This is a genomic window from Halomonas shantousis (assembly GCF_054654615.1).
Map to the genome: position 1 here is coordinate 2,564,253 of NZ_BAAIER010000002.1, position 56,553 is coordinate 2,620,805.

Sequence of the window (56,553 nt, forward strand, 5' to 3'; positions counted from 1 at the left end):
TCCAGATAAGCATTGCGTAGCGACAGCTCGGGACTCGGCGCCTTCATGACCATTTCCCTGCCGCTCTTGACGTCACGCACGCAGTAGACGCGCGCCTTGGCGGTGCGGGACAGCACGCTCATCACCTCCAGTCCATCGAGCCGATCGCCGGGCGCCAGCTCCGCCGGGATAGGCAAGTCGCTGTAGAGCCGTGTCGGATGGTCGGGTTCCTCCTCGGGCAGCCGATCGACCCGTACCAGCTGGAAACAGAACTGATCGGCACCGTACCCCCGCTCCACGGCACGCGTCCTGGCCGCTTGGGCGAGGCGCTCGCAGGCAGCGTCCAGATCACTGACGTCGGAGCGGATCAGTTGCACGTAATCCGAAGGCATCAGCGTGCCGCGTACGGCCCGGGTGGTGAACAGGAACAGATCGCCCTGCTTGAGCGGCTGCCTCACATAATCGATGTCGAGACTGCCATCCAGCCCCAGCGCCCGGGAGGGGTAGCGATAGCCGCCGAGATCGGTGACGTGATCCCGCGTCAGCTGCTCGAACTCCGCCCCACGCAGCCGGAATACCAGCGTGTCGCCCATATGGAAGAGATGCGCCTCGCGACCACGAAACACCACCGCCGACAACGAGCAGATGTAACTGCCGCCCTCGATGTAGCCGCTCTGGCTGTAGCACCACCCATTCAGCGCAAGCAACACCCGCGTGGCCGAGGTCTTCACGTCCCAGTGATCGGGCGTGGAATAGTAATCGGCGAGGAAGCCGCGCACGCTCAGATCGCCAGCCTGCTTGGCAATGGCATTGCGCCAGGTAGAGTCGCTGATCAGCGCACAGCCGCCCTTGGCGGAGAGCTGAGCGTCCTGGGGAATCTGGACCGACATGGAGCTGCGATGACGACGCCTTTCCGGCGCCACGAACGCCTGACCGTAGCTCAGGGATAACGCACTTCCTGCCAATGAATCGTCTCCTTTGTCGCCCATCGACGACCGTCACTTCTGCTGTCGTCCGGCTAGCCGGGAATACTCGGTCGCCATCCGCTACCCTACCAAGCAGGAATCATGCCCGACACACGCCCTTCGCCGGGTTGGTAATCGCCGGGCGCTGTTCGTATAATTCGGCAGATTTTCTCTCGCAGGCCTTCAACCCGCAAACAGCAAGGACTCGAACATGAGTTTCGACAAGATCCCCGCCGGAAAGGAACTCCCCAACGACGTGTACGTGGTGATCGAAATCCCCGCCAATCACGCCCCGATCAAGTACGAGATCGACAAGGACATGGATACGCTGGTTGTTGACCGCTTCATGGCCACGCCGATGTTCTATCCGGCCAATTACGGCTTCATTAACCACACGCTGGCCGACGATGGCGATCCGCTCGACGCGCTGGTCGTGACCCCTTATCCGGTGCAGGCTGGCAGCGTGATTCGTGCACGCCCCGTCGGTGTGCTCAACATGACCGATGAGGCGGGAGGAGACGCCAAGTTGATCTGCGTCCCCCACCCCAAGCTCTCGGCGCTCTACGACGACGTGCAGGAAATCACCGATCTGCCGGAGCTGCTGCGCCAGCAGATCGCTCACTTCTTCGAGAACTACAAGGATCTCGAGAAAGGCAAGTGGGTCAAGGTCGAGTCCTGGGAAGATGCCGATGCCGCGCGCAAGGCCATCGAGAAAGCCGTCGCCGCCTACGACAAGCAGTAGCCCCCAGCACGAACACGGCAGCCCTGCCGCGTTTCACAACCGCCCCCGGCTTCCCGAGGGCGGTTTTTTGTTGCGCCAAGCTTCATCGTTACGCTAGCGCTCAGGAGGCATTTAACTGCTGGCGCAGCTGTTGGACCAATGACGTCGCGCGCAGCGTGTAGTTGGCCATCATCAGCGAATGATTGGCGAAGAAGCCGAATCCCGAGCCATTGAGCACGACCGGGCTCCACAAGCGCGCCTGCGAGGCCTCCAGCACGGCCAGCAGTTGGGACATGGTATTGCGCGACTCCTGCGAGAGCACCTCGGCAAAATCCTGCTGCACGGCCTTCAACAGATGGATCAGGGCCCAGGTATTGCCGCGCGCCTCATAGAAGACGTTGTCGATTTCGAACCAGGAATTACTCGCATCGGCCATGGCCTGCAGTTCGGCATCCCGTCCACGCCCATCACTCACGTTGGCTGCCAGTTGCCGGGTCTGCATTTCCAGCTGCCTCTCGACCTCGTCCAGCCATGCCACCAGCCCCTCGGAGCCGTTATTGAATGTCGCATGAGCGCCACCTTCCGCACGCAACTGGTGCAGGTAGATCTCCAGCGACTCCGCCGCTTCGCCGTAGCGCTCTTCTGCGGAGGGAAACAGCCAGCGCTCACTGTCGGCACTCAGCGCCTCGCGTGCCTCGTCCACGATCGAAGTCCCTTCGGCAAGGTGGTCGCCGAGGACGGCGGTCGTCAGACGTACCTGCGAAAGCACCCCGTATTCCCAACTGGGCATATTGTCGAGCCATAGCCCCGGTGGCATGACATCGTTACGCAGATACCCCCCCGGCTTGTCGAGCAGGGTGGAAATGAGCGTGATCGTGGTGGCCACCGTGGCCTCGCCCGGCACGACGGGTACACTGCGCTGTTCCGCCAGGGCCTTGGCCGGATTGAGGCTCTCGCTGGCGATTTCCCGCTGCAGATCGTTGGCGCCCTCCGGTGCTACCTGTGCAACGCCACGCTGTACCGCCAGTGCCGGCGCCGGATCGACGAGCTGTGATGCATCCGCGCCCGGCATGGCCAGCGCCTCGGCAGGATCGACCTCCGGCGGCACGTCCGGGTTCGCCGTGAAATTCACCGCTTCATCCTGCACGGCCAGTGCCGGTGCCGGGTCGACCGCCTTGAGAGGCATGCCCCGCTGCTCGGCAATCGCACCGTCCACATCGAACTCATCAGGCGTTCGGCTCCACCAGATGCCGAGCACGAGACAGACCAGCAAGTAGATGACCAACAGCGCAACCAGAGGCTTCCATATCCACCCGTATTCCGGTGTTTCCAGTACCTGGGCGTTCCGGCTGCGATCCCCTTTGCGAAAGAGCGCCATATATCGACATCCTTGACTTGTGAGGGTTGGGCTAGCGATTCCCTTATCCTATCATGCGTCGTCGCCAACGCTTCCCGATAGTGCCTTGAATAAGGTCTTGAATAGCGCCTTGAGAAGAGATGTCTCGCACAAGTATCTTTCCTGCGCGATGGCTGATGGGCCGCGTCATGCCTCAAAGGCCATTACAGGAACTTACATTCCGCGCTATTGTCGCACTTCGAGTTGCCGTGTTACCAAGGATACCGTCATCCCATGTTTCGCCTCATCTTCCTGCTGCTTGCCTGCCTCTCGCTGCTCTTCGGTCAGGCAAGCGCTGGAGAGCTGTTCTCCGACAGCAGTAACCGCAACCTTTTCGGCGACGCCTCCCGCGAGCAGTTCCTCCCCGTCAACCAAGCCTTTCAGGCCAGCACCTGGCGTGATGAATCACGCGTCTATGTCGGCTTCCGCAATGCCGAGGGCTACTATCTCTACCGTCATCAGTTCGCGCTGGAGAGCCGTGACGACGGAGTAAAGCTGGGCGATATCTCGCTGCCCCCGGGTGAATTCAAGCAGGACGAATTTCTGGGCGAGGTGCACGTCTTCTACGGTCAGGTCGTGCTCAGCGCCCCCATCGACAACTCTCGGGCCGCTTCGGTGCACGACACGCCCATCCCCATCCGTGTGACCTTTCAGGGGTGTGCCGATGCCGGGCTCTGCTACCCCCCCGAGCATCTCCAATTGACCGCGCTGCCAGGATCTCCCCCTGCCGATTTCGCCAACGCTCGTCCCGTCGGGGCCGAGACGTCCGCAGGCACTGTCGAATCTCGGGCCCCCATGGCCAGTCCCGCCTCGTCGGCATCACCGAAGCAGCTGCCGCTGAGCGAGGATGGCCGCTTTCGCAGCCTGCTCGACACTGGCCATCTTCCCGTCATGCTGGGCCTGTTCTTTCTGGCCGGGCTGGGGCTGACCTTCACCCCCTGCGTGCTGCCGATGATTCCCATTCTGTCGTCGATCATCGTCGGGCAACGCGCCTCGCGCCGCCGCGCCTTCATGCTGTCAGCCAGCTACGTCGCCGGCATGTCGGTCACCTATGCCCTGGTGGGAATATTGATGGGCCTGTTCGGCGCCGGGCTCAATCTGCAGGCCCGTCTGCAGTCGCCCTGGATACTGATCCCCTTCGCCCTGCTCTTCGTGGCGTTCGCTCTGGCCATGTTCGGCGCTTTCAACCTGCGCCTGCCTGCCCGGCTGGCCACCCGTGTCGATGGCTGGCAGGCTCGCCTGCAACGCAGCGGCCCCTTGGGGCTGGCTGCCGCCGGCGCCCTATCGGTGCTGGTAGTCTCCCCCTGCGTGTCGGCGCCTCTGGCAGGTGCACTGATGTTCATCTCGACCACCGGTCAGGCCGGTGTCGGTGCCGGTGCCCTGTTCGTGATGGCCCTGGGCATGGGGGTGCCCCTGATGCTGGTCGGCACCCTCGGCTCCACTCTGCTGCCGCATGCGGGCGCCTGGATGAATGGCGTCAAGAGCGCTTTCGGCGTGTTGCTGCTGGCTGTCGCCATCTGGCTTGTCGAGCGACTGCTGCCGGGGCCATCGGTGCTGCTGTTATGGGGAGCGCTTGCCATCGGCACGGCACTCGCCCTGGGCGCGCTGACGCTCCATCCCCCCCAGGGCTGGCCGAGGGTCCGCCAGGCCGGGGGCATCATGCTGCTGATCTGGGGCATCGCGCTGGTGTGGGGAGCGGCCCACGGCGCGCACGATCCACTGCGTCCGTTGGCGGGAGTGGCCACTTCCAGCCACACCGCAACACCCACCAAGCCCGCTTTCACCGCCGTCACCACGAGCGCGGAACTGGATGCACAGCTGGCGCTCGCCGGCGAACGACCGGTATTCGTCGATGTCAGTGCCGACTGGTGCATCTCGTGCAAACTCATGGAACGTGACGTCTTCCCGGCGCCGGAAGTCGCCGACCGGCTGGACAGCTTCGTGCTCATCCGCGCCGACGTGACCGACAACACTCCCGACTCGCGCGCCCTGCTGGCACGTTTCGGCCTGTTCGGCCCCCCCAGCCTGCTCTTCTTCCACCGGGGAAAGGAACTCGAAAGCGCCCGCATCCAGGGAGAGATTCAGCGTGAGGCGCTGGCAAAACACCTTGATCAAGTGCTGAACACGTTCGACACTTGAAAACATCGTTTTAAAAATCAAACGTCGTCGAACGGTCGTTTAAACTGCATTTCTTGATAGCGATCCCCGGTGAGCTGGACAGCACCAGCGTTTTTCGGCACACTCCGCCGACCTGCCCAAACGGGCACTTCGTGGCGCCACCGGACGGGATCCTCTCATACGGCAGTCCCCCGTTGGACAGATTGACAGTATTCAGCGTAAGGATGCCTATGGCCCGACTGCTTGTACTCAACGGTCCCAATCTGAACCTGCTCGGCACGCGCGAACCCGAAATCTATGGTGTTACCACGCTCGAGGACATTCGCCTGAGGCTGACCCAGCGCGCCCTCGAGACCGGTCATCAACTCGACTGGCTGCAATCCAATGCCGAGCATGTCCTGATCGAGCGCGTCCATGCCGCCCGTCAGGATGGTACCGATTTCATCCTGCTCAACCCGGCCGCCTTCACGCATACCAGCGTCGCGTTGCGCGATGCCCTGACCGGCGTGGCCATTCCCTTCATCGAGCTGCATCTTTCCAATGTGCATGCCCGCGAGCCTTTCCGGAAACACTCCTATTTTTCCGATGTGGCCAAGGGGGTCATCGCCGGCTTCGGCGCCGACAGTTACGAACTTGCCCTGGAGGCGGCGTTGCGCCAGCTGTCCTAGCCTGGCTGCGCCACCTGCCGTTTCACTTCACACACCCGATCGAGACAGTCTCATGGATATCCGCAAGGTCAAAAAGCTGATTGAACTGTTGGAAGAATCCAACATTAGCGAAATCGAAATTCAGGAAGGCGAGGAATCGGTTCGCATCAGTCGACATCCGCAGGGCTTTGCCGGGCAACAACAACCCATGATGCACATGCAGATGATGCCGCAGGGCATGCCCCAGGCGTCGGCCGCCGCTCCGGCCTCCGCCGCGCCTGCAGCCACCGAGACGGCACCTTCCCAGCCGGCGGGCCATCCCGTCACCTCGCCGATGGTAGGCACTTTCTATCGCTCGCCGGCGCCAGGCTCCAAGCCCTTCGTCGAACTGGGCCAGAGCGTCAAGAAAGGCGACACCATCTGCATCGTCGAAGCCATGAAGATGATGAACCAGATCGAGGCCGACCAGGACGGTGTCATCGAAGCCATCCTGGTCGAGGATGGCGAGCCGGTAGAATTCGACCAGCCGATGCTCATCATCTCCTGACACCCTTAGACACTGGCGGACACCCACATGTTGGACAAGGTACTTATCGCCAACCGCGGCGAGATTGCGCTACGCATCCTGCGAGCCTGCAAGGAGCTGGACATCAAGACCGTGGCGGTACACTCCAAGGCCGATCGCGAGCTGATGCACGTGCGCCTGGCAGATGAAGCCGTCTGCATCGGCCCGGCATCCTCCGCGCAATCCTATCTCAACATCCCGGCGCTGATCAGTGCCGCCGAGGTCACCGACTCGACCGCCATTCATCCCGGCTACGGCTTTCTTTCCGAGAACGCCAACTTTGCCGAGCAAGTCGAGCGTTCGGGCTTCGTCTTCATCGGGCCACGCCCGGAAACCATTCGCCTGATGGGCGACAAGGTCAGCGCCATCGAGGCCATGAAGGCGGCGGGTGTTCCTACCGTGCCGGGCTCCGACGGCCCATTGTCCGAGGACGAGGCACAGGTGCTGAGCACGGCCAAGCGTATCGGCTACCCGGTGATCATCAAGGCCGCTGCCGGCGGTGGCGGGCGCGGCATGCGTGTCGTGCATAGCGAAGCCCACCTGCTCTCTTCCGTCAGCGTGACCCAGACCGAAGCCAATGCGGCCTTCGGCGACGGCACGGTCTACATGGAGAAGTTTCTCGAGAATCCGCGCCACGTCGAGGTACAGGTGCTCGCCGACGGCCAGGGCAACGCCGTGCATCTCTTCGATCGCGACTGCTCGCTGCAGCGTCGCCACCAGAAGGTACTGGAAGAGGCACCGGCCCCCCATCTCGATCAACAGGCGCGCGCTCAGGTACTCAAGGCGTGTACCGACGCCTGCATCGAGATCGGTTATCGGGGCGCCGGCACCTTCGAGTTCCTCTATGAAGACGGCCAGTTCTTCTTCATCGAAATGAATACCCGCGTGCAGGTCGAGCATCCGGTTACCGAAATGGTCACCGGTGTCGATATCGTCCGCGAACAGCTGCGCATCGCCTCGGGTCTGCCGCTGTCGGTCTCGCAGGAGGACATTCAGCTCAAGGGCCACGCCTTCGAGTGTCGCATCAACGCCGAGGACGCCCGCACTTTCATGCCCTCCCCCGGCAAGATCAGCCTCTACCATGCCCCCGGTGGCCTGGGCGTGCGCATGGATTCGCATCTCTATACCGGCTATACCGTGCCGCCGCACTACGATTCGCTGATCGGCAAGCTGATCACTTGGGGCGCCGATCGCGACACCGCGCTGACGCGCATGCGCAACGCCCTCGATGAGCTATTGGTGGAAGGCATCAAGACCAATATCGATCTGCAGAAGGATCTGGTGCGCGACACGGCCTTCCAGCATGGTGGGGTCAACATCCATTATCTGGAGAAGAAGCTGGGCCTCTGATACGGGGTCTTCCGCTCTCTGAGCAATCGACGGGGTGGCCGACGCCACCCCGCCTGCTTTTCGAGGCAATCATCATGACCTGGCTACAACTCAAGGCTCGCATCGCGCCGGAACATGCCGACACGCTCGAGGAGCTGCTGCTGGCCGAAGGGGCCAGCGCCATCACCCTGCAGGACGCCCATGACGAGCCGGTCTTCGAGCCCGAGCGTGGCACCACGCCACTCTGGCCGGAGACGATATTGACCGGCCTGTACGATGATCTCGAGGGCATCGAGGCCATGCTCGAGCGCGTGCGCCTGGCCTGGTCCAGCGAGCTTCCGGACGAGCCTTGTCCGGACATCGAATATGAGCTGCTGGCCGATCGCGATTGGGAACGCGAGTGGATGGATGGCTTCGCGCCGCTGAAGATGGGAGAGCGGCTGTGGATCGTGCCCAGCTGGCACGAGGCGCCGGCACCCGATGCCGTCAATCTGCTGCTCGATCCCGGGCTGGCCTTCGGCACCGGCACCCACCCGACCACGGCGCTATGCTTGCAATGGCTCGACGGGCTCGATCTGGAAGGACACCGCGTCCTGGATTTCGGTTGCGGCTCCGGCATACTGGCCATTGCCGCCCTGAAACTCGGCGCGGCACATGCCGTCGGTACGGACATCGATCCCCAGGCGCTTCAGGCCAGCCGCGACAATGCCGAGCGCAACGCGATCGATGAAGCGGATTTCACGCTGTGCTATCCGGAGCAGCTGCAGCAGGCCAGTTACGATGTGGTGATCGCCAATATTCTTGCGGGGCCGTTGGTCGAACTTGCCGCCACCATCGCCGGCAGCGTGGCGCCGGGCGGTCAGTTGAGCCTGTCGGGCATCCTTGCGCACCAGGCTGACGAAGTGCTCGACACCTATCGCCAGTTCGGGCTGCACATGCAGGACCCGGCAGAGCAGGATGGATGGGTCAGACTGAGCGGCTATCGCCCCATGACAGCCGATTGAGCCTTCAAGAAAGGCGTCGCGGCCGGTATCATATGCCCCCCTTGGAGCCAGAGCCGCCAGCCGCGATGCTCATGACCACGACACCCAGCACGACATTATCCTCGCTTCCCCGCATCGGGCCGCATGAGCTGCCCAACCGGGTGATTCTCGCCCCCATGGCCGGGGTGACGGATCGCCCGTTCCGGCAATTGTGCCGTGAGCTGGGGGCCGGGCTGGTGGTTTCGGAGATGGTGACCGCCGATAGTCGGCTATGGCATACGCGCAAGTCCCGTTCGCGGCTCGATCACCGTGGCGAACCCGGCCCTCGCGCCGTCCAGATTGCCGGAGGCGACCCGCAGATGCTGGCCGAGGCGGCACGCCTCAACGCCGACCACGGCGCAGAGATCATCGATATCAACATGGGCTGCCCGGCCAAGAAGGTATGCAACAAGGCCGCCGGATCGGCCTTGTTGCGTGACGAGCGGCTCGTGGGCGAGATTCTCGAGGCCGTGGTCGGCGCGGTCGACATCCCCGTGACGCTGAAGATCCGCACCGGCTGGTGCGAGAACAGCCGCAATGGCGTGCGCGTGGCACGTCTGGCGGAGACCTGCGGCATTCAGGCGCTGGCCGTTCATGGCCGTACGCGCGAGCAGCGCTACAACGGTGTCGCCGAGTACGACACCATCGCGGCTATCAAGCAAGCCGTGACGATACCGGTATTCGCCAACGGCGATATCACGGATGCGTCCAAGGCGGCGGCGGTCCTCGACTATACTGGAGCGGATGCCGTGATGGTGGGGCGTGGCGCCCAGGGCAACCCCTGGATCTTTCGCGAGATCGAGCATTACCTGCGCACGGGCGACATATTGCCACGTCCAGCCGATGCCGAAGTGGCCGATATAATGTATCGCCATCTGGAAGCATTGCATGAATTTTACGGCGCCCATATGGGCGTGCGCATCGCGCGCAAGCATATCGGCTGGTACCTGGCCACCCGCGAGGATGACAGGGCGCTCAAAGCGCATTTCAATGCCCTTGAGGAACCCGCCGCTCAATACCGCTTCGTGGACGAACTGTTTCGCCACTCCCGGGGACTGGCAACGGACGGAATCAGTGCAGCATGACTAGCAGGCAATCCTTCACCATCGATCAGGACCCGCTCGATGTCGCGGCACACGCCCTGCCTCCCCGGCAGCAGACGCTGCGCGAGTCGGTCGAGCAGGCCATGCAGCGTTACTTCGCCCACCTCGACGGTGAGACCGTAACCGACCTTTATGCCATGGTGCTGGCCGAGGTCGAGGCCCCGCTGCTGGTCGAAGTCATGCGTTATGCCGACGGCAATCAGACGCGAGCCGCCGAAATGCTGGGGCTCAACCGCGGCACGCTGCGCAAGAAACTCAAGCAGTACGCTCTCATCTGAATCGATATCTGCACGGGGGAGGCTAGCGGCCTCCCCCGCCACGTTATTGAAGCGTCGCCGGCCGCAGGTCGGCGTTATCGAGCACGAAGCCGTGATACGGCTGGACGAGTGGAGAACCATGGCTGAACAACTTCCAGGGGTACGCCGCGCACTGATCAGCGTGTCCGACAAGGCGGGCATTGTCGACTTTGCACGCGAACTGGCGGCACGCAATGTGGCGCTGTTGTCGACCGGCGGCACCTTCCGTCTGCTCAGGGACGAAGGCATCGAGGTCACCGAAGTCTCGGAGCATACCGGCTTTCCCGAGATCATGGATGGTCGGGTCAAGACACTGCATCCCAAGATCCATGGCGGCATTCTCGGACGTCGCGGGCAGGACGACGAGGTGATGGCCGAGCACGGCATCGATGCCATCGACCTGGTCGTGGTCAATCTCTATCCTTTCGAGCAGACCGTCGCCAGGCCCGACTGCAGCCTCGCGGAGGCGATCGAGAACATCGATATCGGTGGGCCGACCATGGTTCGCGCCTGCGCCAAGAACCATGTCCACACCACCGTTGTTGTCGACGCCGCCGATTACCCGCGCGTGCTCAAGGACATGGCGGCCCACGACGGCGTAGTCAGCCAGGGCACACGCTTCGATCTGGCGGTCAAGGCATTCGAGCACACCGCACGCTACGACGCCGCCATCGCCAATTACCTGGGAGGCCAGGTCGCGGGAGGCGAGGAGGAGTTTCCGCGCACCTACAATGTTCAGTACCACAAGAAGCAGTCCATGCGTTATGGCGAGAACCCGCACCAGCAGGCCGCGTTCTATGTCGAGCAGCACGCCACCGAGGCCAGTGTAGCCACCGCCGAGCAGCGCCAGGGCAAGGCCCTCTCCTTCAATAACGTCGCCGATACCGATGCTGCCTTCGAATGCGTCAAGGCGTTCACCGATACTGCCTGCGTGATCGTCAAGCACGCCAATCCCTGTGGCGCAGCCATCGGCAAGAGCGCGCTTGAGGCCTACGACAAGGCCTTCACGACCGACCCCACCAGCGCCTTCGGCGGCATCATCGCCTTCAACGTGCCGCTGGACGGCGATACCGCTCAAGCAATCATCGAACGCCAGTTCGTCGAGGTGATCATCGCGCCCGGCATCTCCGAGGATGCCGCCGCGATCATCGCCGCCAAACCCAACGTGCGTCTGCTGGATGCCGGTGCTCAATGGCCGGGGACACGCGAGCGCGCCCATGACTTCAAGCGTGTCACCGGCGGCCTGCTGGTGCAGGACCGGGACCTGGGCATGGTCGGGCGGGATGAGCTGCGGATCGTGACCGAGCGGGCTCCCACCGAGCAGGAGTTCCGTGATCTGGCGTTTGCCTGGAAAGTCGCCAAGTATGTCAAGTCCAACGCCATCGTCTATGCCAAGCATGGTCAGACCATCGGTGTCGGCGCGGGGCAGATGAGCCGCGTCTACTCCGCGCGCATCGCCGGCATCAAGGCCGCCGACGAGGGTCTGGAGGTTCCCGGCTCGGTGATGGCCTCGGATGCCTTCTTCCCGTTCCGCGATGGGATCGATGCCGCAGCGGCGGCCGGTATCACCGCGGTGATTCAGCCCGGCGGCTCGATGCGCGATCAGGAGGTAATCAACGCCGCCAACGAGGCCGGTATCGCCATGGTCTTCACCGGCATGCGCCACTTCCGCCACTAGACCGATATTCGCCACCAGGCCAGCCTGCGCTCTGGATGCACGAAGCCCCACCCAGCCTTGAGCATTTCATTTCGAGGCTGGGTGGGGCTTTCTTGTGGCCTTCCTGGAAACAGGATCGAGGCAGGGTACATCCACCTCTTAGAGGGTGCCTATACTCTCCCTTCTTCTTCATCAGCAGCTATCGGGACAAAATGGAACCCTGTATCTCAATCAGGTTCAGGTCTGCTCACGCAGGCGCATGCAGGCCCTCGGTCCCGGGCAGCGACGACAATCATGCCCGGTCAGGCCTCCCCACAATTTCCCGTCCAGATAGAAGGCAGCGGCGTTGCTTACCGGCTGTATCAGCGCAACCAACCCCGCGATCACGACACTCCCGCTCAGCAGCCACGTGACGGTAAAGGCAATCGCGAAGTGAATCACGCCTAACGTTTGTGCCCTGATCATTTTCCGTCTCCGTCACCATGATTTATCAGGTTAGTGGTTCTCAACCCCACCGCCCAATGAATTATAGCAACGGCAAACATTATGGCTAGCTATCGCTCATCGCCCCGAATATCCGGCCTGAGGCAGAGCCGGACATCGGTTCTGGCGAAGCTCAGCCAAGGTCCAGGCACAGGTACTTCGTTTCGAGATACTCCTCGAGCCCGTACTTGGAGCCCTCACGTCCCAGCCCGGAAGCCTTCATGCCACCGAAGGGCGCACTAGCGTTGGAGATCAGGCCAGTATTGATACCGACCATGCCATACTCCAACGCCTCGGCAACGCGCCAGACCCGGCTCAGGTCACGCGCGTAGAAGTAAGCCGCCAGACCGAATTGTGTATCGTTGGCCATGTCCACGGCATCCTCTTCATCATCGAAGGCGAATACCGCTGCCAGCGGCCCGAAGGTTTCCTCATGGGCCACCTTCATGGCGCTGGTGGCATGGCTGATCAGCGTCGGCGTGAAAAAGCGCCCGCCCAAGGGATGGGAATGCCCGCCGAGCAGCAGTTCGGCGCCCTTGTCCACTGCATCCTGAATGTGGTCACTGACCTTGGCCACGACATTGTCATCGACCAGCGGACCGATATTCACGCCCTCCTCCGTTCCCACACCGACGTGCAGCTCCGAGTTCATCGCCACCGCCAGCTTTTCGCTAAAGGCATTGACGACGCGCGACTGCACCAGGAAGCGGTTGGTGCACACGCAAGTCTGTCCGGCGTTGCGGAACTTGGATGCCATGGCGCCTTCCACGGCGGCATCGAGGTCGGCATCCTCGAAAACGATAAAGGGAGCGTTGCCCCCCAGCTCCAGCGAAATTTTCTGAATGTGCTGCGCTGCACCCTGCATCAGCTTGCTGCCGACCTCGGTGGAGCCGGTGAAGGTGATCTTGCGAACCCGCTCGGACTCGGTAAGCGCCGCGGCAATCTCGCCGGCACGCCCCGGGACGACGTTGAACACGCCGCGTGGTACCCCGGCCCGCTCCGCCAGTGCCGCCAGCGCGGTGGCCGAGAAAGGCGTCTGGCTGGCAGGCTTGATCACCATGGTACAGCCGGCAGCCAATGCGGCGGCGGCCTTGCGAGTGATCATCGAGGACGGAAAGTTCCACGGCGTGATCGCCCCGACCACGCCTACCGGCTGCTTTGTCACCAGGATGCGCTGACTGCCCTTGGCAGCCGGAATGATATCGCCATAAACGCGCCGGGCCTCTTCCGCGAACCAGCGCATGAAGCTGGCGGCATAGGCGATCTCGCCGGCGGCCTCCTTGAGCGGCTTGCCCTGCTCGGCGGTCATGATGGCCGCCAGTTCGTCCTGATGCTCGAGCATCAGTTCGTACCAGCGCATCAGAATGTCGGCCCGCTCCAGCGCCGTCGTTGAGCGCCAGGCCGGCAGCGCCGCATCCGCGGCGTCAATGGCGCGCTCCGTCTCGGCACGCCCCAGCTTGGGCATTCGGCCCATGATTTCGCCGGTAGCCGGATTATCGACCTCGATCTGCTCGCCACTGTCCGCTGCTACCCAGTTACCATCGATGTAGGCGAAAGGACGAAACAGGGGGCTGTCTTGCAGAGGAACCATGGCGTTCTCCTTCTTGGGGACGCCCCCAGGACGCTGCCCGGTGGCGTCACGAATGGTGATGCGTAACGCGAATACCCATGATATCCGCATGGCCTGCTACAGAATGACGCCTGTAGTGGCAAGACGCCAGTTTATACGCCCATCATCATGGCCGCCGCTGGCGGCGCCTCGATCAGCATGGCCATGAGAGCGATGATCAGCGCCAGGACAATGGCGCCCCAGCAGAAGGTGCGTCCCTTGTAGCGCTGAGGCGCCTGGCGGATCTGCCGCAGCCCGGCGAGCGCGCATATCGCGGCGACAATTTCGACGAATGGCGCCAAGCGGTCGAAGAACAGACCGAGAATCGCCACCACGACCGCAACGATCGCCCAGTGAGAGTAGGCTTTGGCGATGACATCTCCCGACGCGCTGCGAGCATGCGCCGCCTCGCGCTGCGCGACAGGGGCATTGAATACATGCAAGGCTTGCCCGTCGCGCACGTCGAAACGCACGGCAACGCCGGGAGCCGGCAGACCACGCCCTTTCCAACGGCCCAGCGGGAAGCTGTACGTCTTGCCGTCGGAAGCACGGATCATGCCCGTCTGGGTTTCATCGTCGAAGGACACCAGTTCGCCGTTCAATCTGCCGCTCCTGTCGAGGTTGTCTTGCGCCGGATGCTACGCGTGCGCGCCAGGGCGAACAAACCCCATCCGCGCTGTCATGATGCGGATCAAGTTCGCTTCGCGACGCACACTACCTGGCTTGGCGATTGCGCATGCCCTTGCCATGGAAATCAGGGAGAGCCTGAAGGCGGGTCAGCTGCGGATCAGATTCAGGAACTCCTGACGCGTCGGCTGGTTGTCGCGGAAGGACCCGAGCATGACCGAAGTCGTCATGCTGGAGTTCTGTTTCTCCACCCCCCGCATCATCATGCACATGTGCTTGGCCTCGATCACCACCGCGGCCCCACGGGCCCCGGTCACCTGGATCACGGCCTCGGCGATTTCGCGGGTCAAGTTTTCCTGGATCTGCATGCGTCGCGCATACATGTCGACGATACGCGCGAACTTGGACAAGCCCAGCACCTTGCCCCGGGGCAGGTAACCGATGTGGCACTTGCCGATGAAGGGCAGCAGGTGGTGTTCGCACATGGAATACAGCTCTATGTCCTTGATCAGCACCATTTCATCGGTCTCGGAGGCGAACACCGCCCCATTGACGAGCTCTTCCAGCGTCTGCGTGTACCCTCGGGTGAGAAACTGCATGGCCTTGGCTGCCCGCTTCGGCGTATCACGCAGCCCCTCCCGCTCGGGATCTTCTCCGAGCCCCGCAATGATCTCGCGATAATGGTTGGCCAGTTCTTCGGTCATGGGTGTGCCTATGTCTGCTTCCGCGCTCAGGGGTTCGTGGAGGTAACGGCTTGCCCCGTCGACCGGAGAAGCCGTCCCATGCCAGGGAGCGTATTCTACCCCAGACCGGCACCGGGGCGGACCCCCGGCCGCATCTTCGTCGACAGGACCGCGTGTGATAACATTTCCGGCGGAACGTGCCTTCGCGCGGCATGCCTGACGGGCAGGCGGCGCCATCGGTCGCGTGCCGACGATACTGTGGGAGGGTGAACGTATCCAGAGGTCGTCTCACCCTATGTGACAGGACAAGACGCCGAGATTACGCCGATATGATGAAGAGAATCGCTTGTGCCTTGCTGGCAGGGTTTGCCATACCAGCCTTCGCCGCGGACGCGACCATGAGCCTGCCCGCTGACGCCCGTATCGATGTGCAGTCCATCGATACCGTGACGCTGACGTCCGATGATGCGCAAAAGACCAATGTACTGCTGCGTCCGGTAACGCGGGAAGGGGCCGAGCATTCGCTGCCTGACTATTGCCTGATCATGGCCAACGCCAGCCTCGACGGTGACAGGATGCGTGTGATATCTCACGCGGCCACCTGTATCGACGCTCAAACGGATGAACCCGACATCTTCAGCGGCCATCTGCAGGCCTCCGGAATGGAGCGCGACGGCAGCTACGGGCTGAATGTCTGCGAGAACCAGCGCGAAGAGACCTGCCAGCGTGCCGTTCTGACACCGGACCACCATTTCCAGCTCGTGATCAACGAGGATACCGAGATCCCGGCTCTCGAGAATCCTTCCAAGCAGATCAATGAAATGCGCCGTCATGCCGAAGGCGAAGGCAACGCCAATCCACTGCCTGCCGAGCGCCCCGAACCTGCCGAGGCGCCGAACGCCGACTGAGGCCCATTGCGCCACGCCCTTCGCACCGATCCTGCGGCGAAGGGCATTCCCCTGTCGTCTTGCCCGCTCCGCTGTTCTTACCGTTCGAAGTCCGCCAGCCAACGTGGCGATTCGAGTGCCAGCCGCTGCTGTTCCAGCGTACGAATATGCTGGTCCCAATAGTCCTCGCCGGCCACCCAAGGAAAAGCGCGGGGAAAGGCAGGATCTTCCCAGCGATGGATCAGCCAGGCGCTATGACGCATCAGGCGCAACGTGCGAAGTGCTTCTATCCACTGCAGTTGACGGCGATCGAAATCGCAGTACTGCTCATACCCCTCGATGACTTCCGACAGTTGCATCTGCCACTCCTGCTCATTCTGAGCCGTCAGCAGCATCCAGAGGTCCTGTACCGCTGGCGCCATGCAGCAGTCATCGAAATCCACCAGGGTGAAACTTTCGTCTCGGCCCAGGATGTTGCCAAGATGGCAGTCGCCATGTACCCGCTGCAAGGCCGATGCCGGCCACGTATGGCTTGCCAGCAGCGTCTGCAGCGCATCGCTGATACGCTCGTACGCCTGCCGCTGCCGGCGATTGAGCCAGGAGCCGCTAATCACCCGGGCCCGGCTCTGCTCGGCCAGTTCAGCCGGTTCGAGGGTGAGTCGCCGGGAAAAGGGGCGCTGCCGGGCAACGGCATGCATCCTGCCAATGAGTTCGCCGAGGGCGAAGAGATGTGCCGGATTCTCGAGCTCAGGCGCTTGTCCGCTTACATGCGGGAACAGCGCAAAGCGAAACCCGAAAGCCTGATGGAGGCTCTCCCCCGAAGCGTCACGCCAGGGCGGCGCGACCGCAACGCCGGCATCAGCCAGCTCGACCAGGAAAGCGTGCTCCTCACGGATCTGAGCGTCGCTCCAGCGCTCCGGACGATAGAACTTGGCCACCCAGCGTCGCTGCTCGTCATCATGAAGATGGAAGACACGATTTTCGTAACTGTTCAGCGCAAAGGGTTCGCCAGGCAGCCAGAACCCCAGCGACTCGATAGCCGCCACGATACGGGCCGGTGTCAGACTCTCGAACGGATGCGATGTTGAAGCCATGAATGTCCTGTTGGGATCCCAAGAGAGGTTGATGCTGCTGCTCGACAGGTTGTCCGAGCGAATCCGAGTGACGTTATCGACGAGCGCTTGCGTCACTCTTGTCTCGTCATTCCCGTCTCGTCACTTGATTTACCACCGGTCACCTGTGCAGTGCCGGCGTCCTGGTTACCGCCCACGCTTCGATGCGCTCCGCACCGGCAGCACGGCAAGCCTTGGCCAGCGCACCCAATGTCGCGCCAGTGGTCATGACATCATCCAGTAATGCGACATGTACCGGTAGCGATTTCGTCATCACGAAGGCCTCACGCAGGTTGCGCTGGCGTTCACGGCGGTTCAACCCTCGCTGGGGCCCGGTCAGGCGCACGCGGCGGGCAGCGATGAGCGGAATGTCCAGCGCTGTCCCTATGCGTTGCGCCAGCCAACGGGTCTGATCGAATCCGCGCTCTCGGGCACGCGCGGCATGCAGCGGCACTGCAATCAGCGCCTGGGGCCTGGACTTGTCGCTGCGCTCAAGACACGCCTGAACGAAAAGCCGCGCCATGATCTCGCCGGCGCGCGGCTGAGCCATGAACTTGAAGCGATGCGTCAACGCCGCAACGTACCCTTCGTAACGCAAGGGGGCGAATGTTGTATCGAACAGCGGCGAATGCCGCAGGCAGCGGCCACATAACAGCCCCGATGAGTGGGATAGCTCGGCAGGCGCCGGCAGCGGCTCGGCGCAGCGCATGCAGGCATGGCGGTTCCAAGGCAGCTCGAGGGCACATGCCGTGCACCAGGGCAGTTCGCCTTGAGTGTCGCCAAGACAGAAACAGCAGTGTCCCGGCAATGCTGTCTGCAGCCCCCGATCCACTTGCGCCAGAGCTACGGCGGGGAGCCGCCGACATCGTGTCAGCACGCTGAAAAGGTTCGTCATGCGCCTCCCCCGCCCTCCTGACCGGTATATACGTGACTCTCCAATGGCTCCAGCCTACCAGAATGGTACCTACCGAACCCAGACAAGCATGCAGAGTTCTCGTTCAAGAACGCAGCACATCGTTGACTTCACAAGGGCCATCGGTAGAATATGCGCGTCGCAACACGACTACTGCGGATGTGGTGGAATTGGTAGACACGCTGGATTTAGGTTCCAGTGCCTCACGGCGTGGGAGTTCGAGTCTCCCCATCCGCACCACAAAAGCCTTTATAAACAGTGAGTTATAGATGGAGGATGATCGAAAACCCGCTCTATATCGTCTGTTTTCGGCTCACATGGTCAGTTTTTTGGTCAGCTTTTCCCGACGCAATTCTCGCTACGCCTCGCTAACCAGCGGGGCGTTTTCGTTTGCCAGCAAAACGGAAGTCAAAGGGTTGCCGCCTCCTCTGTATTCCGCCGATACTGTACACGCATACAGCATCATGAGGCATCAATGGCTAAGAAGCATAAGGCACCGAAGCCCCCGTCCAGCTACGAACTGCTGGGCCAACGGATCCAGAAGCTCATCACCTCCCCGAGAGCTCAGCGAGACAAGCATCTGGTTATCTCTCGTCTCGAGGAGGAGTCTGCCGATGACTGGGCACGGCTCCTCGAGGAATTCGAGACGGTCGAAGAGCTGACAATGATTCCGCATGAAGATGGCAGCGTCACCCTGCGCTGGAATCCGGCAGAGGCGATGGGCTGAATGGCCCATCCATGGGCGGCGCCGTCCCTGAGCTCTGAGTAAACCCCGGAGCGCAGCATGAGCGCCATCAAACAAACGTCGCGGCCAGACACAAAAAAACCGGCCCCACGTGGGGCCGGCGGTCAGGTGCAAACATGGGGCACGAGCCCCAGCAGCTGGATTGTGAGCTTGAGGCCAAGGCTTTGTTGCACTGGCTATTGCTGGCTTACTCAAAGCTAAAAGTGCTCCGATTACTGCCAGCAGCTACTTCCATATCTATGCATCCACTCAACGTCGAGTAGCTCTCCCCGCCGAAGCTTGCGACTTCCGTACAGTGTGCCTGAGTCGTCGCAGGCACGCTGCTCCAGGTCGCTTTGAGGTTGTGGTATGCCGCCTGCTCCATATCGATGCATCCGTTGAAAACCATGTTGCTCCCACCACCGAACTCGGCAACCTCTTGGCAATGACTTTCAACATCGAAGCGGGGCAGATCTCTTGCCAATGCATTTCCGGCGAAGGCAACTGCCACCAGGATCGCTACGGCCAATACGCCTTTCGTTTTCATCTCAGGCCGCCTTCGGACGGGTGAAGAGGACAAAAAGGCCCAGAATGACATCCATCAGAGCCCAGAAAATAACGAGCATGCCGATACCGAGCGTCCCACCTATCGCGGTGCCACTCTGCTCGTACTCGTTGGTTGTGGAATTCATCATGTCGCCGATGTCAGCCATGTAGCTGAATAGCCAGATGACCATCAAGATATTAAAGAGAATGAAGCTCCACTTGCAGAGCTTGCCAAAAAGCCCTCGCTTTGGCTTACGAAGCTGCACACCGCATTGGCTGCATTTAAGCGCTGAATCGCTGACTTGATGGCTACATTCTGGACACGCGACTAAGGCCATGTTGCCCCCTTGTTACCCTTGCTGATAGAAAAATATTGTTACCCGCTGATACAGGATAACAAAATATTCACTACCAACTAGAATCATTAGGGCAATTCAGCCTGCACACTGCAGCTGGGCGGCTCACCAGGTAACGCTTTCCAGCGTCTCCCTATCGCCGGCCTTGCGGACCATCTCTATCCGGTCCTTGAGGTCCCACGCCTTGGCATACTGCGCACTAATGTGTAGCTGGGCCGCCTGGCCGAGCTTGAGCTGCCCCTAGCCTACGAACGGCCAAATATCCTACCCGAGTCATCACTGCAAGTTGCCAGATCAAGCCCGAGATTGACGACACGCCCTGGCTAGTGACCGAGGTAGAGCACTCGCTCAACGGTAGCGGCTTCGGCGCTCGGATAAGGTGCGAGGTGAAGGGCACAACAGAGGAAGGGAGTGGCTAGATTTGAAATTGGCGGGGAATCCTCCCCGCCGAGTGCGCTACTTTTCGCGAGCAGCGTCATGGTCACGCCGCGCTGACGGTATGCACCTCGAGATTGACCTTCAATGCCTTGCGAACTGCGCCAATGATAGCGGCCAAGTTATCCATGCCCGGGTTGCCTGACGGGGAGAGCATACGATGCAGACTCTTGCTGGGCTTGCCAGTATCCTCGGCCAATGCTTCGAATCCCACGGTCGCGTTGACTAGGTCGCGGAGCATCAGGCGTGCAGTGTCGGGCTCGCCATTGAGAAACAGGGTGACAGCCTCGTCCAGCATGGCTTTCGCGAACGCTGGATCGCGCTCGACGCGTGCGGCGATTGTCGCCTTGAAATCACGGGTCAGTGCCATCTCACTTCCCTCCCTTCTTTGCCTGGCTTTTGCGCCGCTTGTACTCGTCGCGCAGCGCCTTGGCATTGTCGATATCGGCCTGCTGGCGTTTCTTAATGCCACCACCGAACAGAACGATCAGTTGCTCACCATCGCGAGCCAGATAGATGCGATACCCCGGCCCCCAGTCGATGCGGTACTCACCGATCCCCTCGAACCATTTGATGCTCGACGTGTTGCCCATCGACATGCGGTACTCGGCGGTGGCCACCTTTGCCGCCGCCTGGGCATCGAGTCCCTCAAACCACTCCTGGTAGGGGCTGGAGCCATCATCGCGTAGAAATTCTCGGAGCTCGATCTTCATGGTAGATATAGTAACTTATAAGTTACCAACCAGCAAGGCGGCGCAGGTAGCGCTACACCCGCCGCGACGGTAGCTCCCATGACAGTGCATTCAGCGCGGCCTGGTTGAGTTTGAGCTGACCATGGCCTACGGGCGCCCCGATATCCTGCCCGAGTCACCGCTACGCGTGAGCGGCTTCAAACCCGACATCGACGGCACGCCCTGGCTGGTTACCGAGGTCGAGCATTCGCTCAGCGACAGCGGGTTTGAAACCCGGATGCGGTGTGAGGTAATAGGAAACTAGAATCGTAGCAATTAGTTCAGCTAACAACTAAACCGACACGAAGCGTATATAAGAAAAGGGCTTAACTCTTCTTCCTTCCCTTCAACTCTGAAAAATCACTCAACATAAGGGATACGCCGAAGGGAAGTATAGTAAGCAGTATCCCTGAAATAGTGGCATAGCCAATTGATAAGCTTGAATACCACACCAACATTCCAGTAGTGAATCCAAGCACTGCTCCAACCAACCCACGAATAAACCAGAGGAGGCGGCACTGGTGAGTGAAGCGATCGGCCAAGTTTATGTAAACACCTTCAAATTTTTTATACACCAGAGTATAGCGATCCTCAAAAATATCTTTTTGAAGATCGATTTCATTCTTTATTGCTTGCAATGTATTTCTTTGGTTTCTAATAAGAAGCTCCATTAGAGCGAAGAACAATACAGCTCCTAGCCATATTGCCACATTACTTATTTGCAACTCCGCAGTACCCCCCTTTTTCATCTGGCTACCCACAAGCAGGAGTGCTGCGGGAACTGCCAAGAGCTGGTTCTGCACATCAGAAAATACTTTATTAAGTCTTGTCGTAAACTCAAGCTTATCCCGCTCAACTTCTGATCTTATTTTATCGAAAGAAAAGTCCGCAACAAAAAGATCATAACCATGAATTGCACGAGAAATTATTTCTTTTAAGTCTACTATTACCCTACCAAGTTCGACTCTTTTTTTCCCAGCATAGAATTCTGAAAGCACCGCCTTAAATATTTCAATCTTCTTATCACGATGTGAATCAGAATTCAAAAATTCTTCAAGCTTATCTAGCGAGGGTAGCGCCTGCATATCAGAAGGACTGTAATCACTACCTATGATTAATTTTTCTTTATGGAACATAATTAGGCTTAAGTTATTGCCTTTAGTTTCTATATGTTCCGCAACCTCCTTCAATATTGATAGAAGCTTAAAAATTCTCGTCAAGGCCTCTTGTAGTTCATGCGGAGGCTCGTCTGTGCTGCACCAATCCTGGGCGGCAACGTAAAATAATGACAGGGGCTTTATCCGCCGCTCTGGCTTTAACAAAAAATCATCTGCATCCCAAAAAAAATTAGTGATTTTATGGAAGACAAGAACGTTATCGCCACCATCAACACGAGATATTATCCCCTGATCTAGAAGCTCTTGATAGGGTTCTAGCTTCACGCCTGGCTTAAGCTGCAACTCAACTTTATTGCCAGCGAGCTCGTCCCGAACAGTACTCTCGCGGAATAGCTTAACCGCAAGCGTAAGATTTTTATTCGGGGTCATAGCCTTTCGCTCTGAGGATATCGTCTTTCAAAGACTGAGGGATATTTTTTATATAAAGCATATCATTATCTTCATCATAGTCAACGATATCATTCATAACATCTTGAGCCTCAAACCGAACCGAGACCGTTCCAAACTTTCTTCTTATGACCTTAAGTTTAGCATAAACCTTTTTAGCTGGAGAAAATGTGTCACTGACTGGGATGCCCTCTAGCTTAATATGATTATAAAAATCATCCGGGTCAGTATCATTTATCTGGCCTGAAAGAGATTTAAGATGAACCACCTTATCTTCTGAGTTGTACTTTTCGTCAAAGTAAGCATACAAAGCGCTTCTAGCAGCTTGCGCCCTGTCCCCCTCCCACCCTTTAGCTTTGCAGTAACTTTCAAGTGCCGCCACAGCTTGCGCTGTATTGTGATGAGAGTCAGTGTATTCCGTACAGCCTAGGGCAAGCCGGAAATATTTCGTTACTTCATCTTTGCTACTGCTCTTCTTTATGAATGAAAGGTATGGCTGTTCATCATTTACCCACTTACTTAAGTCAATCCTTGCTGCTTCATGCAAATTATTAATGTCAAAGGAGAGGTTTTCTTGCAATTCAAGCGTTTGAGGATCTACTCCCGTGCTAGATTTTAGCTTTAGCATTACCACGAGTAGCCAATCACGACCTTGATTCGTGTATCTTATGAACAACACATACCCCCCTGTAGAAAGGGGAGAGTCTTTCATTTTTGCAGCTATTAACCGAGCAGCCGAGATGGAAAAATCGATAAGATCAACCTGCCCGTTGAAATATTCGTCCAGTCGCGTAGAAAAAGTATAGGTCTGCTGATCAGGATCAAATGTGCCATAGCTATCGGACTGACGTGCATATTCTCTGAGAACCCCTTCGCCCAAGTTCTCCATCCTTCCGTCAATGTCGGAAAGTTTGTGCCGGAAATTCTCAGTAACTACGCTAGCTTTAGCTTCTTTCTTTAGCCCGTGAATGATGGCTTCTTGAATATGCATGATTTTCCTTTCTTGTTCGTCCGCGACTCACTGTGTATAGCCATTGTCTCAGGGAGGTAACCGATCACCGTTAATGCATCACCGCATACATTTGAATTGCCGTGCACTCGCTGACCTTCTCGCAGGTCCCAACCAGGTCATCCGTCTCGTCATACGTCCAGAGCTCCACGCCTTTGAAGGCATGACTATTCAGCACGATGACCTTGTCCAGGCCAGAAAGGCTGGAAGGCTGGAAGGCTGGTTGCATAGCGCCGGGATGATCTCAGTGAAAGGCGCATCGTGGGGTGTGACACGCTGGGCGGTGGTGACAATAGTTGCCTCACGTCCATCGCGCTGGATCTCGGCACCGGCATCGATGCCCTTGACGATCGATGCCAACTCGTCGGCCATGGCGGGCGCAGCAGCGCACAACAGTGCGGCGGCTGCCAGCAGCTTGAATTTCATTTTGTCCCCTGCATTCGGCCGCTCTGCGGCTCTCTGTAGTTAGCTGCGATTCCTCAACCGCATCGCCTGTCGGCGCAGCGCTCGTTCGCTGTTCATCCGAACCGGCCCGGTAGTTCTCGATCAACACATCCTCGTCCCGATCCAGCATCCCCTGCCCGGTCAGCAGGTAAGCCACGTCGACTCCAGCCATCGCCAGCGCGGCCAGCTCCTCTGCCTCGGGCCCGCTTTCGGTACCGCCCTCCTCGAGAAGACAAAGCCTGCCGATCGATAACCCCGTTTGTGTTGCCAAGCCCTCAACTGTCAGCTCGAGGCGCTCACGCTCCTGGTTAAGTCGCGCACCGAGTTCCTGCGTAAATCCAGCCACGCCATCCCCGCATCAATTCCTTGTGTGGCTTTTCTGCGCTTCTAAAAACCAGGTTTCTAACCCTTCAACCGACACGAACTAGCACTCTTTGGGTGTCGCCATCCCTCGCCCTGTTTTGTGTCGCCTGCCGTAACTCTCTATCGCACTTGACTAAATTCCGATTGTTACAGAAATAGCATGATGTGTTGTCGGGCTATTACTGCATCTTACCCTGCAACACTAACGAACACGAATTAGACGAACCGCCCCCCTACTCGGAAGCGGTTTTCCCGTTGTCCTGGGCAGACGATGCCGACGCGAATGCCTTGCCCACCTCGTCCAGGCTCGCGCGGCGTTCCGGCGAATGCCTAAAGATAATTGCGGCTGGTCTCGACAACACCGGCCCGCGCCCGCAGCCGTTCAACCTGATGCGCTCCATGAAGTGGGATGGCCCACGCCTGACGGAGGGAATCGGGCTCTGCTGGGAGGATGTCGAAGACCTCGACACGGGCGTCATCCGCTATCAGCGGGCCTACGTAGAGAGCGCAACTGGAAGGTGACCAAGACCAACGCCGGTATCGGCTACTGAAGCCAGCACATGAAGCGCTGAAGGCGCAATGAAAGTTGACTAGCCACCTGACTCCGGTCGAGATCACCGATCGAGACGACCGAACCATTCGCGATCAGAAGGTACGGCCCGTGTTCCTGAACAACGAAAAGGGGCCATTCGCGGGTGACCAGGCGATCCGCGAGGAATTTTGGCGCGTCCACCTCAAGGAAGCGGGGGTTCGGTACCAAGGCCCCAACAATGCCCGCTATACCTTCATCAGCCAGATGCTTTCCACCGGTGTCGTGCCGATCCAATGGATCGCCGCTCATTGCCGCAGCCATGCTGGCGGTCCTGCCGCTATGCCTGTTCCCCTCGCGGTCCCTCGGTTTATGGAGTGGTTGGAGCAATCCTTCCGAGCAAGGCAGCCATAAAGTATTTACCCGAGACCAGAGGGTGGCGATGCACTCTGCCAGTCAGTCTCATCAGGCATACCATCCGTACTAGCCGTACGCGCCGAGAAGCGCCGTGACAGCATGGTTGCCTGTTGAGAACAGGTGTGACTTATATTCATCATGGCAGTATTTCGACTCGTTCCTGCTCCTCTTCGGAGTCCTGCTTCTGGATGCGATGATAGATTTCTTCACGATGCACGGACACGTTCTTCGGTGCATTGATGCCAATCCGAACCTGATTGCCTTTTACTCCCAGCACGGTCACCGCTATTTCATCGCCAACCATTAATGTTTCACCGACACGGCGGGTCAAGATAAGCATTGATTCTCCCTATAATAATAAAACAAGAAACGAGACCCCCGTGGATCCCTTACTTCCATGCGAAAAACTCCCCTGCAGCAGTGCCATGCAGGCTTACCCGAATTTCCATAAGGAAATCGTGCACTTCAAGAACCACGCTTACCAGACGACGTAGTTAAACAGCCGGACATGAAGCACGCCTAAGAGACTCGAACGGAAGCGTTCGATGTTGCAGAAGGATGCCGGGTTGAGAGTCTATTAAAATGCGATTACCGGCAAAACAATACAGCCGGGAATATCCCGACAGCGTCCGGTTCCATGATTATGCGCCCGCCTCCATCCCTAGCTGCCAGCACTCCAATTCTTGGCAGAAATTCATTCGTCGTAATGCTGACAATACCGCTTTACTAGCAATTTATATGCCACTCGTTTAATTCCTGATTAAAATAGCCATCCCGCAGTGGCATGGCGCCAATTCAAGAGACATCAAAGAGATTAAGCGGCAATTTAGGTTGTCCTAGGGGCAGGGTGAATGAAAAAATGACAGTGGCAAATTGATACTGCATAGTCAAAAAGACATTAAATGACCTCTTTCCTACAGATATTGCGAGACTTGCTCGCCCGGCTGAGCGAAGGCCACCCCACTGAGACGTTGCACAAGTCCTGGGCCCAGTTGTTCAGGGCGTTAGTGGGTTCGTACCCTGCCGACGCAAGCGCTCTGTTGGTCGCCAGTGAAGATGGCCTTCGGCCAGTCGCCACACTCGGCCTGCCTGAAGACGTCTGGGGCCGCTGCTTCACTCTGGAGGCTCATCCCCGCCTGGCGGCGATTGCTGCACATCCGGGTGTTTGTCGTTTCGAGTCGGACGGCTCCCCGTCTGATCCCTTCGATGGGCTGATCGATGAAGAGCTGGCCAGAGTGCAGGATTGTCTGGGCGTGGCTCTACGCGACGGTGACCGGCTCATTGGCATGTTGACCCTGAATGCTCTGAAGCCCGGCCAACTCGGCGGGCTCGATGAGCAGGAGTTGTACACGGTAGCCACATTGCTGGGCTCCTGTCTGCGTCTGGCTCGCCAGGTCAGGGTGACCCGCTCGCGCTTCAGTGAAGCCTTGGATATCGAGTACTCTCAATCGCCCCCTTTGCATTGGCATAGCCCTGCGATGCGCCGGCTCGATGAGGCCGTAAAGCTGGTCGCGCCCACGGACATGAACGTTTTGCTGCACGGCGAAACCGGCGTCGGCAAGGAGCGGATCGTGCGTCAGTTGCACATGTCGTCATCGCGTCACCAACGTCGGCTAATCCGGGTCAATTGTGCCGCGCTGCCGGAACATCTGATCGAGAGCGAGCTTTTCGGCCACTGTCGCGGCGCCTTCTCCGGCGCTATCAAGGATCATCGCGGTCACTTTGCCGTAGCCGATGGCGGGTCACTGATGCTCGATGAGATCGGTGAACTGCCCTTGGCCCTGCAGCCCAAACTGTTACGCGTGCTTCAGGAAGGTGAAATCCAGCCTCTGGGAAGTGAGCGCCCCCAACGGATAGATGTGCGAATCATCGCCGTCACCAACCGAGACCTGGCCGCGGAGGTGGCGGCCGGAAGATTTCGCGAGGATCTTTATCACCGGTTGAGCGCTTTTCCCCTGCAAGTGCCGGCCCTGCGCGACCGCCGCGAGGACATTCCGCTGTTGGCCGGCAGCTTCCTCGAGGAGAATCGCATACGCCTGGGACTGACCAATCTGCGTCTGGCCGAGGATGCCGAACTGGCCCTTCAGGGTTGGCACTGGCCCGGTAATGTCCGAGAACTCGAGCACACGCTGAGCCGGGCCGCACTGCGGGCACTTGGCGATATCATCCAGGAAAGCATGTCCGAAGAGAGCCGTCATCAGCTTACGGCACGCATTACACGCCATCATCTGGATCTGCCTGATGGATCGCTCGCCCCCGAGAGCATCATGGAACCGGCCACTTCCTCTCTGGCGCCCCCTCGGGACTGGATGGCCCTGCGAGAAGCCACCGAACATTTCCAGCGCCAGTATATTCAGCAGGCCCTGAATAGCCATGGAAACAACTGGGCGGCGACGGCCCGCGCATTGATGACAGACAGTGGCAATCTACATCGCCTGGGAAGACGCCTGGGATTGAAATGATTTCATCGTCAGGCTGGCCAAGCTGCGCAGCCCCGGCTCGCCAGGCACCAACCGAAAGGAATTCCATGTGCAAGAGGAAGTAAAGAAGAACATTCTTTTGAGAAACAACGTGAAGGTTACCGGCCACGGTACCCAAGCGATGATATTTGCAGCCGGATTTGGCTGCGACCAGAACATGTGGCGGTTTGTGTCGCCGGCTTTTACCGATGATTACCGTGTCGTCCTTTTCGACTATGTCGGTGCCGGAGCATCCGATACCCAGGCTTATGATGCGCAAAGATACAGCGAGCTTCATGGGTATGCTCAGGATGTCATCGATGTCATCGCGGCACTGGAAGTGAAGAAGGTGGTATTCGTAGGGCACTCCGTCGGCTGCATCATCGGCTTGCTTGCCTCGATCCGCCACCCCGATCTCTTTGACCGACTCGTGATGATCGGCCCCTCCCCCTGTTACTTGAATGATCCACTTGGCTATACAGGCGGGTTCGAGCGGGAAGCTCTGGAAGGATTGCTGGAGATGATGGACAGGAACAATATCGAGTGGGCCAGCTTCCTGGCGCCTGTCATCATGCAGAACAATGACCGACCGGAACTGACAGAGGAATTGAAGGAGAGCTTCTGCTCCACGGATCCGGCTATCGCCCGCAACTTTGCCAAAGTCACCTTCTTCTCGGATAACCGCGAGGACCTGCCCAGGGCGCCTGTCCCCGCCTTGGTGCTACAGGCATCGGACGATGCTATCGCCCCGGTTGCGGTAGGGGAATATATACACCGTCATATGCCCCAGAGTACCTATAAACTCCTGAAAGCTACCGGACATTGTCCGCACATGAGCCACCCCGGAGAGATCGTCAGGTCCATCAGGGAATATCTCCCAAGCGGACATGCCTTGAGCGCCAAGGAGCCGGCCATGCAGGTACATCAGCTTCCATGCGGCTTCCTGTCATTTACTCTGGAAGGCAATATCTCCATCGTGAATGACAAATTGCAGAGCTGGCTTGGGTATCGCCTCGAAACCCTTCAGGGCAAGCCCGTTGACGCCATCTTGACGGCATCGAGCATTCTCTTTTACCAGATGTACTTCTTTCCGATGATACGTCTGCATGGCAGGGCCGAAGACATTCATCTCAGCTTGCTCGCCAGTGACGGCAGCGAGATCCCGGTACGCGTTAACGGGGCATGCCATAACGTGGAAGGAAGTCTTGTCATCGAATGCCTAATCCTGAAAGACGAGCCATTACAGTCCTGAAGACAATCCCTGTCAGCGTTATGCGCTGTAGCAACATATCTGCAAGAGGATTTACGATGATCGCCGCCGTATCGCGTTGCATGCACACGCTGGCAGCGCTGGCCGTTCTCGGCTCAGCTCTGGGTGCTGCCCAGGCCGCTCCGACACCTTCCAAGGCCGAACAAGGATCGACCTCGTCCGTTGCAGGGAGTACCGGCAATGGCCATGAGGGCGGCAGTTGCCCGTTGAACGACATGGAGCGCGAGTTGCTCGAGCGCGTCAACGAAGCGAGGGGGCAGGCCCGCCAGTGCGGCGACGAGAAATTCGAGGCAGTGAGGCCGCTGGATTGGAACTGCCGGCTCGAAGCTGCTGCCGAGGTTCACTCAAAAGACATGGCGGCAAACGAGTATTTCGACCATGCCAGTCCCGAGGGCGTGCAGATCGGTGAGCGGGTGAAGAACCAAGGCTACGACTGGATGGCGGTGGGTGAGAACATTGCCGTCGGGCAGGACTCTGTCGCTGCCGTTGTCGATGGCTGGCTCGCGAGTCCGGGGCACTGCGCCAACATCATGAATGACACGTTCACCGAGATGGGCGTGGCAAAGGCCGAGAATGTCGGGAAGATGTACTCTCCCTACTGGACCCAGGTCTTCGCTCGGCCTCGCTAACAGCATGCAACCTGCTCTCGGGCCACACTATGGGTGGCGGTCGCTTCTGCATCGACTCGCTTGGCCGCTGCCAGGGAGTGATCTAACCTCGAAGAAAGGCCACTGCGTGGAGGAGAAAGGCAGGCAGAGGACACGATGTCTATGTAACCGAGAGGGAAACGGCATGTCGCGATCTCGACAATGAAGCCCCCGGCATGGCCGATCAGCACCCGGCAACCTAGACTGAGAGACCGAGACACCTGTTTTCGTATAGAGTCCACGTTGATTCTCTGCCGACTGTCCTAACGCTGAATGAGGACACCAGAGACAAGGAGGTAACGATGAAGCGCGCGATTGGGATGGCAGTAGCCAATTGGTTGAGAAAGCCCGAGAACCGGCAGAAAGCCAAGCGTACAGCGCAGAAACTGTGGAACAAGCGCCAGGGCCGTAAAGGTTCGTGGGATAACAATGGTCCACAACAGTAACGTTAAGATTACTTTGCCTATTGATTTTTATAGCATTTCAGCTTGACGAAGCGAAGCGAAACGCCTAGATTCGCATTTACGGTAAGCAGCGGCCAGGGACGGTTGCCAGTTCAAGGTTGTGCGCGGTCAGGATGACCGAAGCTTGGGAATGCAGGCGCTAGAGGCAGGAAGCCAGTGATGCCAAGGATCCCATAGGCTTATCGTGATGCAGTGTTTCTCCCCTGCAAGGCCCGGCCAGCAATGGCCGGGCCTTATTAATTTCCTCTCCAGGTTCTGCCTGAAAAAGTTCCGCCTGAAAAGTCGATCGGCTCTTCACCCTCCCCGCCAGGCCGGTTCACCCGCCTACTGACCGGCAACGTGGGCGGTATCGCCACATATGTTAAACAGCAACTGTCAAACAGCAACACGCCCAAGCCCCCGCCGCCTCGCCACATTCCGGCAGCGCCTGACACCGATCACGGCATTGCTGCCTTTGCATTAGCGTTTGCCTAAGGCTTCATTTCGCTGAATACTGTATATAAAAACAGCATAGCGAGAGAGTGCCATGCCACGGATATGTTTGCAGACTCCCACTACGGCGCCCCAGCCAATGGCGCTCCCCTTCCCGGAAGTCCTCGCTCGGGCTGGAGTCTCCGGCTTTCCATCACCTGCTCAGGACTATGAGGAGCGGACACTAGACCTCAACGAGCGTCTGGTAAAACGCCCCGCCTCGACCTTCTTCATGCAGGTCGCGGGAGACAGCATGACCGGCTTCGGCATGCACGAGGGTGATCTTCTCGTCGTCGACCGCTCCCTGACGCCCCGCCCCGGCCAGATTCTGGCGGCGCTCGTCGAGGGTGAAATCATCGTCAAGCGCTACGAGATCCTCGAGGGCCGACCTCACCTCTGCTCCGCTCATCCCCGCTATGCACCGATCCCTCTCGACCGCCACGACTGCCAGATCTGGGGTGTAGTCCGCTCGGTGATCCACGAGTATCCAGTATGATCGGCCTCATCGATTGCAATAATTTCTATGTCAGCTGCGAACGTGTCTTTCAGCCTCATTTCGAAGGCGTCCCTCTCGGCGTCATGTCCAACAACGACGGGTGCGTCATCGCCCGCTCGCAGGAACTCAAGGCGCTGGGGGTCGAGATCGGGACCCCCGCCTTCAAGATCCACCGACGCGGCGTGATCCTGCTCTCCTCGAATTATGAGCTTTACGGTGACATGTCAAGCCGCGTTCAGGCAGTGCTCGAGGCGCTCTCGGCGGGCATCGAGCCCTACTCCATCGACGAGGTCTTCGTTCGCCTCGACGGTTTTGAAGCCGCCGCGCTGGCCGCTCACTGTCACGCACTACGCCGCCAAGTACGGCAATCTACCGGCCTGCCGGTCTCGATCGGCGTCGCCCCAACCCGCACACTTGCCAAGCTTGCCAGTCGCGCCGCCAAGCAAGTCCCAGCCTACGGCGGCGTCTGTATTCTCGAGGCGGAAGGCCCCGTCACGCAGGGGCTGCTGCAGCATGTCGCCCCGGGCGATATATGGGGTATCGGCCGCCGCCTGGCCGAAAGTCTCTACCTGTTGGGCTTGCGTACGGCCTGGGATCTGCGCAACGCAGACCCTCGGCACCTGCGACGCCGTTTCAGCGTGACGCTCGAACGTACCCTTCTCGAACTGCGTGGCATTCCGGCACTGGAGCTGCACGATATCAACGACGCCAGGCAACGCATCGTGACTTCACGCAGTTTCGGCCAGCCCACCGGCGAGCTTGCCGATCTCCGGGAAGCCGTACGTGAGTACGGACAGCGAGGCGCCGAGAGACTCCGTCAGCAGGGGCGCCTGGCCCGCGCCGTCCTGGTTTTTCTCAGAACCAACCGCCACCGGCAGGATCTGCCGCAATACCTCCCCAGTCTGGCCGTCGAACTGGAGCGCCCCACCGACGACAGCCGACCGATCCTTGCCGCCGCCAGACACGCTCTCGAGCGTATCTATCGCCCGCATTTTTCGTACATGAAAGCCGGGGTGATGCTGCTCGATCTGATCGACACCCGTCGGCAACAACTGTCACTGCTCGACACGCCGCAGAGCGCCGGCGAGCGCAAACGTAGCGAAACGCTGATGGCAACCCTGGACGAGTTGAACCGGAGGATGGGGCGCGGCACGGTCAGGCTGGGCATGGCGTCGGATGATGCCGCCTGGCAGCTGCGCTGTGCCCAACGCACGCCCCGCTGGACGACGAGATGGGACGAGATTCCCCGCATCAGGATCCGCTAGCGCCCTGCGCTCCCCCTCCCTTCGATGGCGCTTTTCTGCGCTGATAGCAGCGATGCCACTACTATGCGGCTTTGTCGGGATGCCCGGTAGCAACTACAGTCTGGATAGCATTCAGGCAACACGACGAATCGGGAGCCGTATGATCACCAAGGAAGCTATCGACCTGGCCCGGAAAGCTCCCGGGCTGCATTCTCACCACCAGGCCGATACTGGCCCCGAAGCCACCGCCCTGCGCGCCATCGGCTCGGAAATCGCAAAGCTTGCCCAACTCAACGGGCAGATGGATGCAGAAGAAGCCATCGATCAGGCCGTTGCCCGTTACAGCGGTGTGGGGCTGGACCGCGACCTTGCCGAACAGGCCTACCGTTCCGCGGCCCGCTGAAGCACGCTGCGATCAAGCAGATGAGGCCGCTGCCTGTCTCGAACGGGGAATGTTCGCTACCTTGTGATAAGAATTCACTCACTCAGGAGCACGCCGTGACCACAGAAAGCGTCAGTCAGGACAGGATGGTCGAGCTATTGAAGGGCTGCACCGGAGGCGAGCGTGTCGTCGTCGACTACGACGGCGCGACCTACACCGGCCAGGTCGCCGGAACCTCAGGCGTCGGCATCATCTTCAAGGCATCGGACACCGCGGAAGCCCCCGAGACCCGCCGATCGCACCCTCCCGAGGACGTGCAGGGCGTCGAGATCCAGTTCAACTACGTCAGGGAGCTGGAAAGGGAAGGCGTGAGCTACGTTCCGATTCTCTAGTGCCGGGCCATGTAACGAGCCGCCCCTCCTTTAACCAGACATGCTCTTGACCAGACACTCCGTTGGCCAGATTGCGACACCGTCGTATCAGTCACGCCCCGACCAGGCGGGACGCCCCGACACTCCTTCTTGGACAGCGCAGGGAGAACACCATGATCGTCAAGCCGCCAACTTACGTTGACCCGCAGCTTCAGGAGGCCCCGCCTCCCGATCCCCCCGATGAAGTGCCGCCTCCCAAGGACCCACCGCCTCAGGAGCCGCCGAACGAAGAGCCACCGGTGGAGGAACCGCCTGACGAGGAGCCGCCCGTGGAAGAACCGCCACTGGGCAATCCTCCACCCGCGTAATGCCCCAGCGAGAAAAGCGGAGCCTCGGCCCGCTTTTCTCGGCTTCTCCTGCGCGCGCAGCCTGACGCGGCTTACGCCTCGGCCAGCGACCTCATCGAGCCGTGTTGTTGCGCGGCCTGATGCCAGGCGAGCGCCTTCTCGAGACAATGAGGCGTATGCCCACCACGCTGACAGGCTTCTTCGAAATAGGCACGCAGCGCCGGACGGTAGAAAGGATCGACACAGTTCTCGATGATGGCCACGGCCCGCTCGCGCGGCGCCAGACCGCGCAGATCCGCCAGGCCGTGCTCGGAGGCCAGAATGTCGACATCGTGTTCGCAATGGTCGACGTGGCTGACGAACGGTACGAAGCTCGACAGGTTGCCATCCTTCGCCGTGGACTTGGTGATGAAGATCGACAGCTGGCCGTTGCGGGCAAAATCGCCCGAGCCGCCGATACCGTTCATCATGTGCGTGCCGTTGACGTGGGTGGAATTGACGTTGCCGTAGATATCCGCTTCCAGCGCCGTGTTGATGGCGATGATGCCCAGGCGCCTGACGATGCCGGGGTGATTCGACAGCTCCTGGGGACGTAGCACGATCCGGTCGCGGTAATGATCGAGGTCGTTCCAGACACGCTTGCCGCACTCTTCGGAGAGCGTGATCGAACTGCCCGAAGCGAAGACCATCTTGCCGCTGTCGAGCAGGTTGAAAGTACTGTCCTGCAAGACCTCGGAGTACATCGTCAGATTCTCGAAGGGTCCCTCCATCAGGCCGTTCATGACCGCATTGGCCATGGTGCCGATCCCCGCCTGTAACGGCAGCAGTGACGGTGTCAGGCGTCCGACCTCGACCTCATGCTCGAAGAAGCGGATCAGATGCCGTGCGATCTGCCGGGTATCCTCATTGGGCTGTTGCACGTTCGAGGGGCTATCCTGCCCTCGAGTTAGCACAATCGCCGCGATCTTGTCCGGATCGATGGGAATGTAGTGCGTGCCGATGCGAGTGTCGGGTGCCGTGACCGGAATGGGCTGGCGGGTGGGGCGCATCTGCGGAATATAGATATCGTGCAGCCCGATCAGCGCCTCGGGCGTCGACAGGTTCAGCTCGATGATGACCTTGTCTGCCAGAATGGCAAAGCTCGCCGAATTGCCGACGGAGGCAGTCGGCACGATACCGCCATCCTCGGTGATGGCGCATGCCTCGATGATGGCGAGGTCGAGCTTGCCGAGCTGCTTGTTGCGCAGCAGTTCCACCGTTTCGGAGAGGTGCTGATCGATGAACATCACCTCGCCGTTGTTGATGGCACGGCGCAGGGTCGAGTCGACCTGAAACGGCATGCGACGTGCCAGAACATGGGCTTCGGTCAGGTGCCTGTCGATGTCGTTACCCAACGAGGCGCCGGTCATCAGCGATATCTTCAACGGATCGCGCTTGGCCCGGCGCGCCAATGCCAGCGGTACATCCTTGGCTTCGCCAGCGCGAGTGAAACCGCTCATGCCGATGGTCATGCCATCCTGAATCAATGCCGCCGCCTCTTCAGCCGACATTACACGATCACGCCAGCCGTCCAGACGGCAGCGCTGTTCAGCCAATTCCTTCATACCTACCCCTTTGTGATTACGACCTTAGTCGTCTATGGCATGACTGTCGGCATAGTGACAATTCCACGCACATTACCCCATCAAACTTTAGTCATATGGACAACGACGAATTCGCAAATTTATCCGCTGCATTACGGTATGCCATCCCGCTGCGCTTGTCTCTTTCGCCCAGGGATTCCTACAGTGAAGAAGGACCTACCTGAACCCGTTGGGAGAAAGACCATGCAACATGTTTTGATCAAGATCATGGGCGGTACGCTGCTGGCGATTTCAATGGCCAGCATGGGCGCTTACGCACAAGAGGATAACCAGAGCGACAGTTTTTCCTACTGGGACACCGATAGCTCGGGCGGCATCGATCAGGACGAATGGAACGCCGGTCTGGCCACCGAGGCCAATGCCGGGTTGCAGGAAGATCAATCATCGTCCGATACCAATGAAGGCAATGCGCTCTACAACACCTATGACGACAATAACGACGACTCGCTCAACGAAGACGAGTTCGACCGCTTTCGCGGCGACATGCAAGACAAGTAACCGAACACAAGCGATATGAAAGACGACAGTATCTTCAGCGACTCGCCATCGCCAAGACAGGCGGCCTGGCCGCCTGTCGACAAATAGCGCTTGCTTTCAGGAATAGGTCGTCCTGACCCCTTTCTGCACGCACTCCTTGAGGATGCCGCGTGTACTGGCGGCAATATCATTGGCCACGAACAGCTTCTTGCGCTCGTCCTCGAGAAAGTCAGGGCCAAAATCCTGAGTCAGATGCAATGAAGCATAGTGATTACCGTCGAAATTCTCGCGGCTGAAATACCAGTCACCTGCCATGTAGCCGCTTACCTGCGTGTAACGCGAGAAAGCCCATGCCAGCTTGTGCCGGATAGCGTCTTTCTCCTGCTCGTCCTGAGCCGGAATGTAGTAACTGATCACGACTTCACCGATGTTCACCTGGATTCTGAGCACCAGTTTGGTAGCGAAGGCGGCAATCTCGTAATACGCATCGATCTCGCCGGGGTTGTGCATGATGCGAATCTGCGTATTCGAATGCCGGGGCACTGCCTTGATGCAGGCGTCATTGACGGACTTCTCCTCCCATGGCTCGAAAGCGGCGCGGGGGTAGTCGATCAATGAACAGGCGCGAGGGAAGGTCTTGTAAAAGAACGCCTCCGAACGCTTCTGCAGTCCCGTGGAGTTCACATCCTTTTCCGAGAAGAACACCACCAGCGAGATGACGATGCCCGAAGCGGCAATCTGCCCCAGCGACAACCCGGCCAAAATCCAATCTTCCTTGTTTCCCCTGCCGATGTACTGATAGCTGACCAGCAGCGAGATGAACAACGCAAGAATCAACACTAACAGCGCGATGGTCTTGACCCAGCGGGGAACGTAAACGAAATTTCTGGAATCCATGATAAGGGCATACCCGAACGTGCGAAGTGAAGCGATGCCACTTGGCAAACCAGACAGTGGCAGCGCTCGTTGCGTACCGTTTCGATGGTAACCCATGTCTTGGAAAACAGGGGGCAAGTATCCAGACAAAAAAATGCCCAGCAGGGGGTGCTGGGCCTTGGAGCTTAGCGCTCCGCAATGGGTAAGACGTAAAAGGATCCTGGCAAATGACTGGCTTCCTGCCTTCAAAGCCTCCTTCCCTCAGACTCGATCTTCCTGATCGCGCACTTCCTGTACTGGCGGCCCTGCCTGGCCGCTGCTTACCGCACACCCCCAACCTTAGTCACGGATGCCTGCCCCTGCAACCGCATCGAAGCGCAAAAGCCCCCACTTTTTACTGATCGCGTCTCATGCGTGTCCCGAGGCACGCCTCGGGACACGACCTTTCGCTCAGCTCAGCGCGAAGACACCTCCGACCACGGCGATGGCTGCCCCCAGCAGACGACACCAACGTGTCCGACGAGTCATCAGCCAGCCCCCCAGCGTCTTGCCGCCCCAGGTGATGGCCAGCGTCGACAGCGAGAAGCCCAGCAGGTAGGTCACGAGCGAGGCGTTATGGGGCAGTTCACTGCCATGCGCGTAGCCGTGGAACAGCATGAAGCCCACGACCAGCGTACTCCCCAGGGCGCCTGGCAGCCGGGCCAGTGTGGCAATGAGCACCCCCGCCAGCAGCACGGACATGGCGATACCTGTCTCGACGCCCGGCAGAGCCAGACCCAGACCGCCCCAGGCCAGCGCGGCGCCCAACCACATTCCGCCCAGGACCAGCAGCGGCATGAAACGCCGCGATACGCCGGCCTGCCGGACGCTCCACAGGCCGATGGCCAGCATGGCGAGCAAGTGATCGGCACCTAACAACGGGTGCATCAGGCCAGCGGCAAAGCCACCGTGACCGGCGCCGTCGTGGCCCGGATGGCCAAAGGCGGTCGCGGCCGTCAGTGACAGGACAGGCGCCAGGGCGAGAGCGTAACGTGTTGCGTTGCCTGACATGGGATTCTCCTCAGGGCAGTGGAATAAGAGATCGTTTCAGGACGCGGCTAGCGCCTCGGGGCGCCGCTCGGGCAGCATCCCGCGATCGAGGATGAAGCGGATGATCGTCTCCAGCCCGACACCGTCGTACAGGTTGGTGAACACAAAGGGGCGCTCCCCCCGCATCATCCTGGCGTCACGCTCCATGACATCCAGCGAGGCATGCACGTACTCGGCGATATCGATCTTGTTGATGATCAGCAGATCGGATTTGGTGATGCCCGGCCCGCCCTTGCGCGGAATCTTGTCCCCTGCGGAAACATCGATCACGTACAGCGTCAGATCCGACAGCTCGGGGCTGAACGTCGCCGACAGGTTGTCGCCGCCGGACTCCACCAGCACCAGTTCCAGATCGGGATGGCGGCTGTGCAGATCGTCGATGGCGGCGAGATTCATCGAGGCATCTTCACGAATCGCCGTGTGCGGACAGCCGCCCGTCTCGACGCCCAGGATACGATCGGAGGCCAACGCATCGTGCTTGAGCAGGAAGTCGGCATCCTCGCGGGTATAGATGTCATTGGTGACCACGGCGATATCGTAGTGATCGCGCAGCGCCAGGCACAGTTGCTTGAGCAGCGCGGTCTTGCCGGACCCAACCGGGCCGCCGACGCCGACACGCAGGCAATGTTTCATGGTTTCTAGCTCCCTATCTCTCGTTTAGCTTCTGAACAGGCGGGAATACTGGGTCTCGTGCAAGGCACTGGCCAGCGCCAGCCCCGGCAGCGCCGGGCCAAGATCGTCATCTTCAAGCGCAAGCGCCACATCCACGGCATTCACCAGGGCCGGACGCAGGCGCTCGATCAGCCGCTGGGCGGCGGTCTGCCCCAGCGGCAGCGCCTTGCAGGCCACCGCCAGCTGGTTTTCCAGCCACGCCCAGGCGAAGCCGAGCAGGCTGTCACGGGCCGGGATACCGCGCTGATGCGCCGCCAAGGCGAATACGCTGATATAGGCCGGTGACACCGGCATGACCGGCTGCGCCGGCAGCCGGTCGAGGCTATCCAGCAGTCGTACCAGCGCCGCGCCCAGACGCGTATCCTCGGCGGCAAGCTCGGCCGTCTCGCGGTTGGCGAGCAGCCAGGCATTCCACTCATCCAGCCGGCTGCCATCCTGTTCCGCCCAGGCCCGCTGCTGGCGAGCCAGCACCGGCAGTTCGCAACGGCTCAGCCCGTCCTCGAGGACCCCGTCCAACCATTCCCCCAGCGTCGCCTCATCATGCACCCAGCCCAGCTCGAAGGCGCTTTCCAATCCCTGCGACCAGGCGAAGGCACCGATCGGCAGCGCCGGGCTGACCAGTTGCAGCAGCCCCAGCAGGGCCAGATCGTCGCTGCCGGTCTGACGGGGCTCAGTGGGCATGGCCAGGCTCGTGATCATGGTGGCGATGGCCGTATGAATGACCGTGTCCATGGGCATGTCCGTGGCTGTGGCCTTCACCCTGCGAGTAGGCGCCCGGCTCGGGATCGAACGGCGCCTGGTGATGCTCGAGTGTCGCTCCCAGGCGTTCGGCCAGTTCCTCGAGGACATGGTCCGGCGGAAAGCGCACCCAGCCCTGACCTGAAGAAGCGTGTTCATCGCCACCAATGGCCAGCGAGACGTGCCGGTTGCCGAGGTGATAGCACAGCCGCGCCAGGGCCAGCGCACCTTCGATCCGTGCCGTCACCACCGGCTCGTCGGCTGCCCGGATGCGTACGATCTCGCCACCCTCGGCGCGCAACCCTTCGCCATCGCGCAGAACCGGCCCCCGATCGAGAAACAATCCCAGATCATGCCCCGCATCGCTCACCGCCTTGAGGCGGCCGCGGCAGCGCAGCTCGAACGGCAGCGTCAGGGTATCGCCGGCCTGTTCCGCCGCGATCGGCCCCAGGCGTTCAATCAGTTTCAACATGTCCTACCTCAGAAAAGATGATACCGCTGGGCCAACGGCAGTTCCGTCGCCGGCTCGCAGGTCAACAACTCGCCGTCGCAGCGCACTTCATAGGTCTGCGGATCGACCTCGAGCTGCGGACAGGCGTCGTTGAGCTTCATGTCGCCCTTGCGCACGCCGCGCACGTTCCTGCACGCCGAGAGCGGGCTGACCAGCCCCAACCGTTCCCCAATGCCGGCATCGATGGCCGCCTGGCTGACGAAGGACAATCGAGTCGCACTGGCCGCCTTGCCGAAGGCGCCGAACATCGGCCGGTAATGCACCGGCTGCGGCGTGGGAATCGAGGCGTTGGGATCGCCCATCGGCGCGGCGGCGATCATGCCGCCCTTGAGAATCAGCGCCGGCTTGACGCCGAAGAAGGCCGGGCTCCATAGCGTCAGATCGGCAAGCTTGCCGACCTCCACCGAACCGACCTCGTGACTGAGCCCATGGGTGATCGCCGGGTTGATGGTGTACTTGGCGATGTAGCGCCGGGCGCGGAAATTGTCGGCGCCGCGCTCGGCGTCTTCCGGCAACAGGCCACGCTGCACCTTCATTTTGTGGGCAGTCTGCCAGGTCCGGCAGATCACCTCGCCGACCCGCCCCATGGCCTGGGAGTCGGAGGCGATCATCGAGATCACGCCCAGGTCATGAAGGATGTCCTCGGCGGCGATGGTCTCGCGGCGGATGCGCGAGTCGGCGAAGGCCACGTCCTCGGGAATGTTGGGATCGAGGTGGTGGCACACCATCAGCATGTCGAGGTGCTCGTCGATGGTGTTCACCGTGTAGGGCCGCGTGGGGTTGGTCGATGACGGCAGCACGTAGTCCTTGGAACAGGCAGTGATGATGTCCGGTGCGTGCCCGCCACCCGCCCCCTCGGTGTGGTAGGTATGGATGCCGCGCTCCTTGAACGCCGCCAGGGTGTCCTCGACGAAGCCCGACTCGTTGAGCGTGTCGGTGTGGATGGCGATCTGCACATCGTACCGCTCGGCCACGCTCAGGCAGTTGTCGATGGACGCCGGCGTGGTGCCCCAATCCTCATGCAACTTGAGCCCCATGGCGCCGGCCTCGAGCTGCGCTTCCAGCGCCTCGGGCAGGCTGGCATTGCCCTTGCCGAGCAGGCCGATGTTCATCGGCAACTCGTCGACCGCCTGAAGCATCTTGCCGATATGCCATGCGCCCGGCGTGCAGGTGGTGGCGTTGGAGCCGGTGGCCGGGCCGGTGCCGCCACCGAGCATGGTGGTCACGCCACTCATCAGCGCCTCTTCCACCTGCTGCGGGCAGATGAAATGGATGTGGGCGTCGATGCCGCCGGCGGTGAGAATCTTGCCCTCGCCGGCAATGATCTCGGTACCGGGGCCGATGACGATATCGACGTCCGGCTGGGTATCGGGATTGCCGGCCTTGCCGATGGCTTTGATCCGCCCGGCCTGGAGCCCCACGTCGGCCTTGACGATGCCCCACCAGTCGAGGATCAGCGCGTTGGTGATCACGGTATCCATCACCGTGTCGTCGTGACGCTGGCTCTGGCCCATGCCGTCGCGGATGACCTTGCCGCCGCCGAACTTCACCTCGTCGCCGTAATGGGTGTGATCCTTCTCGACCTCAATCCACAGCTCGGTGTCGCCCAGGCGCACTCTGTCGCCCACTGTCAGGCCGTACATATCGGCATAGGCCTGGCGACTGATCTTCATGATTGATCTCCTTTGCCGTCGGGACCGGCAGTAGGCGGGGTTCGCGCGGCAGCGGGCGCGGTAGGGAGTAGCGCTCCCATCACGTCGCCACGGAAGCCGTAGATATGCCGCTTGCCGACGAAAGGTATCAGGGTCACCTCGCGGCTCTGGCCGGGCTCGAAGCGAATCGCCGTGCCCGCCGCCACGTCGAGGCGATAGCCGCGCGCCTTGTCGCGGTCGAAGATCAGCGCCGGGTTGGCCTCGGCAAAGTGATAGTGCGAGCCGATCTGAATCGGCCGGTCGCCGGTGTTGGCGACCTCGACGGTGATGCGCTCGCGCCCCGCACAGAGCTCGATCTCGCCGTCCTTCAATTGGTATTCACCGGGAATCATTGGAATCTTCCCTCTACGTTATGGCTGTTTCAGCAGCTAAAACCGAGCGGACGAAGGCCAGGCAAGGCGGCGAGCGAAAAAAGGCGGAGTTTACTTTGTAAATGAGCACTTTTTTGTCGCGAAGCCAACACAGCATGGCCGAGTGCAGCCTGTTTTAGACGATTGGGCTATGAACCGTGACCAGTTTCGTGCCATCGGGAAACGTCGCCTCGACCTGAACCTCGTCGACCATTTCCGCCACGCCCTCCATCACGTCGTCGCGGGTCAGGATCTCGCGCCCGTAGCCCATCAACTCGGCGACGCTCCTGCCGTCGCGGGCGCCTTCCATGATCTCGGCGCTGATCAGCGCCACGGCCTCGGGATAGTTGAGCTTGAGGCCACGCGCCTTGCGGCGTTCGGCAAGCAGAGCCGCGGTGAACAGCAGCAGCTTGTCCTTGTCTCTGGGAGTCAATTCCATACAGGTGTCCTTTCATTCGTGTTTGGAAACGGGCGCTCGTCGGCTCAGGTCAACCAGATGCGCGGCACACATGCCTCACGTCCCAGCATCAAGGGTCGGAGCACCTCCCAGGCACGCTGGCACAGATCCCATGCCTCGTTGCGTTCATGCCCCAGGTAGCGCAGCAACAGTACATCGTGACGCTGGGTGACGGCCCAACGGGTCGAGGCGGAGAGCCGTTCGCGCAGGAACTCCACTGCCGCTTGAGGCGACTCGAGCCCCGCCGCCCACAACGTGGCTTGTACCGTGGCACCGCCCTGCCCCCAATGTCCGAGAAAACGCGGATGCTGCGGGTCGAGCGGCTGGCGTTCCAGCCATAGCGGCCGGTTGTCACGCGTCAGGCGAAAGTGTTGCGCCACACGGCCGCTGACGAAGGGCAGACGGCTGGCGGGCCGCCCCAGCGCCATGATCTCCCAGCCCAGGCAGCATGCGTCGCCCTCCAGAATGATGTCGGTGCGCTGTTCGCCGCGCGAGCCATCGAAGCACAGCGTCTCCTGGGGCAGCCACTCCAGCCGTCCTCCCGTCTCGACATGCAAACGGGTGTGCTGCGCCCAGGCGACGCCGTGACTGTCGGCCCGGTAAAGCTTGGCCGCGGCCGGCGTGGTCAGCAGCGCATGGGCGCCCTGCCCGACACGCGCACTGATGTGCAGGGCATCGCCGCTGACCAGCCCGCCGGGCGGGTGCAGCAGATACACGTGACAGGGAGCGCCTTCGGGATAGAAGGGCCGCTGCACTCGTAGCGGCCCCTGGTGGCGTGCGCGTGTCAGCAAGGTGCGCTCGACGTCGCCGCGCGCGTCTCGGCGCATGTCTTTGCGAAATCCCAGTTCGAGCGTTGCCGCCCAGCGCCGCGAGGCATCGAAGCGGTGGCCGTGATCGACATTTGCCGCATGCCTCGCCCATGTTTTTTCGTTGCAACTCATACCGTCAGGTGCTGCTTGATTAGCGAATCGGAAAGCTCCGCAATCATGCCACGAGCGACCGGCCGCCCGCGATCGAGGATCACGAAGCGATCGGCAAACTTGCGCACGAACGGCAGCTTCTGCTCGGCCAGCAGCACGGTCATGCCATCCTCCCGATTGAGCTTGCGGATCACCTCGCCAATTTCGCTGACAATGTTGGGCTGAATCCCCTCTCCCGGTTCGTCGAGAATCAGCAGGCGCGGCTCGAGCACCAGGGCGCGGCCGATGGCGAGCTGCTGTTGCTGCCCTCCGGAGAGGTCGCCGCCGCGGCGATGGCGCATCTGGGCCAATACCGGGAAAAGCTCGTAAATGCGCTCGGGAATCGTGCGCTGGCTGTCGCGACGCGCCGCCAGCCCGGTGCGCAGGTTCTCCTCCACGGTGAGCATGGGAAAGATCTGGCGCCCCTGGGGAACGTAGCCGATCCCCAGGCGCGAGCGCTCCTCGACGCGCCTGCTGGTCAGCTCCACCTCGTCGGCATAGCGAATCGCGCCGCTCTTGACCGGCACTTCCCCCATGATGCACTTGAGCAGCGTGGTCTTGCCGACACCGTTGCGGCCCATCACGCAGGTGCATTCGCCTTGCGGCACATCGAGGGACAGATCCCACAGCGTATGACTCTCGCCATAGAACTGGTTGAGTTTATCGATCTTCAGCATCAGGCTTGCCCTCCATCGCTGTCCGAGCCCAGATAGACTTCGACGACGCGGGGGTCGGAAGAGACCTGATCCATGCTGCCTTCGGCGAGCACGCTGCCCTGATGCAGCACCGTCACCTTGCGGGCGATCGAGCGCACGAAGCCCATGTCATGCTCGACCACCACCACCGACTGCCTGCCGGCGAGGCTCACCAGCAGTTCGCCGGTGCGCTCCATCTCCTGCTCGGTCATGCCGGCTACCGGCTCGTCAACCAGCAGCAGACGCGGGCGCTGCATCAGCAGCATGCCGATCTCCAGCCACTGTTTCTGACCATGCGACAGGATGCCTGCCGGGCGATGGCGGGCCTGCTCGAGGCCAATCAGCGATACGACCTCCTCGATACGCTCCCGAGCGTCGCCGGACAACCGCGCCACCAGGGTCGGCAGGATCCGCTTGTCGGCGCTCATCGCCAGCTCGAGGTTCTCGAAGACCGAAAGCGCCTCGAACACCGTAGGTTTCTGAAACTTGCGCCCGATCCCCAGCGTGGCGATCTCGGGTTCGTTCATGGTCAGCAGATTATGGCGACTGCCGAACCACACCTGACCGCTGTCGGGTCGGGTCTTGCCGGTGATGATATCCATCATGGTGGTCTTGCCGGCTCCGTTGGGACCGATGATGCAACGCAGTTCGCCATCGTCGATGGTCAGGTTGAGGTCATTGATCGCCTTGAAGCCGTCGAAACTGACATTGACGTCCTCGAGATAGAGGATCGGCCCATGTCGGACATCCACCGGTGATTCGTTGGGCACCAGGAAATCGAAAACCCGATCGCGCTGGGCCAGGGATTGCAACAGGCTCATGCGGTGGCCTCCCGTGGCTTGTTGTCCGATACGGGGAGCGTCTCGCCAGGCCGACGCCTACGCCCCTTGAGCAGCCCGGCGATGCCTTGCGGCAGCAGTACCGTGGCGACCACGAACAGCCCACCGAGGGCGAACAGCCAGGCATCGGGCATCACGCCGGTGAACACCGTCTTGGCGTAGTTGACCAGCATCGCCCCGAGCACCGCCCCGTAGAGCGTGGCCCGCCCGCCCAGCGCCACCCAGACGACGATCTCGATAGAGAACAGCGGCGAGAACTCGCTGGGATTGATGATGCCGACCTGCGGCACGTAGAGCGCACCGGCGACACCGGCAAGCATCGCCGAGATCACGAAGACGAACAGTTGAACGCGCTCGACCCGATAGCCCAGGAAACGGGTACGCGCCTCGGCATCCCGGGATGCGACGCAGACGCGGCCCAGCTTGCTGGCGACGATGGCCCGGCACAACACGTAGCCCAGCGCCAGGGCCACGCCCGAGGCAATGAACAGTCCCAGCCGCGTCGCGTCGCTGCGCAGGTCGAAGCCGAGCAGCTCGCGGAAATCGGTCAGGCCGTTGTTGCCGCCGAAGCCCATCTCGTTGCGGAAGAATGCCAGCATCAGGGCGAAGGTCAGCGCCTGGGTGATGATCGACAGATACACGCCGGTGACCCGCGAGCGAAACGCCAGGAAGCCGAATACCAGCGCCAGCAGGCCCGGTGCCAGCAGTACCATCAGGAAGGCGAACCACGCCATGTCGAAGCCGTGCCAGTACCAGGGCAGCGACTCCCAGTCGAGAAAGACCATGAAATCGGGCAGTTCCGGGTGGCCGTAAGTGCCGCGGTCGCCGATCTGGCGCATCAGGTACATGCCCATGGCATAGCCGCCCAGCGCAAAGAAGGCGCCATGTCCCAGGCTGAGAATGCCCAGATAGCCCCATACCAGATCCACGGCCACCGCCAGCAGGGCATAGCACAGATACTTGCCGAGCAGCGTCACCGTGTAGGTGGAGACATGCAGCGGATGTTCCGGCGGCAGCAGGGCGTGCGACAGCACCACCGCAGCCAGTGCCAGGATCAGTACGCCCAGAAAAACCAGGGTCGAGCGCTCGTTGAAAGGTTTGGTCAACCACATCGGCTCAGCCCTCCGCTGCCCGGCCCTTCTGCGGAAAGAGTCCGCGGGGGCGTTTCTGAATGAACAGGATGATGAACACCAGCACGATGACCTTGGCCAGCACGGCTCCCGCCCAGGGCTCTATCACCTGGTTGATCACGCCCAGCGACATGCCCGCCACCAGCGTGCCCCACAGGTTGCCGACCCCGCCGAACACCACCACCATGAAGGAGTCGATGATGTAGCTCTGCCCCAGGTTGGGGCCCACGTTGGTGAGCTGCGACAGCGCCACCCCGGCCAGCCCGGCGACGCCGGACCCCAGCGCGAAGGTCATGATGTCGACCCGCGTGGCGCGGATACCCATGGCTCGCGCCATCGCCCGGTTCTGGGTTACCGCGCGCACTTCCAGGCCCAGACGGGTCTTACGCATCACCAGCATCAGCGCCGCGAAGACCACCAGGGCGAAGCCCAGCACGTAGAGGCGATTGAGGGTCAGTGACAGCGCCTCGTTGATCACCAGCGAACCGCTCATCCATTCCGGCGTGATCACGGTCCGGTTCAGCGGCGAGATCAGCGTGCGCACCAGTTGCTGCAGGATCAGGCTGACACCGAAGGTCGCCAGCAGCGTTTCCAGCGGCCGCCCCTTGAGAAAGCGGATCACGCTGCGCTCGATGATCACCCCGGCGAGCGCCGCCACCAGGAAACCGGCGGGAATCGACAGGATCAGCGCCAGTCCGGGCTGGCCCGGCAGTAGCTGTTGCAGCAGCCAAGTGGTATAGGCGCCGAGCATGATCAGTTCGCCATGTGCCATGTTGATCACGCCCATGACGCCGAAGGTGATCGCCAGGCCGATCGCCGCCAGCACCAGCACCGAGCCCAGACTGAGGCCGAAGTAGAGCGTTTCGGCAGCGCGATTGAGCTTGAGCTTCTGTTCGATGCTCGCCAGCGCCTGCCGTGCCGCCTCGGCGGCCTCGCCGTCACCGCCGGCCACTCGATTGAGGGCGGCGCGCACCGTGGGATCGAGACTGCCCGACAGGGTTTCGACAACCGCGGTATCGCCCTGCTCCAGGCGATACAGGGCCAGGGCCTGTTCGAGCTTCTGACGTACGGCGGGGTCATCCTCGACCTCCAGGCGTGCCATCAGCGGCGCGGCCATGGGCTCGTCGACCTTGCCCAGCAGACGATCCGCGCTCTCCCGACGCTCCTCCACCGTCGGCGCATCGAGGTCGAGTACCGCCAGAGCGCTACGCAACTGATTACGCAAGGCGTTGTTGATCGAGACACGATCGATGTTGCGGCGTGACATCTCTCCCAGCTCGGCCTCGGTGACAGCATCGATCACCGTCCAGTCGCGTCCGCGATTGTCGGTGACGATGACGAAACGGCCGCTGTCCTTCAGGCGCTGCAGCTTGCCGTCGAGCAGGGTCGTCAGCCAGATGCGCATACGCGGGTGGCCGCTGATGATCAGATCCTGTATCGCCTGCGCCTTGTCGGCATAGGAGTCGGCCGCCAGCGCCTCGAGCTCTGGCGGCGTCTCCTGTTGACGTGTCAGCCCGGCAGCCGCGTCGTTCTGCTGAGCCAGGGCGGGTGCGCCCAGCATCAGCAAGCCGTACCCGAACAGCACTAGCGCGGTAATGATCCGCAGAAGCTTCATGCGGGTGTCCTTTGAGTGGCGTGTCATGTCAGTGAAGAAGGCCGACCGCCGTGCACGAGCGCAGCGGCCGGCAGGTCTTACGGGACGGGCATTGTCGTCACGCGTCTACGGACTGGTGGCTTCCGTCTGCGCGCCGCCGCAGCTGCCCTTGACAACGTTGTAGTTGCCACACTCCATCGGCTTGCGCCAGTCGCTGATAAGATCGCGCGAGCCCGGCAGGTAGTCGGACCAGGCATCGCCGGCCACGGTGGAGGGCGTCTGCCAGACCACGGAGAACTGGCCGTTGTCCTGAATCTCGCCGATCAGCACGGGCTTGGTAATGTGGTGGTTGGGCATCATCGCCGCGTAGCCGCCGGTGAGGTTGGGCACGCTCACGCCGATGATGGCGTCCTTGACTGCATCGACATCGGTGGTACCGGCCTTGCGCACGGCTTCCAGCCACATGTTGAAGCCGATGTAGTGCGCCTCCATCGGGTCGTTGGTCACGGCGTTGTCGTTGCCGGTGTAGTCGATCCAGCTATCGATGAAGTCGTAGTTGGCATCGGTGTCGACGCTCATGAAGTAGTTCCAGGCGGCCAGATGTCCGACCAGCGGGGCGGTATCGATGCCGGAGAGTTCCTGCTCCCCCACCGAGAAGGCGATGACGGGAATGTCGGCCGCGTCGACGCCCTGGTTGCCCAATTCGCGATAGAACGGCACGTTGGCATCGCCATTGATGGTCGAGACCACCGCGGTCTTCTTGCCGGCGCTACCGAAGCGCTTGATTTCGGAGACGATGTTCTGCCAGTCGGAGTGGCCGAACGGCGTGTAGTTGACCATGATGTCCTCGTCGGCCACGCCATGATCCTTGAGGTAAGCCTCCAGGATCTTGTTGGTGGTGCGCGGATAGACGTAATCGGTGCCGGCCAGCACCCAACGTTTGACGCCGACATTGTTCATCAGATAGTCGACGGCAGGGATGGCCTGCTGGTTGGGCGCGGCGCCGGTATAGAAAACGTTCTCCGAGGACTCCTCGCCCTCGTACTGGACGGGATAGAACAGCAGGCCGTTGAGCTCCTCGACGACCGGCAGCACCGACTTGCGCGATACCGAGGTCCAGTTGCCGAAGATGACATCGACCTTGTCTTGCGCGAGCAGCTGGCGCGCCTTCTCGGCGAACAGCGGCCAGTCGGAGGCCGGATCGACCACCACCGGCTCGAGCTGCTTGCCCAGCAGCCCGCCGTTCTCGTTCTGCTGCTCGATGAGCATCAGCATTTCATCCTTCAGCGTCGACTCGCTGATGGCCATGGTGCCGGAAAGAGAGTGCAGGATACCGACCTTGATGGTGTCTTCCTGAGCGAAGGCCTGGCCGGGCAGCGCCACGCTCAGGCTCATTAGCGAGGCAGCAGCCAGCCAGCGAGGGGAAACGTTCACCTTTTTCACAGCAATCTCCTTGCGTAATGATTGTTATGGCGGGGTATCCAGCGATGACGCCATCCGAGATAACCTCGTTCACTGCTTCGCAAGGCGTGTGCCAATTTAGTGCGTTTCCCTATTAAATCCTTTATCTACAATAAGTTGATAACCGCCTGACGAATCTCTGTCGTCGCCCGATGCACCAACAGAGCGCAGCGCACCTCTTTCGTGCACCACATCAGATGCCGCGTATCGACATGCACCAGCACCACGCATAAACGACAACACCGGCCCTGGGCCGGTGTTGTCGTTCAAGCTCGAAGCGGGCATCACTCGGGATAGAAGGCCTCCTCCGGCAGGCTCATCAGCTCTTCGGCACCGGCCATGATCTGACGTTCGAGGGCTTCGGTTCGAGGCAGAAGACGCGTCAGGAAGTGGCGTCCCACGGTCAGCTTGGCCTGGTAGAACGGCCGTCCCGATTCGCCATTCTCGGCCAGCCCCGTCTGCGCGGCGCGGGCCGCCTTCCACCACATCCAGGCGTAGGCGACGCAGCCGAACAGATGAAGATAATCCGCTGCCGCCGCGCCGAGTTCCTCCGGACGCCCTCTGGCCTGGTCGAGCAGCCGGCCGGTCACGCTTTCGAGACGTGCCAGCTCACGTTCGCACGCCTGATGGAAAGGCTTCAGCGTATCTGCGGACTGCGTGCCGATATCCTCACGCACCAGTGCGGCGAAACGCTCGACGTAGGCGCCCTGATTGCGGAACAGCTTGCGCCCTACCAGATCCATGGCCTGGATACCGTTGGTGCCCTCGTAGATCATGGCGATGCGCGCATCGCGCACGAACTGCTCGGCGCCCCACTCGACGCAGTAACCATTGCCCCCGTAAAGCTGCTGCGCTTCCACCGTGGCATCGAAGCCACGATCGGTGAGGAACGCCTTGGCCACCGGAGTAAGAAGAGCGACCAGGTCCCCCGCCTCGGCCTGCACATCGGCGTCGGGGTGATACTTGACCCGATCGAGCTGCATGCCGACGAAGGCGGCGAACATCCGTCCCCCTTCGTTCCAGGCGCGTACGTCCAGTGCCATGCGTCGCACGTCCGGATGCACCAGAATGGGATCCGCGGGCTTCTCGGGGGCCGCCGGGCCATTGGGCGCGCGACTCTGCAGGCGCTCGCGGGCGAAGTCCATGGCGCTCTGGTAGGCCACCTCGCCCAGCCCCAGCCCCTGAATGCCGATCGACAGACGTTCGTAGTTCATCATGGTGAACATCGTCGCCAGCCCCTGATGGGGCTCGCCGATCAACACGCCCTCGGCACCGTCGAAGTTCATCACGCAAGTGGCGCTGCCCTTGATGCCCATCTTGTGCTCGATGGAGCCGCAGCTCACCGCATTGCGCTCGCCCAGGTTACCTTCGCTGTCGACCTTGAACTTGGGCACCAGGAACAGCGAGATGCCGCGAGATCCCTCGGGAGCATCGGGCAGTTTGGCCAGGACCAGATGCACGATGTTCTCCGCCATGTCGTGCTCGCCGCCGGTGATCCAGATCTTGCTTCCGGTAACGGTATAAGTATCGTTGCCAGCTGGCACGGCACGGGTCTTGATCAGCCCGAGGTCGGTGCCGCAATGCGGCTCGGTCAGGCACATGGTGCCCATCCACTCCCCCGAATACATTCTGGGCAGGAAGCGCCGCTTGATCGCTTCGGGGGCGTGGCTGTCGAGCAGCAGCGTGGCGCCATTGTTGAGGGCGGGATAGAGCGCAAAGCTGGTGTTGGTGGCGTAGAGCATCTCCTCGAAGGCCACGGTCAGCATCTTGGGCATGCCCTGGCCGTCATGGTCGGGATTGCCGCCCAGGCCGAACCAGCCGCCCTCGGCCAGGGTGCGAAAGGCCCCCTTGAACCCGCTGGGAGTGAATACCTGGCCATTGTCGAAGCGACAGCCCTCGGCATCGCCACTCATGTTGAGAGGAAACAGCTCGGCCGACGTGACTCGCGCGCCCTCCTCGAGGATGGCATCGGCCAGCTCTGGACCCAACTCGGCCGTGGCCGGCATTTGTGCCCATAGTGCACCGGCCTGGAACACCTCGTTCAATACGAACCGCATGTCGCGCAGCGGTGCCTGATACTTGGCCATGACAACTCCTCGGCGAGATTCAAACGAACGATTGAATCCTAGCCGAAGGGATAAGTCGCGTCACGCCGACCTTTGGCGTAGACAAGAGCGAGCCAGAAGACAGGTCCGCGGTGCCGCATTCGGCGAACGACAGGCTCATGGAGAGGGATGCTTGCCCTCCTCCCATCCCAGACTGCCGCCCTGGGCGGGAGCGAACCAGGCAAGCCGATGATGGAGCGTGACGACATGGCCGACGATCACCAGCGTTGGCGGCTTGATGCCGAGGCGGTCGAGCCCTGGCGGCAACGCCTCGAGCGTTCCGACATGAACACGCTGACGTGCCGTGGAGCCCTGTTCGACCAGCGCCAGCGGCGTAGCGCCCGGCAGGCCATACGCCTGGAGTCGTTCACGGATCACGTCGAGCGCGCCGAGCCCCATGTAGAACACCAGGGTCTGCTCGGGACGCGCCAGCGATGCCCAATCGAGATCGCAGCTGCCATCCTTGAGATGGCCGGTGACGAAGCGCACCGACTGGGCATGATCACGGTGCGTGAGCGGAATACCGGCATAGGCGGCACATCCCGAGGCGGCCGTGATGCCGGGCACCACATCGAATTCGACACCTGCCGCCGCCAGCGTTTCCAGCTCCTCGCCTCCGCGTCCGAAGATGAACGGATCTCCTCCTTTCAGGCGCACCACGTCATACCCGGCCTGCGCCCAGTCGACCAGAGCCTGGTTGATGCCGTCCTGAGGCACGCTGTGCTGCGAGCGGGCCTTGCCGACATAGAGCCTCCGGGCCTGCGGGTTGGCCAGCGCCAGAACCTCGTGACTGACCAGGCGATCATGAATGATCACGTCGGCCTGCTGGATACGCCGGAGCGCCTTGAGCGTCAGCAGCTCGGGATCCCCCGGCCCGGCACCGACCAGCGAGACACGCCCCGTGCGGTCCGCGGGCCGTACCTCGGCACGCGACGACGCCCTCCCGATCCGAGGAGGCAGGCGTACGCTGGAAGCGCCCGGCAATGCCGGTGCGTACACCATCACCCCAGCCTGGCGCGCCATCTCGGCCCAGCGCGTATCCAGCGCTTCCTGTCCGGTGGCCACCAGCCATAATTGTCCAAGCGCCGGGGCCGGCTCCTCCGCACCTGCCGACTGCCACCCCTGAGCCTCGATCAAGGCTTTCAGCTCCGGCATGCAGTGGCGGGCATGCACGCGCAGGCGCGGCACCAAGCCCGCCAGTGGCGCGGCCAGTCCAAACGCCTCGTGGCCGCCACCGATCAGGCGGATATCGAGCTGATGAGGGTCACACTGCAGGGAGAGGAGTTCCATGTCGCATCGCTTATATCCAGGGGCGAGCAATAATGGCGTTTTTTATAGCCAAAAGTAAGCCTTGGCGTATTCGGCGCAGGGAACGTTTGGTTGGAAGGATATAACCGGGGTGGACACTGCAGGAGGCACCAGGGTGGCGGCCGCATGGACTGCCGTCACCCTGGCGGGCGCTTTCACGTATTGAGCGTTTCCATCCCGCCCATGTAGGGGCGCAGCGCTTCCGGTACGGTGATCGAGCCGTCGGCATTCTGGTAGTTCTCGAGCACCGCCAGCAGGCAGCGCCCCACGGCCAGGCCGGAGCCGTTCAGGGTATGCAGCAGCTGCGGCTTCTTCTGCGCAGGGCTGCGGAAACGCGCCTGCATGCGCCGGGCCTGGAAGTCCTCGCAGTTGGATACCGAGGAGATCTCGCGATAGGTCGCCTGACTGGGCAGCCACACTTCGAGATCGTAGGTCTTGGCGGCGCCGAACCCCATGTCGCCGGTGCACAGCGTGACCACCCGATAGGGCAGGCCCAGCGCCTGGAGGATCGCCTCGGCATGGCCGCGCATCTCTTCAAGCGCTTCGTAGCTGGTCTCGGGATCGACCATCTGCACCATCTCGACCTTGTCGAACTGGTGCTGGCGAATCATGCCGCGGGTGTCCTTGCCATAGGCGCCTGCCTCGCTGCGAAAGCACGGCGTGTGCGCGGTCAGCTTCACCGGCAGTTGAGCGGCCTCGAAGATGTGGTCGCGGGCGAAATTGGTCAGCGGCACTTCGGCGGTGGGGATCAGATAGTATTCGTTGTCGCCTTCCAGCCGGAACAGATCCTCGCCGAACTTGGGCAACTGACCGGTGCCCATCAGCGAGTCGCGATTGACCATGTACGGCACGTAGCACTCTTCGTAACCGTGCTCGAGGGTCTGCTTGTCGAGCATGAACTGGGCGAGTGCGCGATGCAGCCGCGCGATCGGCCCGCGCATCACGGCGAAGCGCGACCCGGTCAGCTTGGAGGCCATCTCGAAATCGAGATATCCCAGCTTGGCGCCCAGATCGACATGATCCTTGACCTCGAAGTCGAACTCACGCGGCGCACCCCAGCGATGCAGCTCGACGTTGTCGGCCTCGTCGGCGCCCTGCGGCACGCTCTCATGAGGCAGATTGGGCAGGCTGGCGGCGATGGCGTCGAGCGCCTCCTGCACCTCGGCGAGCTGGCGCTTGGCGGCGTCGAGGCGATCGCCCATGTCGCTGACCTCGGCGAGCAGTGGTTCGATGTCCTGACCGGCCGCCTTGGCCTTGCCGATAGCCTTGGAGCGCACGTTGCGCTCGTTCTGCAGCTGTTCGGTCTGGGTCTGCAACTCGCGACGCTGGGACTCCAGCGCCTCGAGCTTGCCGGTGTCGAGAGTGAAGCCACGTGTGGCCAGTCGTTGGGCTACCTGCTCGAGGTCGCCACGCAGCAGTTTCGGATCGAGCATGGAATCCTGTCCGTCGAATCGCGTGAAAAATGCGGGAGATTGAAAACAATCCATTATTGTAGGGAAAAGCGCCGTCCGCGGCCACGCTCGCTGACGGCGTGGTGGCGGGTCGGGTACACTTAGCGCCATCGATGAATCTTCCAGACTGGCTGCGCGGCGCCTGACACCGCTGTCGACGGCCACATGCAACGCTTGATGCCGAGATTATGATCGCACGCCTAGACTCTCTTTCGCGGATCGACGACCGCACCCTGCGTTTTCTCGAGGCGCTGCGCGCCGACGGCTTCACCGGCGACATTGCTCCGGACTACGCCAACCGCACCGTGCTGGCCACCGACAACTCGATCTACCAGCGCCTGCCGCAGGCGGTGCTCTATCCACGCGACGCTGACGATCTGCAACGCATCGCCCGCCTGGCGGCACGCGACGAGTTCCGCGAGATCGCCCTGGCGCCACGCGGCGGTGGCACCGGGACCAACGGCCAGTCGCTGACCGAAGGGGTCATGGTCGATGTGTCGCGCTACATGCACCACATTCTCGAGATCGATGTCGAGAACCGTCGCGTGCGCGTGCAGGCGGGTGTGGTCAAGGACCAGCTCAATGCCGCGCTCAAGCCCCACGGGCTGTTCTTCGCTCCCGAGCTCTCCACCTCCAATCGCGCCACCCTCGGCGGGATGATTTCCACCGATGCCAGCGGCCAAGGCAGCCGTGAATACGGCAAGACGCGCCATCACGTGCTGGAACTCGACACCGTACTGCTGGGTGGCGAGCGCTGGACCAGCCGTCCGCTGGAAGAAAGCGAGCTCGAGGCGCTCTGTCAACGCGATGATCCGGTAGGCGACATTCATCGTACCGTTCGCGAGATCATCGACACCCAGCGCGACTTGATCGAGGCCAAGTTTCCCAAACTCAACCGTTGCCTGACCGGTTACGATCTCGCGCATCTGCGCGATGCCCAGGGGCGCTTCGATCTCAACAGCGTCCTGTGCGGTTCGGAGGGCTCGCTGGGGTTTCTCTGCGAGGCGACGCTCAACGTGCTGCCGATCCCTAAGCATTCGACGCTGGTCAATGTGCGCTATGCCAGCTTCATGGACGCCCTGCGTGACGCCCGGTCGCTGATGGGCCTGGGAGACGCCGCCGCGTCGGCCGGGCTGCCCCGCCCCACCTCCATCGAGACCGTGGACGACAAGGTGCTGGCGCTGGCCATGGAGGATTTCGTGTGGGACAGCGTCGCCGAATTCTTTCCGGACAGCGAAGCGCGCGCGACGGCGGTACAGGAGCCCGACAGCGACGTGGCAGTGGCGTCCGCCGCGCCCCGGGCCGAGGCGCGTACCGCCCCCGCCATCCACGGTATCAATCTGGTCGAGTTCAACGCCGACGATCCCGAGGCGCTTGCCGCCAAGGTCAAGGCGTTCACCGACCATCTCGGCGCGGACGTCAGCGTCGAGCGCCTGGGCTATACCCTGGCGCAGGGGCGCGAGCAGATCGGACGCGTCTATGCCATGCGCAAGCGCGCCGTGGGTCTGCTGGGTAACGCCAAGGGCGAGAAGCGTCCGATTCCCTTCGTCGAGGATACGGCGGTGCCGCCCGAGCATCTTGCCGATTACATCACCGAGTTTCGCGCCGCACTCGATGCCCGTAGGCTGGATTACGGCATGTTCGGCCATGTCGATGCCGGTGTGTTGCACGTGCGCCCGGCCATCGACATGAAGGATCCGAAGCAGGAGACGCTCATTCGCGAGATTTCCGACGAGGTCGCCGCGCTCACGCACAAGTACCACGGCCTGTTGTGGGGCGAGCATGGCAAGGGCGTGCGCTCGGAATATACGCCCAGGTTCTTCGGCGAACTCTATCCCAGCCTGCAGCGCCTCAAGGCCGCCTTCGACCCGTACAATCAGTTGAATCCGGGCAAGATCGCCACGCCGGCGGTCGATGGCCACGAAGCCGTACAACTGGCCGACCCCGGCCTGCTCAGGATCGACGAGGTGACGACCCGGGGCCAGCTCGACCGTCAGATCGACGAGCGGGTGTGGCGGCATCACGCAGCCGCGGTGTACTGCAACGGCAATGGCGCCTGCTATAACTACGACCCGCTCGACGCCATGTGCCCGTCATGGAAAGGCACCCGCCAGCGTATCCACTCGCCCAAGGGGCGTGCCAGCCTGATGCGCGAATGGCTGCGTCTGCAGGGTAACGTCGGCACCGACGTGGTCGAGGAGTCGCGCAAGAAGAAGGCCGAGGGCGCCTGGGGATTCATTCGCGACCTACCGCTGCGGCTGCGCAACTCCTGGCGCCAGGGACGCGGCGAGGACGACTTCTCCCATGAGGTCTACGACGCCATGGCCGGTTGTCTGGCGTGCAAGTCCTGCGCCGGGCAGTGTCCGATCAAGGTCAATGTGCCGGAGTTTCGCTCGCAGTTCCTCGAGGTCTACCACGGACGCTACCAGCGTCCGCTGCGTGACTACCTGATCGGCGGGCTGGAGTTCATGCTGCCCACGCTGTCGCGGGTCGCGCCGCTCTACAACGCCCTGCTCCAGCACCGGCTGGTCGATCGTCTGATGAGCAAATGGATCGGCATGGTCGATAGCCCCTCGATTTCAAGGGCCAGTCTCGCCAGGCAACTCAAGGCCTGGGGCATCAGCGAAGCCACGCCCACCGCGCTGGGGCTGTTGACCGAACGCCAGAAGGCGCGCAGCGTCATCCTGATCCAGGACGCCTTCACCAGTTACTTCGAGTCGAAGCTGGTGATGGACATCGTTGAACTGCTGTCGCGTCTCGATATCCGCGTGTTCGTCATGCCATTCAATGCCAACGGCAAGCCACTGCAGGTTCAGGGTTTCCTGGGCCGCTTCGAGCGCACCGCCGCCAGGCAGGCCGAGCATCTGCGCGCATTGGCGCGATTCGGCGTGCCCATGGTGGGCATCGACCCGGCCATGACGCTGACCTACCGCCAGGAATACGTGAAGGCGCTGGGCCCGCAGGCGGTGCCCGAGGTGCTGTTGCTGCAGGAGTGGCTGGTGTCGCTGGGCCGTCAACTGGCGCCTGCTGGCGTGGCGCTGGACGATCCCGGCTTCCGCCTGCTCTCGCACTGTACCGAAAAGACCACCGCTCCCGGCTCGCCC

General features: G+C 61.2%; 56 protein-coding genes and 1 tRNA gene (2 of these 57 running past the window's edge). 22 read left to right on the top strand and 35 right to left on the bottom strand.

Going from position 1 to position 56,553, the window contains the following annotated elements; all coding sequences use genetic code 11:
- Positions 1-869, bottom strand: the 5' portion of a protein-coding gene (locus ACYQ12_RS12350) for a bifunctional protein-serine/threonine kinase/phosphatase (RefSeq protein ID WP_459874516.1). It extends 778 nt beyond the left edge of the window; only the first 869 of its 1,647 coding nucleotides appear in the window; its start codon is at positions 867-869; the stop codon falls past the left edge of the window.
- Between the two features lie 286 nt (positions 870-1,155).
- Between ACYQ12_RS12350 and ppa the strand changes: the two genes are divergently transcribed.
- Positions 1,156-1,686 (top strand): inorganic diphosphatase, encoded by a 531-nt coding sequence (gene ppa / locus ACYQ12_RS12355; protein WP_459872115.1) that lies wholly within the window; start codon positions 1,156-1,158, stop codon positions 1,684-1,686.
- Positions 1,687-1,786: 100 nt separating this feature from the next.
- On the opposite strand, the gene ACYQ12_RS12360 is transcribed toward ppa, so the two are convergent.
- Positions 1,787-3,043 (bottom strand): DUF2333 family protein, encoded by a 1,257-nt coding sequence (locus ACYQ12_RS12360; protein WP_459872117.1) that lies wholly within the window; start codon positions 3,041-3,043, stop codon positions 1,787-1,789.
- Between the two features lie 252 nt (positions 3,044-3,295).
- Between ACYQ12_RS12360 and dsbD the strand changes: the two genes are divergently transcribed.
- The 8 genes from dsbD (at position 3,296) to purH (ending at position 11,819) form a co-directional block, all read left to right on the top strand.
- Positions 3,296-5,200 carry a protein-disulfide reductase DsbD gene (gene dsbD, locus ACYQ12_RS12365; RefSeq protein ID WP_459872120.1) on the top strand — a complete coding sequence of 635 codons (1,905 nt, stop codon included), beginning with the start codon at positions 3,296-3,298 and terminating at the stop codon, positions 5,198-5,200.
- A 209-nt stretch (positions 5,201-5,409) separates the two neighbouring features.
- Positions 5,410-5,847: a type II 3-dehydroquinate dehydratase gene (gene aroQ, locus ACYQ12_RS12370; RefSeq protein ID WP_459872123.1), complete on the top strand. Its 438-nt coding sequence runs from the start codon at positions 5,410-5,412 to the stop codon at positions 5,845-5,847.
- A gap of 52 nt (positions 5,848-5,899) precedes the next feature.
- On the top strand, positions 5,900-6,373 hold the full coding sequence (gene accB, locus ACYQ12_RS12375; RefSeq protein WP_459872125.1) for an acetyl-CoA carboxylase biotin carboxyl carrier protein: 474 nt from the start codon (positions 5,900-5,902) through the stop codon (positions 6,371-6,373).
- 27 nt (positions 6,374-6,400) lie between these two features.
- Complete coding sequence (gene accC, locus ACYQ12_RS12380) at positions 6,401-7,741, top strand: acetyl-CoA carboxylase biotin carboxylase subunit (protein ID WP_459872127.1); 1,341 nt, start codon at positions 6,401-6,403, stop codon at positions 7,739-7,741.
- A 74-nt stretch (positions 7,742-7,815) separates the two neighbouring features.
- Positions 7,816-8,724: a 50S ribosomal protein L11 methyltransferase gene (prmA, locus tag ACYQ12_RS12385; RefSeq protein ID WP_459872130.1), complete on the top strand. Its 909-nt coding sequence runs from the start codon at positions 7,816-7,818 to the stop codon at positions 8,722-8,724.
- 71 nt (positions 8,725-8,795) lie between these two features.
- Positions 8,796-9,827, top strand: a complete 1,032-nt coding sequence (gene dusB / locus ACYQ12_RS12390) for a tRNA dihydrouridine synthase DusB (RefSeq protein ID WP_459872132.1) — start codon at positions 8,796-8,798, stop codon at positions 9,825-9,827.
- Positions 9,824-10,123, top strand: coding sequence for a DNA-binding transcriptional regulator Fis (fis, locus tag ACYQ12_RS12395; RefSeq protein WP_459872134.1), 300 nt, complete (start codon positions 9,824-9,826; stop codon positions 10,121-10,123). Before dusB ends, fis begins: the two co-directional genes overlap by 4 nt.
- 118 nt (positions 10,124-10,241) lie before the next feature.
- Entirely contained in the window at positions 10,242-11,819 is a 1,578-nt protein-coding gene (gene purH, locus ACYQ12_RS12400; RefSeq protein WP_459872136.1) for a bifunctional phosphoribosylaminoimidazolecarboxamide formyltransferase/IMP cyclohydrolase, read from the top strand.
- A 216-nt stretch (positions 11,820-12,035) separates the two neighbouring features.
- On the opposite strand, the gene ACYQ12_RS12405 is transcribed toward purH, so the two are convergent.
- The 4 genes from ACYQ12_RS12405 to folE all read right to left on the bottom strand — a co-directional run bounded on the left by ACYQ12_RS12405 (position 12,036) and on the right by folE (position 15,221).
- The gene (locus tag ACYQ12_RS12405; RefSeq protein WP_459872139.1) at positions 12,036-12,263 is read right to left on the bottom strand and encodes a DUF2061 domain-containing protein; all 228 of its coding nucleotides are present in this window, start codon (positions 12,261-12,263) and stop codon (positions 12,036-12,038) included.
- Between the two features lie 151 nt (positions 12,264-12,414).
- Positions 12,415-13,872, bottom strand: a complete 1,458-nt coding sequence (locus ACYQ12_RS12410; RefSeq protein ID WP_459872142.1) for an NAD-dependent succinate-semialdehyde dehydrogenase — start codon at positions 13,870-13,872, stop codon at positions 12,415-12,417.
- 131 nt (positions 13,873-14,003) lie between these two features.
- On the bottom strand, positions 14,004-14,492 hold the full coding sequence (locus ACYQ12_RS12415) for a DUF4190 domain-containing protein (RefSeq protein WP_459872145.1): 489 nt from the start codon (positions 14,490-14,492) through the stop codon (positions 14,004-14,006).
- A gap of 174 nt (positions 14,493-14,666) precedes the next feature.
- Complete coding sequence (folE, locus tag ACYQ12_RS12420) at positions 14,667-15,221, bottom strand: GTP cyclohydrolase I FolE (RefSeq protein ID WP_459872147.1); 555 nt, start codon at positions 15,219-15,221, stop codon at positions 14,667-14,669.
- Between the two features lie 377 nt (positions 15,222-15,598).
- Between folE and ACYQ12_RS12425 the strand changes: the two genes are divergently transcribed.
- A complete protein-coding gene (locus ACYQ12_RS12425; RefSeq protein WP_459872149.1) occupies positions 15,599-16,108 on the top strand; it encodes a hypothetical protein in 510 nt (169 codons plus the stop codon).
- Positions 16,109-16,185: 77 nt separating this feature from the next.
- Here ACYQ12_RS12425 and ACYQ12_RS12430 read toward each other — a convergent pair whose 3' ends face one another.
- Both ACYQ12_RS12430 and ACYQ12_RS12435 read right to left on the bottom strand, forming a co-directional pair.
- Positions 16,186-17,181, bottom strand: a complete 996-nt coding sequence (locus ACYQ12_RS12430) for a serine/threonine protein kinase (protein WP_459874517.1) — start codon at positions 17,179-17,181, stop codon at positions 16,186-16,188.
- A gap of 139 nt (positions 17,182-17,320) precedes the next feature.
- Positions 17,321-18,094, bottom strand: coding sequence for a ComFC family protein (locus ACYQ12_RS12435; RefSeq protein WP_459872151.1), 774 nt, complete (start codon positions 18,092-18,094; stop codon positions 17,321-17,323).
- 173 nt (positions 18,095-18,267) lie between these two features.
- On the opposite strand from ACYQ12_RS12435, the gene ACYQ12_RS12440 reads away from it, so the two are divergent.
- Positions 18,268-18,352, top strand: a tRNA-Leu gene (locus tag ACYQ12_RS12440).
- A 235-nt stretch (positions 18,353-18,587) separates the two neighbouring features.
- Entirely contained in the window at positions 18,588-18,839 is a 252-nt protein-coding gene (locus ACYQ12_RS12445; protein WP_459872153.1) for a DUF1654 domain-containing protein, read from the top strand.
- A gap of 205 nt (positions 18,840-19,044) precedes the next feature.
- Here the strand turns inward: ACYQ12_RS12445 and ACYQ12_RS12450 are convergent, their stop codons facing one another.
- From ACYQ12_RS12450 to csrA, 9 genes are all read right to left on the bottom strand, one after another.
- Positions 19,045-19,383, bottom strand: a complete 339-nt coding sequence (locus ACYQ12_RS12450) for a hypothetical protein (protein ID WP_459872155.1) — start codon at positions 19,381-19,383, stop codon at positions 19,045-19,047.
- Position 19,384: 1 nt separating this feature from the next.
- Complete coding sequence (locus ACYQ12_RS12455; protein WP_459872157.1) at positions 19,385-19,720, bottom strand: hypothetical protein; 336 nt, start codon at positions 19,718-19,720, stop codon at positions 19,385-19,387.
- A 499-nt stretch (positions 19,721-20,219) separates the two neighbouring features.
- Positions 20,220-20,543: a helix-turn-helix domain-containing transcriptional regulator gene (locus tag ACYQ12_RS12460; RefSeq protein WP_459872159.1), complete on the bottom strand. Its 324-nt coding sequence runs from the start codon at positions 20,541-20,543 to the stop codon at positions 20,220-20,222.
- A gap of 1 nt (position 20,544) precedes the next feature.
- Entirely contained in the window at positions 20,545-20,886 is a 342-nt protein-coding gene (locus tag ACYQ12_RS12465; protein WP_459872162.1) for a type II toxin-antitoxin system RelE/ParE family toxin, read from the bottom strand.
- A gap of 344 nt (positions 20,887-21,230) precedes the next feature.
- On the bottom strand, positions 21,231-22,451 hold the full coding sequence (locus tag ACYQ12_RS12470) for a hypothetical protein (protein ID WP_459872165.1): 1,221 nt from the start codon (positions 22,449-22,451) through the stop codon (positions 21,231-21,233).
- The gene (locus ACYQ12_RS12475) at positions 22,438-23,460 is read right to left on the bottom strand and encodes a nucleoid-associated protein (protein ID WP_459872168.1); all 1,023 of its coding nucleotides are present in this window, start codon (positions 23,458-23,460) and stop codon (positions 22,438-22,440) included. The genes ACYQ12_RS12470 and ACYQ12_RS12475 overlap by 14 nt, the downstream gene beginning before the upstream one ends.
- A gap of 189 nt (positions 23,461-23,649) precedes the next feature.
- Entirely contained in the window at positions 23,650-23,904 is a 255-nt protein-coding gene (locus ACYQ12_RS12480; protein WP_459872171.1) for a hypothetical protein, read from the bottom strand.
- Between the two features lie 925 nt (positions 23,905-24,829).
- Positions 24,830-25,138: a hypothetical protein gene (locus tag ACYQ12_RS12485; RefSeq protein ID WP_459872174.1), complete on the bottom strand. Its 309-nt coding sequence runs from the start codon at positions 25,136-25,138 to the stop codon at positions 24,830-24,832.
- Between the two features lie 229 nt (positions 25,139-25,367).
- A complete protein-coding gene (gene csrA, locus ACYQ12_RS12490; protein ID WP_459872177.1) occupies positions 25,368-25,571 on the bottom strand; it encodes a carbon storage regulator CsrA in 204 nt (67 codons plus the stop codon).
- A gap of 562 nt (positions 25,572-26,133) precedes the next feature.
- Between csrA and norR the strand changes: the two genes are divergently transcribed.
- From norR to ACYQ12_RS12530, 8 genes are all read left to right on the top strand, one after another.
- Entirely contained in the window at positions 26,134-27,693 is a 1,560-nt protein-coding gene (norR, locus tag ACYQ12_RS12495) for a nitric oxide reductase transcriptional regulator NorR (RefSeq protein ID WP_459872180.1), read from the top strand.
- 67 nt (positions 27,694-27,760) lie between these two features.
- Entirely contained in the window at positions 27,761-28,942 is a 1,182-nt protein-coding gene (locus tag ACYQ12_RS12500) for an alpha/beta fold hydrolase (protein ID WP_459872183.1), read from the top strand.
- 56 nt (positions 28,943-28,998) lie between these two features.
- Positions 28,999-29,589: a CAP domain-containing protein gene (locus tag ACYQ12_RS12505; protein ID WP_459872186.1), complete on the top strand. Its 591-nt coding sequence runs from the start codon at positions 28,999-29,001 to the stop codon at positions 29,587-29,589.
- A 320-nt stretch (positions 29,590-29,909) separates the two neighbouring features.
- The gene (locus ACYQ12_RS12510) at positions 29,910-30,053 is read left to right on the top strand and encodes a hypothetical protein (protein ID WP_459872189.1); all 144 of its coding nucleotides are present in this window, start codon (positions 29,910-29,912) and stop codon (positions 30,051-30,053) included.
- A 544-nt stretch (positions 30,054-30,597) separates the two neighbouring features.
- Entirely contained in the window at positions 30,598-31,038 is a 441-nt protein-coding gene (locus ACYQ12_RS12515; RefSeq protein WP_459872192.1) for a LexA family protein, read from the top strand.
- A complete protein-coding gene (locus ACYQ12_RS12520; RefSeq protein WP_459872195.1) occupies positions 31,035-32,303 on the top strand; it encodes a Y-family DNA polymerase in 1,269 nt (422 codons plus the stop codon). Before ACYQ12_RS12515 ends, ACYQ12_RS12520 begins: the two co-directional genes overlap by 4 nt.
- Before the next feature lie 139 nt (positions 32,304-32,442).
- Positions 32,443-32,685, top strand: a complete 243-nt coding sequence (locus tag ACYQ12_RS12525; protein ID WP_459872198.1) for a hypothetical protein — start codon at positions 32,443-32,445, stop codon at positions 32,683-32,685.
- 95 nt (positions 32,686-32,780) lie between these two features.
- The gene (locus ACYQ12_RS12530; RefSeq protein ID WP_459872199.1) at positions 32,781-33,056 is read left to right on the top strand and encodes a hypothetical protein; all 276 of its coding nucleotides are present in this window, start codon (positions 32,781-32,783) and stop codon (positions 33,054-33,056) included.
- A 418-nt stretch (positions 33,057-33,474) separates the two neighbouring features.
- Here the strand turns inward: ACYQ12_RS12530 and scpC are convergent, their stop codons facing one another.
- Positions 33,475-34,986: a succinyl-CoA:acetate CoA-transferase ScpC gene (gene scpC, locus ACYQ12_RS12535; protein WP_459872202.1), complete on the bottom strand. Its 1,512-nt coding sequence runs from the start codon at positions 34,984-34,986 to the stop codon at positions 33,475-33,477.
- Positions 34,987-35,208: 222 nt separating this feature from the next.
- On the opposite strand from scpC, the gene ACYQ12_RS12540 reads away from it, so the two are divergent.
- The gene (locus tag ACYQ12_RS12540; protein WP_459872205.1) at positions 35,209-35,523 is read left to right on the top strand and encodes a hypothetical protein; all 315 of its coding nucleotides are present in this window, start codon (positions 35,209-35,211) and stop codon (positions 35,521-35,523) included.
- Between the two features lie 96 nt (positions 35,524-35,619).
- Here the strand turns inward: ACYQ12_RS12540 and ACYQ12_RS12545 are convergent, their stop codons facing one another.
- From ACYQ12_RS12545 to serS, 17 genes are all read right to left on the bottom strand, one after another.
- On the bottom strand, positions 35,620-36,399 hold the full coding sequence (locus ACYQ12_RS12545) for a hypothetical protein (protein WP_459872208.1): 780 nt from the start codon (positions 36,397-36,399) through the stop codon (positions 35,620-35,622).
- 429 nt (positions 36,400-36,828) lie between these two features.
- Positions 36,829-37,428 carry a HupE/UreJ family protein gene (locus tag ACYQ12_RS12550; protein WP_459872210.1) on the bottom strand — a complete coding sequence of 200 codons (600 nt, stop codon included), beginning with the start codon at positions 37,426-37,428 and terminating at the stop codon, positions 36,829-36,831.
- A 36-nt stretch (positions 37,429-37,464) separates the two neighbouring features.
- Positions 37,465-38,100 carry an urease accessory protein UreG gene (ureG, locus tag ACYQ12_RS12555; RefSeq protein ID WP_459872213.1) on the bottom strand — a complete coding sequence of 212 codons (636 nt, stop codon included), beginning with the start codon at positions 38,098-38,100 and terminating at the stop codon, positions 37,465-37,467.
- 24 nt (positions 38,101-38,124) lie between these two features.
- A complete protein-coding gene (locus ACYQ12_RS12560; RefSeq protein ID WP_459874518.1) occupies positions 38,125-38,820 on the bottom strand; it encodes an urease accessory protein UreF in 696 nt (231 codons plus the stop codon).
- Complete coding sequence (gene ureE / locus ACYQ12_RS12565; protein WP_459872216.1) at positions 38,810-39,349, bottom strand: urease accessory protein UreE; 540 nt, start codon at positions 39,347-39,349, stop codon at positions 38,810-38,812. Before ureE ends, ACYQ12_RS12560 begins: the two co-directional genes overlap by 11 nt.
- A gap of 8 nt (positions 39,350-39,357) precedes the next feature.
- On the bottom strand, positions 39,358-41,061 hold the full coding sequence (gene ureC / locus ACYQ12_RS12570; RefSeq protein ID WP_459872218.1) for an urease subunit alpha: 1,704 nt from the start codon (positions 41,059-41,061) through the stop codon (positions 39,358-39,360).
- Complete coding sequence (locus tag ACYQ12_RS12575; protein WP_459872220.1) at positions 41,058-41,432, bottom strand: urease subunit beta; 375 nt, start codon at positions 41,430-41,432, stop codon at positions 41,058-41,060. The genes ureC and ACYQ12_RS12575 overlap by 4 nt, the downstream gene beginning before the upstream one ends.
- A gap of 154 nt (positions 41,433-41,586) precedes the next feature.
- Positions 41,587-41,889, bottom strand: coding sequence for an urease subunit gamma (ureA, locus tag ACYQ12_RS12580; RefSeq protein WP_459872222.1), 303 nt, complete (start codon positions 41,887-41,889; stop codon positions 41,587-41,589).
- Between the two features lie 44 nt (positions 41,890-41,933).
- Positions 41,934-42,848, bottom strand: coding sequence for an urease accessory protein UreD (locus ACYQ12_RS12585; RefSeq protein ID WP_459872224.1), 915 nt, complete (start codon positions 42,846-42,848; stop codon positions 41,934-41,936).
- Positions 42,845-43,543: an urea ABC transporter ATP-binding subunit UrtE gene (gene urtE / locus ACYQ12_RS12590; protein ID WP_459872226.1), complete on the bottom strand. Its 699-nt coding sequence runs from the start codon at positions 43,541-43,543 to the stop codon at positions 42,845-42,847. The genes ACYQ12_RS12585 and urtE overlap by 4 nt, the downstream gene beginning before the upstream one ends.
- Positions 43,543-44,382, bottom strand: a complete 840-nt coding sequence (urtD, locus tag ACYQ12_RS12595) for an urea ABC transporter ATP-binding protein UrtD (RefSeq protein ID WP_459872229.1) — start codon at positions 44,380-44,382, stop codon at positions 43,543-43,545. Before urtD ends, urtE begins: the two co-directional genes overlap by 1 nt.
- A complete protein-coding gene (urtC, locus tag ACYQ12_RS12600; protein WP_459872232.1) occupies positions 44,379-45,512 on the bottom strand; it encodes an urea ABC transporter permease subunit UrtC in 1,134 nt (377 codons plus the stop codon). The genes urtD and urtC overlap by 4 nt, the downstream gene beginning before the upstream one ends.
- A 4-nt stretch (positions 45,513-45,516) precedes the next feature.
- The gene (gene urtB, locus ACYQ12_RS12605) at positions 45,517-47,145 is read right to left on the bottom strand and encodes an urea ABC transporter permease subunit UrtB (protein ID WP_459872235.1); all 1,629 of its coding nucleotides are present in this window, start codon (positions 47,143-47,145) and stop codon (positions 45,517-45,519) included.
- Between the two features lie 105 nt (positions 47,146-47,250).
- Positions 47,251-48,519, bottom strand: coding sequence for an urea ABC transporter substrate-binding protein (gene urtA, locus ACYQ12_RS12610; protein WP_459874519.1), 1,269 nt, complete (start codon positions 48,517-48,519; stop codon positions 47,251-47,253).
- Positions 48,520-48,869: 350 nt separating this feature from the next.
- Complete coding sequence (locus ACYQ12_RS12615) at positions 48,870-50,672, bottom strand: acyl-CoA dehydrogenase C-terminal domain-containing protein (RefSeq protein ID WP_459872238.1); 1,803 nt, start codon at positions 50,670-50,672, stop codon at positions 48,870-48,872.
- Positions 50,673-50,807: 135 nt separating this feature from the next.
- The gene (cobA, locus tag ACYQ12_RS12620) at positions 50,808-51,713 is read right to left on the bottom strand and encodes a uroporphyrinogen-III C-methyltransferase (RefSeq protein WP_459874520.1); all 906 of its coding nucleotides are present in this window, start codon (positions 51,711-51,713) and stop codon (positions 50,808-50,810) included.
- A 440-nt stretch (positions 51,714-52,153) separates the two neighbouring features.
- Entirely contained in the window at positions 52,154-53,431 is a 1,278-nt protein-coding gene (gene serS, locus ACYQ12_RS12625) for a serine--tRNA ligase (RefSeq protein WP_459872241.1), read from the bottom strand.
- A 206-nt stretch (positions 53,432-53,637) separates the two neighbouring features.
- On the opposite strand from serS, the gene ACYQ12_RS12630 reads away from it, so the two are divergent.
- Positions 53,638-56,553: the 5' portion of an FAD-binding and (Fe-S)-binding domain-containing protein gene (locus ACYQ12_RS12630; protein WP_459872243.1), read on the top strand. The gene runs 282 nt beyond the window's last position; the window shows 2,916 of its 3,198 coding nt (coding positions 1-2,916); it begins with the start codon at positions 53,638-53,640; the stop codon falls past the right edge of the window.

Bases quoted from the DNA above. Each gene is read 5' to 3' on its own strand.
- ACYQ12_RS12520 (WP_459872195.1), top strand. From the start codon at position 31,035: ATGATCGGCCTCATCGATTGCAATAATTTCTATGTCAGCTGCGAACGT.
- ACYQ12_RS12485 (WP_459872174.1), bottom strand. From the start codon at position 25,138: ATGGCTGCGGCAATGAGCGGCGATCCATTGGATCGGCACGACACCGGT.
- ACYQ12_RS12510 (WP_459872189.1), top strand. From the start codon at position 29,910: ATGAAGCGCGCGATTGGGATGGCAGTAGCCAATTGGTTGAGAAAGCCC.
- scpC (WP_459872202.1), bottom strand. From the start codon at position 34,986: ATGAAGGAATTGGCTGAACAGCGCTGCCGTCTGGACGGCTGGCGTGAT.
- accB (WP_459872125.1), top strand. From the start codon at position 5,900: ATGGATATCCGCAAGGTCAAAAAGCTGATTGAACTGTTGGAAGAATCC.
- ACYQ12_RS12425 (WP_459872149.1), top strand. From the start codon at position 15,599: ATGAGCCTGCCCGCTGACGCCCGTATCGATGTGCAGTCCATCGATACC.
- prmA (WP_459872130.1), top strand. From the start codon at position 7,816: ATGACCTGGCTACAACTCAAGGCTCGCATCGCGCCGGAACATGCCGAC.
- accC (WP_459872127.1), top strand. From the start codon at position 6,401: ATGTTGGACAAGGTACTTATCGCCAACCGCGGCGAGATTGCGCTACGC.
- urtA (WP_459874519.1), bottom strand. From the start codon at position 48,519: ATGAGCCTGAGCGTGGCGCTGCCCGGCCAGGCCTTCGCTCAGGAAGAC.
- ACYQ12_RS12405 (WP_459872139.1), bottom strand. From the start codon at position 12,263: ATGATCAGGGCACAAACGTTAGGCGTGATTCACTTCGCGATTGCCTTT.
- serS (WP_459872241.1), bottom strand. From the start codon at position 53,431: ATGCTCGATCCGAAACTGCTGCGTGGCGACCTCGAGCAGGTAGCCCAA.
- ACYQ12_RS12465 (WP_459872162.1), bottom strand. From the start codon at position 20,886: ATGAAGATCGAGCTCCGAGAATTTCTACGCGATGATGGCTCCAGCCCC.
- aroQ (WP_459872123.1), top strand. From the start codon at position 5,410: ATGGCCCGACTGCTTGTACTCAACGGTCCCAATCTGAACCTGCTCGGC.
- csrA (WP_459872177.1), bottom strand. From the start codon at position 25,571: ATGCTTATCTTGACCCGCCGTGTCGGTGAAACATTAATGGTTGGCGAT.
- folE (WP_459872147.1), bottom strand. From the start codon at position 15,221: ATGACCGAAGAACTGGCCAACCATTATCGCGAGATCATTGCGGGGCTC.
- ACYQ12_RS12445 (WP_459872153.1), top strand. From the start codon at position 18,588: ATGGCTAAGAAGCATAAGGCACCGAAGCCCCCGTCCAGCTACGAACTG.
- ACYQ12_RS12545 (WP_459872208.1), bottom strand. From the start codon at position 36,399: ATGGATTCCAGAAATTTCGTTTACGTTCCCCGCTGGGTCAAGACCATC.
- urtD (WP_459872229.1), bottom strand. From the start codon at position 44,382: ATGAGCCTGTTGCAATCCCTGGCCCAGCGCGATCGGGTTTTCGATTTC.
- fis (WP_459872134.1), top strand. From the start codon at position 9,824: ATGACTAGCAGGCAATCCTTCACCATCGATCAGGACCCGCTCGATGTC.
- dusB (WP_459872132.1), top strand. From the start codon at position 8,796: ATGACCACGACACCCAGCACGACATTATCCTCGCTTCCCCGCATCGGG.
- ACYQ12_RS12455 (WP_459872157.1), bottom strand. From the start codon at position 19,720: ATGGCCTTAGTCGCGTGTCCAGAATGTAGCCATCAAGTCAGCGATTCA.
- ACYQ12_RS12475 (WP_459872168.1), bottom strand. From the start codon at position 23,460: ATGCATATTCAAGAAGCCATCATTCACGGGCTAAAGAAAGAAGCTAAA.
- ACYQ12_RS12560 (WP_459874518.1), bottom strand. From the start codon at position 38,820: ATGCCCACTGAGCCCCGTCAGACCGGCAGCGACGATCTGGCCCTGCTG.
- ACYQ12_RS12585 (WP_459872224.1), bottom strand. From the start codon at position 42,848: ATGAGTTGCAACGAAAAAACATGGGCGAGGCATGCGGCAAATGTCGAT.
- ACYQ12_RS12615 (WP_459872238.1), bottom strand. From the start codon at position 50,672: ATGGCCAAGTATCAGGCACCGCTGCGCGACATGCGGTTCGTATTGAAC.
- dsbD (WP_459872120.1), top strand. From the start codon at position 3,296: ATGTTTCGCCTCATCTTCCTGCTGCTTGCCTGCCTCTCGCTGCTCTTC.
- ppa (WP_459872115.1), top strand. From the start codon at position 1,156: ATGAGTTTCGACAAGATCCCCGCCGGAAAGGAACTCCCCAACGACGTG.
- ACYQ12_RS12575 (WP_459872220.1), bottom strand. From the start codon at position 41,432: ATGATTCCCGGTGAATACCAATTGAAGGACGGCGAGATCGAGCTCTGT.
- ACYQ12_RS12550 (WP_459872210.1), bottom strand. From the start codon at position 37,428: ATGTCAGGCAACGCAACACGTTACGCTCTCGCCCTGGCGCCTGTCCTG.
- ACYQ12_RS12515 (WP_459872192.1), top strand. From the start codon at position 30,598: ATGCCACGGATATGTTTGCAGACTCCCACTACGGCGCCCCAGCCAATG.
- ACYQ12_RS12480 (WP_459872171.1), bottom strand. From the start codon at position 23,904: ATGAAATTCAAGCTGCTGGCAGCCGCCGCACTGTTGTGCGCTGCTGCG.
- ACYQ12_RS12450 (WP_459872155.1), bottom strand. From the start codon at position 19,383: ATGAAAACGAAAGGCGTATTGGCCGTAGCGATCCTGGTGGCAGTTGCC.
- ACYQ12_RS12410 (WP_459872142.1), bottom strand. From the start codon at position 13,872: ATGGTTCCTCTGCAAGACAGCCCCCTGTTTCGTCCTTTCGCCTACATC.
- ureG (WP_459872213.1), bottom strand. From the start codon at position 38,100: ATGAAACATTGCCTGCGTGTCGGCGTCGGCGGCCCGGTTGGGTCCGGC.
- norR (WP_459872180.1), top strand. From the start codon at position 26,134: ATGACCTCTTTCCTACAGATATTGCGAGACTTGCTCGCCCGGCTGAGC.
- ureC (WP_459872218.1), bottom strand. From the start codon at position 41,061: ATGAAGATCAGTCGCCAGGCCTATGCCGATATGTACGGCCTGACAGTG.
- ACYQ12_RS12430 (WP_459874517.1), bottom strand. From the start codon at position 17,181: ATGGCTTCAACATCGCATCCGTTCGAGAGTCTGACACCGGCCCGTATC.
- ureA (WP_459872222.1), bottom strand. From the start codon at position 41,889: ATGGAATTGACTCCCAGAGACAAGGACAAGCTGCTGCTGTTCACCGCG.
- urtB (WP_459872235.1), bottom strand. From the start codon at position 47,145: ATGAAGCTTCTGCGGATCATTACCGCGCTAGTGCTGTTCGGGTACGGC.
- purH (WP_459872136.1), top strand. From the start codon at position 10,242: ATGGCTGAACAACTTCCAGGGGTACGCCGCGCACTGATCAGCGTGTCC.
- urtC (WP_459872232.1), bottom strand. From the start codon at position 45,512: ATGTGGTTGACCAAACCTTTCAACGAGCGCTCGACCCTGGTTTTTCTG.
- ureE (WP_459872216.1), bottom strand. From the start codon at position 39,349: ATGTTGAAACTGATTGAACGCCTGGGGCCGATCGCGGCGGAACAGGCC.
- ACYQ12_RS12460 (WP_459872159.1), bottom strand. From the start codon at position 20,543: ATGGCACTGACCCGTGATTTCAAGGCGACAATCGCCGCACGCGTCGAG.
- urtE (WP_459872226.1), bottom strand. From the start codon at position 43,543: ATGCTGAAGATCGATAAACTCAACCAGTTCTATGGCGAGAGTCATACG.
- ACYQ12_RS12360 (WP_459872117.1), bottom strand. From the start codon at position 3,043: ATGGCGCTCTTTCGCAAAGGGGATCGCAGCCGGAACGCCCAGGTACTG.
- ACYQ12_RS12505 (WP_459872186.1), top strand. From the start codon at position 28,999: ATGATCGCCGCCGTATCGCGTTGCATGCACACGCTGGCAGCGCTGGCC.
- ACYQ12_RS12470 (WP_459872165.1), bottom strand. From the start codon at position 22,451: ATGACCCCGAATAAAAATCTTACGCTTGCGGTTAAGCTATTCCGCGAG.
- ACYQ12_RS12540 (WP_459872205.1), top strand. From the start codon at position 35,209: ATGCAACATGTTTTGATCAAGATCATGGGCGGTACGCTGCTGGCGATT.
- ACYQ12_RS12525 (WP_459872198.1), top strand. From the start codon at position 32,443: ATGATCACCAAGGAAGCTATCGACCTGGCCCGGAAAGCTCCCGGGCTG.
- cobA (WP_459874520.1), bottom strand. From the start codon at position 51,713: ATGGCGCGCCAGGCTGGGGTGATGGTGTACGCACCGGCATTGCCGGGC.
- ACYQ12_RS12435 (WP_459872151.1), bottom strand. From the start codon at position 18,094: ATGACGAACCTTTTCAGCGTGCTGACACGATGTCGGCGGCTCCCCGCC.